57 protein-coding genes and 1 other annotated feature (1 of these 58 running past the window's edge) are annotated in these 57,671 nt (G+C 39.5%); of the genes, 52 read left to right on the plus strand and 5 right to left on the minus strand.

Going from position 1 to position 57,671, the window contains the following annotated elements; genetic code table 11:
• Window positions 1–94: 94 nt before the first annotated feature.
• Window positions 95–1,078: a biotin synthase BioB gene (gene bioB / locus DWX96_RS00005; RefSeq protein WP_022244125.1), complete on the minus strand. Its 984-nt coding sequence runs from the start codon at window positions 1,076–1,078 to the stop codon at window positions 95–97.
• A 233-nt stretch (window positions 1,079–1,311) separates the two neighbouring features.
• Here bioB and DWX96_RS00010 point away from each other — a divergent pair, with 233 nt between their 5' ends.
• The 25 genes from DWX96_RS00010 (at window position 1,312) to DWX96_RS00135 (ending at window position 27,495) form a co-directional block, all read left to right on the plus strand.
• Window positions 1,312–2,121, plus strand: a complete 810-nt coding sequence (locus DWX96_RS00010) for an MBL fold metallo-hydrolase (RefSeq protein ID WP_118056730.1) — start codon at window positions 1,312–1,314, stop codon at window positions 2,119–2,121.
• A 45-nt stretch (window positions 2,122–2,166) separates the two neighbouring features.
• Window positions 2,167–2,886: a hypothetical protein gene (locus DWX96_RS00020; RefSeq protein ID WP_330416133.1), complete on the plus strand. Its 720-nt coding sequence runs from the start codon at window positions 2,167–2,169 to the stop codon at window positions 2,884–2,886.
• Window positions 2,887–3,143: 257 nt separating this feature from the next.
• Window positions 3,144–4,007, plus strand: a complete 864-nt coding sequence (locus DWX96_RS00025) for a hypothetical protein (protein WP_118056696.1) — start codon at window positions 3,144–3,146, stop codon at window positions 4,005–4,007.
• A gap of 139 nt (window positions 4,008–4,146) precedes the next feature.
• A complete protein-coding gene (locus tag DWX96_RS14855; RefSeq protein WP_197420783.1) occupies window positions 4,147–4,239 on the plus strand; it encodes an ATP-binding cassette domain-containing protein in 93 nt (30 codons plus the stop codon).
• Entirely contained in the window at window positions 4,229–5,872 is a 1,644-nt protein-coding gene (locus tag DWX96_RS00035; RefSeq protein WP_118056695.1) for an ABC transporter permease, read from the plus strand. Before DWX96_RS14855 ends, DWX96_RS00035 begins: the two co-directional genes overlap by 11 nt.
• Window positions 5,873–5,998: 126 nt before the next feature.
• Window positions 5,999–7,486 carry an AAA family ATPase gene (locus DWX96_RS00040; RefSeq protein WP_118056729.1) on the plus strand — a complete coding sequence of 496 codons (1,488 nt, stop codon included), beginning with the start codon at window positions 5,999–6,001 and terminating at the stop codon, window positions 7,484–7,486.
• Window positions 7,487–7,501: 15 nt separating this feature from the next.
• Window positions 7,502–9,541 (plus strand): sulfatase-like hydrolase/transferase, encoded by a 2,040-nt coding sequence (locus DWX96_RS00045; RefSeq protein ID WP_118056694.1) that lies wholly within the window; start codon window positions 7,502–7,504, stop codon window positions 9,539–9,541.
• An 18-nt stretch (window positions 9,542–9,559) separates the two neighbouring features.
• On the plus strand, window positions 9,560–11,392 hold the full coding sequence (locus DWX96_RS00050; RefSeq protein WP_118056693.1) for an aminotransferase class I/II-fold pyridoxal phosphate-dependent enzyme: 1,833 nt from the start codon (window positions 9,560–9,562) through the stop codon (window positions 11,390–11,392).
• Window positions 11,389–11,619 (plus strand): purine biosynthesis protein PurH, encoded by a 231-nt coding sequence (locus tag DWX96_RS00055; RefSeq protein ID WP_118056692.1) that lies wholly within the window; start codon window positions 11,389–11,391, stop codon window positions 11,617–11,619. The genes DWX96_RS00050 and DWX96_RS00055 overlap by 4 nt, the downstream gene beginning before the upstream one ends.
• Window positions 11,620–11,652: 33 nt before the next feature.
• On the plus strand, window positions 11,653–12,372 hold the full coding sequence (locus DWX96_RS00060; RefSeq protein ID WP_117841951.1) for a DUF4190 domain-containing protein: 720 nt from the start codon (window positions 11,653–11,655) through the stop codon (window positions 12,370–12,372).
• 36 nt (window positions 12,373–12,408) lie between these two features.
• Window positions 12,409–13,473: a polysaccharide pyruvyl transferase family protein gene (locus tag DWX96_RS00065; protein ID WP_118056691.1), complete on the plus strand. Its 1,065-nt coding sequence runs from the start codon at window positions 12,409–12,411 to the stop codon at window positions 13,471–13,473.
• Window positions 13,474–13,677: 204 nt separating this feature from the next.
• On the plus strand, window positions 13,678–13,959 hold the full coding sequence (gene flgM / locus DWX96_RS00070) for a flagellar biosynthesis anti-sigma factor FlgM (protein ID WP_117841495.1): 282 nt from the start codon (window positions 13,678–13,680) through the stop codon (window positions 13,957–13,959).
• 16 nt (window positions 13,960–13,975) lie between these two features.
• Window positions 13,976–14,488, plus strand: a complete 513-nt coding sequence (locus tag DWX96_RS00075) for a flagellar protein FlgN (RefSeq protein WP_022242359.1) — start codon at window positions 13,976–13,978, stop codon at window positions 14,486–14,488.
• A gap of 17 nt (window positions 14,489–14,505) precedes the next feature.
• Window positions 14,506–16,248, plus strand: coding sequence for a flagellar hook-associated protein FlgK (flgK, locus tag DWX96_RS00080; RefSeq protein WP_118056690.1), 1,743 nt, complete (start codon window positions 14,506–14,508; stop codon window positions 16,246–16,248).
• 18 nt (window positions 16,249–16,266) lie between these two features.
• Window positions 16,267–18,117 (plus strand): flagellar hook-associated protein FlgK, encoded by a 1,851-nt coding sequence (gene flgK / locus DWX96_RS00085; RefSeq protein ID WP_118056689.1) that lies wholly within the window; start codon window positions 16,267–16,269, stop codon window positions 18,115–18,117.
• Window positions 18,118–18,131: 14 nt separating this feature from the next.
• Complete coding sequence (locus DWX96_RS00090) at window positions 18,132–19,643, plus strand: flagellin N-terminal helical domain-containing protein (RefSeq protein WP_118056688.1); 1,512 nt, start codon at window positions 18,132–18,134, stop codon at window positions 19,641–19,643.
• 16 nt (window positions 19,644–19,659) lie between these two features.
• Entirely contained in the window at window positions 19,660–20,121 is a 462-nt protein-coding gene (fliW, locus tag DWX96_RS00095; RefSeq protein ID WP_118056687.1) for a flagellar assembly protein FliW, read from the plus strand.
• A 1-nt stretch (window position 20,122) separates the two neighbouring features.
• The gene (csrA, locus tag DWX96_RS00100; protein ID WP_022242364.1) at window positions 20,123–20,338 is read left to right on the plus strand and encodes a carbon storage regulator CsrA; all 216 of its coding nucleotides are present in this window, start codon (window positions 20,123–20,125) and stop codon (window positions 20,336–20,338) included.
• A gap of 87 nt (window positions 20,339–20,425) precedes the next feature.
• Window positions 20,426–20,848, plus strand: coding sequence for a flagellar protein FlaG (locus DWX96_RS00105; protein ID WP_118056686.1), 423 nt, complete (start codon window positions 20,426–20,428; stop codon window positions 20,846–20,848).
• 12 nt (window positions 20,849–20,860) lie between these two features.
• On the plus strand, window positions 20,861–23,173 hold the full coding sequence (gene fliD / locus DWX96_RS00110) for a flagellar filament capping protein FliD (RefSeq protein WP_118056685.1): 2,313 nt from the start codon (window positions 20,861–20,863) through the stop codon (window positions 23,171–23,173).
• 65 nt (window positions 23,174–23,238) lie between these two features.
• Window positions 23,239–23,616, plus strand: a complete 378-nt coding sequence (gene fliS, locus DWX96_RS00115; RefSeq protein ID WP_117697324.1) for a flagellar export chaperone FliS — start codon at window positions 23,239–23,241, stop codon at window positions 23,614–23,616.
• Window positions 23,600–24,085 (plus strand): flagellar export chaperone FlgN, encoded by a 486-nt coding sequence (gene flgN, locus DWX96_RS00120; protein ID WP_118056684.1) that lies wholly within the window; start codon window positions 23,600–23,602, stop codon window positions 24,083–24,085. The genes fliS and flgN overlap by 17 nt, the downstream gene beginning before the upstream one ends.
• A gap of 188 nt (window positions 24,086–24,273) precedes the next feature.
• Window positions 24,274–25,101 carry a flagellin N-terminal helical domain-containing protein gene (locus DWX96_RS00125; RefSeq protein WP_117697322.1) on the plus strand — a complete coding sequence of 276 codons (828 nt, stop codon included), beginning with the start codon at window positions 24,274–24,276 and terminating at the stop codon, window positions 25,099–25,101.
• A 260-nt stretch (window positions 25,102–25,361) separates the two neighbouring features.
• Entirely contained in the window at window positions 25,362–25,661 is a 300-nt protein-coding gene (locus DWX96_RS00130) for a hypothetical protein (protein ID WP_118173128.1), read from the plus strand.
• 1 nt (window position 25,662) lies between these two features.
• On the plus strand, window positions 25,663–27,495 hold the full coding sequence (locus DWX96_RS00135; RefSeq protein ID WP_158561810.1) for a motility associated factor glycosyltransferase family protein: 1,833 nt from the start codon (window positions 25,663–25,665) through the stop codon (window positions 27,493–27,495).
• Here the strand turns inward: DWX96_RS00135 and DWX96_RS00140 are convergent.
• Entirely contained in the window at window positions 27,479–28,648 is a 1,170-nt protein-coding gene (locus DWX96_RS00140; RefSeq protein ID WP_117697317.1) for a CgeB family protein, read from the minus strand. The genes DWX96_RS00135 and DWX96_RS00140 overlap by 17 nt on opposite strands.
• Before the next feature lie 13 nt (window positions 28,649–28,661).
• A complete protein-coding gene (locus tag DWX96_RS00145) occupies window positions 28,662–29,828 on the minus strand; it encodes a CgeB family protein (protein ID WP_118056682.1) in 1,167 nt (388 codons plus the stop codon).
• A 133-nt stretch (window positions 29,829–29,961) separates the two neighbouring features.
• Between DWX96_RS00145 and DWX96_RS00150 the strand changes: the two genes are divergently transcribed.
• The 12 genes from DWX96_RS00150 to DWX96_RS00205 all read left to right on the plus strand — a co-directional run bounded on the left by DWX96_RS00150 (window position 29,962) and on the right by DWX96_RS00205 (window position 44,744).
• Window positions 29,962–31,524 (plus strand): glycosyltransferase, encoded by a 1,563-nt coding sequence (locus DWX96_RS00150; RefSeq protein ID WP_158551967.1) that lies wholly within the window; start codon window positions 29,962–29,964, stop codon window positions 31,522–31,524.
• Window position 31,525: 1 nt separating this feature from the next.
• A complete protein-coding gene (locus DWX96_RS00155; protein WP_117697313.1) occupies window positions 31,526–32,785 on the plus strand; it encodes a glycosyltransferase family protein in 1,260 nt (419 codons plus the stop codon).
• Between the two features lie 61 nt (window positions 32,786–32,846).
• Complete coding sequence (locus DWX96_RS00160; protein WP_242988670.1) at window positions 32,847–33,233, plus strand: molecular chaperone; 387 nt, start codon at window positions 32,847–32,849, stop codon at window positions 33,231–33,233.
• Between the two features lie 56 nt (window positions 33,234–33,289).
• On the plus strand, window positions 33,290–34,432 hold the full coding sequence (locus DWX96_RS00165) for a CgeB family protein (protein ID WP_117697311.1): 1,143 nt from the start codon (window positions 33,290–33,292) through the stop codon (window positions 34,430–34,432).
• A 1-nt stretch (window position 34,433) separates the two neighbouring features.
• On the plus strand, window positions 34,434–35,489 hold the full coding sequence (locus tag DWX96_RS00170; RefSeq protein WP_117946030.1) for a glycosyltransferase: 1,056 nt from the start codon (window positions 34,434–34,436) through the stop codon (window positions 35,487–35,489).
• Window positions 35,479–37,002: a hypothetical protein gene (locus tag DWX96_RS00175; RefSeq protein WP_117697307.1), complete on the plus strand. Its 1,524-nt coding sequence runs from the start codon at window positions 35,479–35,481 to the stop codon at window positions 37,000–37,002. Before DWX96_RS00170 ends, DWX96_RS00175 begins: the two co-directional genes overlap by 11 nt.
• A gap of 3 nt (window positions 37,003–37,005) precedes the next feature.
• Window positions 37,006–38,040 (plus strand): FkbM family methyltransferase, encoded by a 1,035-nt coding sequence (locus DWX96_RS00180; RefSeq protein ID WP_117697305.1) that lies wholly within the window; start codon window positions 37,006–37,008, stop codon window positions 38,038–38,040.
• A gap of 19 nt (window positions 38,041–38,059) precedes the next feature.
• The gene (locus tag DWX96_RS00185) at window positions 38,060–39,193 is read left to right on the plus strand and encodes an FkbM family methyltransferase (protein ID WP_117697303.1); all 1,134 of its coding nucleotides are present in this window, start codon (window positions 38,060–38,062) and stop codon (window positions 39,191–39,193) included.
• A 2-nt stretch (window positions 39,194–39,195) separates the two neighbouring features.
• Window positions 39,196–41,169: a CDP-glycerol glycerophosphotransferase family protein gene (locus tag DWX96_RS00190; protein ID WP_118056681.1), complete on the plus strand. Its 1,974-nt coding sequence runs from the start codon at window positions 39,196–39,198 to the stop codon at window positions 41,167–41,169.
• A gap of 47 nt (window positions 41,170–41,216) precedes the next feature.
• Window positions 41,217–41,933 carry an IspD/TarI family cytidylyltransferase gene (locus DWX96_RS00195; protein ID WP_117697299.1) on the plus strand — a complete coding sequence of 239 codons (717 nt, stop codon included), beginning with the start codon at window positions 41,217–41,219 and terminating at the stop codon, window positions 41,931–41,933.
• Window positions 41,934–42,980 (plus strand): NAD-dependent epimerase/dehydratase family protein, encoded by a 1,047-nt coding sequence (locus DWX96_RS00200; RefSeq protein ID WP_117697297.1) that lies wholly within the window; start codon window positions 41,934–41,936, stop codon window positions 42,978–42,980.
• 15 nt (window positions 42,981–42,995) lie between these two features.
• Window positions 42,996–44,744: a 1-deoxy-D-xylulose-5-phosphate synthase gene (locus tag DWX96_RS00205; protein ID WP_022242917.1), complete on the plus strand. Its 1,749-nt coding sequence runs from the start codon at window positions 42,996–42,998 to the stop codon at window positions 44,742–44,744.
• A gap of 59 nt (window positions 44,745–44,803) precedes the next feature.
• Here the strand turns inward: DWX96_RS00205 and DWX96_RS00210 are convergent, their stop codons facing one another.
• Window positions 44,804–45,010: a hypothetical protein gene (locus tag DWX96_RS00210; RefSeq protein WP_147326018.1), complete on the minus strand. Its 207-nt coding sequence runs from the start codon at window positions 45,008–45,010 to the stop codon at window positions 44,804–44,806.
• Between the two features lie 75 nt (window positions 45,011–45,085).
• Here DWX96_RS00210 and DWX96_RS14940 point away from each other — a divergent pair, with 75 nt between their 5' ends.
• From DWX96_RS14940 to DWX96_RS00225, 4 genes are all read left to right on the plus strand, one after another.
• A complete protein-coding gene (locus DWX96_RS14940) occupies window positions 45,086–45,157 on the plus strand; it encodes a hypothetical protein (RefSeq protein ID WP_442970040.1) in 72 nt (23 codons plus the stop codon).
• A gap of 116 nt (window positions 45,158–45,273) precedes the next feature.
• Window positions 45,274–46,488 (plus strand): CgeB family protein, encoded by a 1,215-nt coding sequence (locus DWX96_RS00215; RefSeq protein ID WP_118056680.1) that lies wholly within the window; start codon window positions 45,274–45,276, stop codon window positions 46,486–46,488.
• A 271-nt stretch (window positions 46,489–46,759) separates the two neighbouring features.
• Window positions 46,760–47,026 (plus strand): DUF4160 domain-containing protein, encoded by a 267-nt coding sequence (locus DWX96_RS00220; RefSeq protein WP_022242920.1) that lies wholly within the window; start codon window positions 46,760–46,762, stop codon window positions 47,024–47,026.
• 26 nt (window positions 47,027–47,052) lie between these two features.
• A complete protein-coding gene (locus DWX96_RS00225; RefSeq protein ID WP_022242921.1) occupies window positions 47,053–47,298 on the plus strand; it encodes a DUF2442 domain-containing protein in 246 nt (81 codons plus the stop codon).
• Between the two features lie 67 nt (window positions 47,299–47,365).
• Here DWX96_RS00225 and fliD (DWX96_RS00230) read toward each other — a convergent pair whose 3' ends face one another.
• A complete protein-coding gene (gene fliD, locus DWX96_RS00230) occupies window positions 47,366–48,667 on the minus strand; it encodes a flagellar filament capping protein FliD (RefSeq protein WP_117697289.1) in 1,302 nt (433 codons plus the stop codon).
• 309 nt (window positions 48,668–48,976) lie between these two features.
• Between fliD (DWX96_RS00230) and rpmG the strand changes: the two genes are divergently transcribed.
• The 11 genes from rpmG to rpoB all read left to right on the plus strand — a co-directional run.
• Window positions 48,977–49,126 (plus strand): 50S ribosomal protein L33, encoded by a 150-nt coding sequence (gene rpmG, locus DWX96_RS00235; RefSeq protein ID WP_117697288.1) that lies wholly within the window; start codon window positions 48,977–48,979, stop codon window positions 49,124–49,126.
• 45 nt (window positions 49,127–49,171) lie between these two features.
• Window positions 49,172–49,381, plus strand: coding sequence for a preprotein translocase subunit SecE (secE, locus tag DWX96_RS00240; protein ID WP_022242923.1), 210 nt, complete (start codon window positions 49,172–49,174; stop codon window positions 49,379–49,381).
• Window positions 49,382–49,398: 17 nt separating this feature from the next.
• Entirely contained in the window at window positions 49,399–49,917 is a 519-nt protein-coding gene (gene nusG, locus DWX96_RS00245) for a transcription termination/antitermination protein NusG (RefSeq protein ID WP_022242924.1), read from the plus strand.
• A gap of 15 nt (window positions 49,918–49,932) precedes the next feature.
• On the plus strand, window positions 49,933–50,358 hold the full coding sequence (gene rplK, locus DWX96_RS00250; protein ID WP_117841463.1) for a 50S ribosomal protein L11: 426 nt from the start codon (window positions 49,933–49,935) through the stop codon (window positions 50,356–50,358).
• 65 nt (window positions 50,359–50,423) lie between these two features.
• Window positions 50,424–51,116: a 50S ribosomal protein L1 gene (gene rplA, locus DWX96_RS00255; protein ID WP_022242926.1), complete on the plus strand. Its 693-nt coding sequence runs from the start codon at window positions 50,424–50,426 to the stop codon at window positions 51,114–51,116.
• A gap of 34 nt (window positions 51,117–51,150) precedes the next feature.
• Window positions 51,151–51,296: a sequence feature (ribosomal protein L10 leader region), on the plus strand.
• A gap of 47 nt (window positions 51,297–51,343) precedes the next feature.
• Complete coding sequence (gene rplJ, locus DWX96_RS00260; protein ID WP_118056679.1) at window positions 51,344–51,919, plus strand: 50S ribosomal protein L10; 576 nt, start codon at window positions 51,344–51,346, stop codon at window positions 51,917–51,919.
• Between the two features lie 54 nt (window positions 51,920–51,973).
• A complete protein-coding gene (rplL, locus tag DWX96_RS00265; RefSeq protein ID WP_117697286.1) occupies window positions 51,974–52,348 on the plus strand; it encodes a 50S ribosomal protein L7/L12 in 375 nt (124 codons plus the stop codon).
• A 162-nt stretch (window positions 52,349–52,510) separates the two neighbouring features.
• Window positions 52,511–52,831, plus strand: coding sequence for a hypothetical protein (locus DWX96_RS00270; protein WP_118056678.1), 321 nt, complete (start codon window positions 52,511–52,513; stop codon window positions 52,829–52,831).
• Window positions 52,832–52,997: 166 nt separating this feature from the next.
• Entirely contained in the window at window positions 52,998–53,549 is a 552-nt protein-coding gene (locus DWX96_RS00275) for a sigma-70 family RNA polymerase sigma factor (protein ID WP_117697282.1), read from the plus strand.
• A 4-nt stretch (window positions 53,550–53,553) separates the two neighbouring features.
• Window positions 53,554–54,708, plus strand: coding sequence for a DUF4179 domain-containing protein (locus DWX96_RS00280; protein WP_118056677.1), 1,155 nt, complete (start codon window positions 53,554–53,556; stop codon window positions 54,706–54,708).
• Between the two features lie 378 nt (window positions 54,709–55,086).
• Window positions 55,087–57,671, plus strand: partial view of a DNA-directed RNA polymerase subunit beta gene (rpoB, locus tag DWX96_RS00285; RefSeq protein ID WP_118056676.1) — the 5' portion only. 1,273 nt of this gene lie beyond the right edge of the window; the window shows 2,585 of its 3,858 coding nt (coding positions 1–2,585); the start codon lies at window positions 55,087–55,089; its stop codon lies off the right edge, out of view.

Raw genomic sequence — 57,671 nt, forward strand, 5'->3', positions numbered from 1 at the left:
ACCGACCTCCAATCGTTAGATTTTTTGGTCTAACTTTTAGGGGTCGGTACAGGTGACGGCTTCCTTTTTTCTATCAAAGGTCCATAAGAATCTATTATGCTTCTTTCCAGTAATCCGGAGTTACATCCCTGCCTAAATCTTCTAACAATTTCCGGTCACTTCTTATGGTAGCGCAGGCAACGGTAGTCAGCATATTTCCGGTAATGGTTGCAGATGCACCAGCCTGAAAAGCAGTTTCACCATCGTTGGTAAGCAGTGCACGGCCGGCAGCCAGACGGATATTTGCATCCGGATTGATATAACGGAAGAATGCGATGGTACGCAGAATATCATCTTCACTTAACTGCGGCAGATTTTCTAATGGAGTTCCCGGGATTGGCATTAAAGCATTGATTGGAATAGAATCAATTCCCAGTTCAGCTAAACTTACTGCCATATCCAGACGGTCTTCCCAGGTTTCGCCCATTCCGATAATACCACCGGAGCAGGCGCACATGCCTTCCGCTTTTACTTTCTTTAAAGTTTCAATTTTCATATCGTAGGTATGGGTGGTGCAGATATTTGGAAAATTCCGGCGTGATGTTTCTATATTATGATGATAGCTGGTAACGCCTGCCTCATGAAGGCGGTGCAGTTGTTCTTCGTCTAAAAATCCCATGGAAGCACATAAATCGATTTTGCATTCCCGATGCATGGATTCAAAGGCGTGAATGGCTTTTTCAAACTCCGGACCGGTCAGTGCTTTTCCCGCAGTTACGATAGAAAATCGGTCAACTCCTTCGCTTTCGTTCATTTTGCAGGCTTTGATAATATCTTCTTCCGGCAGGAAGTCATATACTTCACAGTTGGTATGGTTATGTGCAGACTGGGCACAATATTTACAGTCTTCCGGACAGCGTCCGCTTCGTCCGTTTATGATAGAACATAAATCTACTTTATCTCCAATTCTTGCAGCACGGATTTTGTCGGCTCCTTCGCATAATTCCTTTAAATCGCAGGTAAGAAAAAAGGATAAATCATCCTCTCGCGTAATGCGTCGTCCGTCAATAATTTCCTGTGCCAGTGTCAGTGCATCCATGGTTTGTCTCCTTTGTATCTGTGTGAATTTTACAGTTCTTTATGATAAACAAAAATTAACTGAATGTCAACCTGAAATAAGATATGAGTTAACAATACGAGAAACAGGAGAAACTACAATGGATGATAGATGCATGAAGAAAATTGCAGGAAGAAAGCTGCCAGGATATGATTGTAGAAATAGTGGAAATTGGTATAATGAAAAGTAATGAGATAAGAAAAGGGGGATTCAATTTGAAAGCAACTGTATTAGTAGATAATATAGGAACGGAAATTGCAACTGGAGAATGGGGGTTGAGCATTTATATCAAACAGGCAGGAAAAAATATACTGCTTGATACGGGTGCATCAAACCGTTTTCTGGTAAATGCAAAAGCATTGGAAAAGGATATCGGGGCAGTGGATTATGGGGTATTGTCCCATGCCCATTATGACCATGCAAATGGGATACAGGCATTTTTTGAAGAAAATGAGAATGCGAAATTTTATCTTCAAAAGGGAACCGGTGAAAACTGTTATTTTAAGAAGTGGTTTATTCATAAATATATTGGAATTCCAAAACATATCTTAACCAGACAGAAGGATAGAATTGAATATGTGACCGGAAAGTACAAACTTTATGAAAATGTATATCTGATTCCCCATACGACAAAAGGTCTTGAGACAATCGGAGCCGCCAATAAAATGTATATCAGAGACGGCAGACGTTGGCGACCGGACAATTTTGCCCATGAACAAAGTCTTGTAATAGAGGAAGAGGATGGTCTTATTATTTTTAACAGCTGTTCGCATGGTGGCGCAGACAATATTATAAATGAGGTCAGCAAACTGTTTGAAAAGCCGGCAAAAATGATGATTGGTGGCTTCCACATTTTTCAAAAGGGGGAAACTGAAATTCGGCAGTTGGCAGAAAAAATAAAGGAAACCAGTGTAAAAAAGATTTATACCGGTCACTGTACGGGGGGAAGAGCTTTTCGGATTCTACAGCAGGAGTTAGGCGATATGGTGGAGCAGTTAAAAGTTGGTCTCGTAATAGAAGCATAGATATTTCAAAAGAAATAAAGGAAGTAACGGGAAAGGAATCAACAGATGAAAAAATACAAAATCACAGATATTATTGAGGATGAATTCGGCTGTGAAGGACGGCCGGAGGGGGAAGAACCGATGGTTACGATTCTTCTGGTGGATGATACCGGAAAACAGCGCAGCATCCGTATGGAGGATAAGCTGGCTTATGAAAAGAAACTGGATATCGGAGCGGAAATGGAGCTGCCGGAAGAAGAGGTAATGACATTAAACGGAAAAGAATATAAAGTGAAAAAACTGCTTGGAAAGGGGAAAGGCGGCTATTCCTATCTTGTGACGGATGGGGAGAAGGAATATGTCCTGAAACAGATTCACCATGAACCATGCAGTTATTACCAGTTTGGTAATAAGTTAGAGGCTGAAAAAAGGGATTATAAACGGCTTATGGAAATTGGAATTACCATGCCAAAGCTGCTTGATATCGATGAAACACAGGAACGCATTTTAAAGGAATACATTCCGGGAGACACTGTCTATCAGCAGGTGGAAAAGGACGCACTGCCGGAAATCTGCCTGCAACAGGTAAAAGAAATGTGCACAAAGTTATATGCTGCACATACAAATATTGATTATTTCCCTACAAATTTTATCCTGTGGCAAAATGTCCTCTATTATGTGGATTATGAGTGTAATGCCTATATGGAAGAATGGAATTTTGAAAACTGGGGAATCAAGTACTGGTCTAAGACAAAAGAATTCTTAGAATATGAACAGACTCATTAATAAAACTTAAGAGATTCTTAGAAATCTAAAATATTCATAAAAGGATTGCCGGGGACAAAATCTTTGTGATACAATAATCCAAAGCATAAAATACAATCCAGATAGCATTTTCTTTTATTCCATTCTGGCAGTCTTAAGCGTTATGACATTTCTGTATCTATCTATGCTTTTTATACCATCTATTAAATAAAAAGCAGGAGAAGTTACAGGAAAAGGAGTATGTAGCAGCTTCCTGCAAATCAAAGGAGGAACTACATATGACAAAGAAAGTACCAGCAGCAAACCGCAATTATAAGGATACGATTTTTCGTATGCTTTTTTCAGACAGGGAGTCACTTCTGTCACTCTATAATGCGGTAAACAAACGGAATTATACCAATCCCGATGACTTGGAAATTGTAACATTGGAAAATGCTATTTATATGGGAATGAAAAATGATCTGGCATTTATTTTAGACATGAATCTCTATCTTTATGAACATCAGTCTACAGTAAATCCCAATATTCCTCTTCGGGACTTGTTTTATATTGCAGCGGAATACCAAAAACTCATCGACCGGAAATCGTTATATTCATCTGCAATTCAAAAGATTCCGACTCCCGGCTTTTTTGTTTTTTATAATGGAATAGAGCCGTTAGAGGACTGTTGCATCAGCCGGCTGTCAGATGCTTTTTTACATACCGGAGCAGAACCGGCATTGGAACTGATTGTGACAACATTAAATATCAATGAAGGACATAATTGCGAATTAATGCAGCATTGCCGAAAATTAAAGGAGTATGCGCAGTATGTAGCGAAAGTCAGAAAGTATGCAGAGCAGCTTCCGTTGGAGGATGCTGTGGAACGAGCGGTTACAGAATGCATCCGGGAGAATATACTTGCTGATTTCCTGAAAAAGAATCGTGCGGAGGTAGTTGCGATGAGTATTTTCGAATATGATAAAGTGGAAGAAGAAAAGAAACTTCGCAAAGCGGAGTTTGAGGCAGGGGTGGAACAAGGTGAAAAACAGGCATCTGTTAAAGCAGCAACCCGGATGCTCCGGATGGGTAGCTTTTCTTTGGAACAGATAGCAGAAATTTCAGGATTATCTGTGGATGAAATCAAAGGATTAACAGAATAAATTTTTTTGAAAATTAATAATAATATTTCTCAACAGGATAACCGGAACTTGGTTATCCTTATTTTTGCGCTATAATTCCGATTAGACACGACTAACTTGCACGAAAGAAGGAGAAGCGCTACAATATGCAGTCAATCATGTGAACTTTACCATTAACGAGGGAGAATTTGTGGTGATTTTAGGACAGTCAGGAGCAGGAAAATCGACGGTAGTTAGGTCAGATGATAGATAAAAGCATCGACCGTGATTATTCAGCCATTGTAGACAGAAAATCTATTCCGGGACTGGCGCGGTTAGACAGTGAGTTAGAGCAGCATCAGTCATTTTCCTATCTGTTTGTGATCATTTTTGTGGGAATCGCAATCTTAGTAATTGCAACATCCATGGGAAGAATGGTAGAACAGCAGCGTACCCAGATAGGAACCATGAATGCCCTTGGTTTGAAACGGCATAAAATCATGCTGCATTATATCAGTTTCAGTCTTGTTGTTTCGGTAGTTGGAGTCGTTCTTGGACTGTTGGCAGGAACTTTGTGGGGAAGCCCGGCAGTCATTAGTATGTTTGCAAACTGGTATATCGTGCCGGGTCTGCATTCGGTATTCCATCCGATGTATTTTATCATTGCAGCAGGCATTGTGGCAGTATGTGTGCTTGCATCCTATATGAGCTGCCGGAAACTGCTTCGTATTAAACCGGCAGAAGCATTACGGCCGGCAGCACCGAAGAAAGGAAAGAACTGTATTTTTGAAAAATTGCCATTCTGGGAAAAACTTTCTTTTACCAGCCAGTATAATCTCAGGGATATTTCCAGGGCAAAACTGCGCAGCTTTATGTGTGTGATCGGAACAGCAGTAGGCATGCTGCTTATGGTATATGCGGTTGGCTGTAATGAGCTGCTGGGAAGCATGGTGGAAATCAATTTTAACCGTGTGAGTGCAGGCGAATATCAGATTAAATTCTCTGAGGATGCTAAGACGGAAGATGTCGATGCCATGGCGGAGGAACTGGATGGCGAAGCAGTGATGGTAAGCCAGATAGAGGTGGCAAAGAAGAAAAATGCTCCATCAGAAGAAAAGAAGAAAGAGACCATCACAGTATTAGAAGGAAAGAATCTCTATAATATACTGGATTTAAATAATCAGGTGGAAAATCTGACACCGGGAACCGTTGGAATCAGCCGCAAGCTGGCGGAAGACCTTCATGTGGAAAAAGGAGATACCATTTACTGGCATCTTTATAGTAAGAATACCTGGTATGAAGCAGAAGTCGGAACAATTTACCGAAGCCTTGAATCCCAGGGAATCGCATATCAGAGAGAAGACTATGAGAAAACAGGGGCAGAATATACACCGGGATTTTTGATGACAAATGAAAGAGCGGCAGAAGATAAAGCTGACCTTAGTTATGTAACCGGGGTAAACAGTAAAAGTGAGATGCAGGCGGCGTATGAAAACAGTATGTCGGTAATCAATATGATGGTTGTTATGATGGCGGTATTTTCAATACTTATGATAGTTGTGGTATTGTATAATTCCGGAGTCCTTTCCTTTCATGAAAGAGTAAAAGAATTTGCAGCATTGAAGGTACTGGGTTTACGATCTTCTAAAATAAGAAAAATACTGAGCATACAGAATCTGTGGCTGAGCATCATCGGAATCCTTATTGGAGCACCGCTTGGAAATGTGTCATTAAATGCGATGATAAATACCAATGGAGAGAATTTCGATTATAATCTGTCACTGGCACCGGTGGATTATATCATAGCCGGTATTCTGGTTATGATAATTTCGATGCTGGTAAGCTTTATGTTCTCAAAACGAATCCGCAGTCTCAATATGGTAGAAACCTTAAAAGGTGTAGAGTAAGCGGAGAATAAGTGGGTGAATAAGTGGATGAATAGACCTTTTCTTTTCAGAACCCTTGTGGTATTCTGAGAGAAAAGGTCTTTGTATATGGAAAGAACCTATGAAAAAGATACAGGAGAGAGAAAAATGCCAGTTTTTGACTTTAGTAATGCACCGGGCGGGAAGAAGACAGAGTCCGTATGCACTTATACAACTTTTCAGTCCAATGAGAAAGAGAAGACAGCGGATGAGCCGATACTTGTTCTTGACAATCAGAGCCGTCAGTGGAAACATCATTCCGGAGGAGTGTTTGCAAACCAGAGCCAGCAGACTGCTTTTGAATTTAAAGAGGAAAGCGAGACTTACAGCGCAGATATTTTAAAAGTAGATGCACGTTTCGTCAGCCTGATTAAATGGCTGGGAGAAAATCATATCAGTGTGCGCCTTTCAGGAGAAAACCGGGAAGACGGGTATGCTGTATACAAGATTCGGGAGACAACCTTTGGTGCAGGAACCAAATTGTCGGCAGAGGATGGATTTTTACAGTTTATGATAGAGAGACTTCTTGCCAGCAGTGCACCGACAGAGGAAATGGACGAGGAAGAAGAGGATGAAAATGGAGATGATATGAAGCTGACCAGCTTACAGAGCATTTCCGATTTTATGACTTGCGCCGGCAGAACCATGCCGGATAATATCCGCCTCTGGGCGAGAAGAAACCTTGCAGTAGCACGCTCCCATGAGGTATCACCGGAGGAACGCCGTCATGCCCAGAGAGCATTGTCTATTATGATGAATATCCAGTGGAAGAGCAATTATTTTGAGGCAATTGATCCGGTAGAAGCAAGAAAGATTCTCGATGAAGAGTTATATGGCATGGAGAAAGTAAAACAGCGTATCATGGAAACCATCATTCAGATTAACAGAACCCATACCCTGCCGGCATATGGACTGCTTCTGGTGGGACCGGCAGGAACCGGAAAATCCCAGATAGCCTATGCGGTAGCAAGAATCTTAAAGCTGCCTTGGACAACACTGGATATGAGTTCCATCAATGACCCGGAGCAGTTGACCGGAAGCTCCCGTATCTATGCCAATGCAAAGCCTGGAATTATCATGGAAGCATTTTCCATGGCAGGAGAATCCAATCTGGTATTTATTATCAATGAGTTAGATAAAGCAGCATCCGGCAAAGGAAACGGAAACCCGGCAGATGTGTTGTTAACCTTGTTAGATAACCTTGGATTTACCGACAACTATATGGAATGTATGGTTCCGACCGTGGGAGTTTATCCGATTGCTACTGCTAACAATAAAGCCGATATCAGTGCACCGATTTTATCCCGTTTTGCAGTAATTGATATCCCGGATTATACATCAGAAGAAAAGAAGATTATCTTCTCCCGGTTTGCACTGCCGAAGGTATTAAAACGAATCGGCCTGCATCAGGGTGAATGTGTTGTAACAGAGGATGGACTGGATGCAATTGTAGAGCAGTTTAAGCATACTTCCGGTATCCGTGATTTAGAACAGGCAGCGGAACATTTAGCAGCCAATGCCCTTTATCAGATCGAAGTAGACCATGTGCTATCCGTAACCTTTGATGCTGAAAATGTGAAGAAGCTGTTCGCGTAAAAGAAAGGAAATCCAATGAAAAAATCTTTAAAAAGCAGAATTGAAAAAGAGTTTGAAGAGGGCAGATTAGAACAGATAGCAGATGATTTGCAGGAATACAGAAAAGAATGTCCGTATGACAGGGATTTATGGTTTTATGAGTGCATTGAGGCAATGAGTATAGGTGATTTGGAACTGGCACAGCAGATTATAGAAAAATGTCTGCGTAACTTCCCTACAAGTTATGAAGCATATTATTATCAGGCTTGTATTTATCAGGAAAAAGGAGAAATATTAGATGCCTTGAAGAATTATATGATAACGGATTTTCTTTGTAATTATTTTAAACTGGAAAAAACCGAAATATATAGGGATACAGAGGAACAGATTAAAATCTTGCAGCCGCAGTTTGAAACAAGCGTACAGAACACAATTGAAGATGGAAATAATTCGGAACAGATGGGGAAAATGCTTTCTTTTATTGACCGTTCTACATGCTATTTTGGAAAATATGTGACTGCCCCACGAAATATTAAAGATAATATTATTGGAAAAGAATATTGGGTTGAAGATGATGAACAGCGTTATATAGGAATATATAGGGCACCTATACAACTATATATTGGAGAAGAAAATTTAAGTTTAGTTCGGACACAGGCGGAATTCTTGAAATATAGTAAATGTGGAACATATACTAAAATTGCAGGAAGCACGGAAGAGTATTTACAACCGATTGCAAGTACTGAAAAAAATAATATTCATTTTGTTAAGGAAGATGGTAAAGAGTACAGCATTCCGCAATATGATGCAAGACATTTTAATTATTATAGAGTAAAAAAAGATACTTTAATAAAGTCTAAAAAAAATGCTTATTATGGTTATCCTATACCATTAGGACATAATCCAAAGAGAAGAAAACTAGTTTTAAGTTTTTTTGTGGATGGATTGGCACAGGAAGTGATTAATGGTCCTGATTTTGAAAAATTAATGCCCAATACTTATCGATTTTTTAAAAAAGGTACAATATGTACAAATGCATTTAGTTGTTCAGAATGGACTTTCCCAAGCCTGGCAACTTATGAAAGTGGATTGAATACATTGCACCATATGATGTTTCATGGGGAAATAGATGGTGAATTGCCAAAAACAGTTCCGACTTTATCACAATATATGAAAAAAGCAGGCTATTATACCTGCAAACTGGATGGTGACTGGAGATGCATCTATTCCTATGGCTTTGCAAGAGGTGTAGACCAGTATGTTTACCACATACAGGCAATGGGTGCAAGGGCAGAACAGGAAATCATGAATGTGATAGAGCATTTAGAAACATTTAAAGAAACAGACCAGTATCTGTGGATGACAGTAGGAGATTTGCATGATGTGGCAGATGGCTGGGATTTATCTTTGGCAGTCCAGAAAAATCTGACATTGGAGGAACGTTCATTAGATGATAAAGGTCTTACATCAGTAAAACAGAAGTATAGTCCGAAAAAGAGTATGATGTATAAGAAAACGATACAGTATTTTGATATGCTGTTTGGATTTTTATATTCATACATTCAAAACAATTATAAAGAAAATGAAATGGTAATCAGTCTTTTTGCCGATCATGGACAGGGTTATCTTGCATCACCGGATAAAAATTTTCTCTCAAAGGAAAGAACGAAAGTGGCATTTATGTTTCGGGGCGACGGGGTGAAAGAACAGATAACAGATGAAATGATTTCTACAGCGGATTATGTTCCAATCATGTGTAAACTTGCTGGAATTGAAATGAGTGATGCAAAAATTGATGGGCGATTACCCAAAGCGTTTGGAGGAAAAGAAAGAAAATATACAATTACAGAATCACTGCATCCGGGAGATGTATATACTGCAGTAGCAAATACAAAAGAATATGAGATATATTTTGTGAATTCTGAGGCTACAGATAATGAGGGCAGATTCCATTTGAGAGATTATAAAGTATATGGATTATACCGGGATGGGGAAAAAGTGGAAGATGAAGCTATATTAAGAGAATATGAAAATATTTTTATAGAAAGAATACGGGAACATATTATTTATGAATAGATAACAAGGAGAAATAGCATGCAGGCAATGATTTTGGCAGCAGGAATGGGAAAAAGGTTAAAACATTTAACTGAAAATAATACCAAGTGCATGGTAAAAGTAAATGGAGTTTCCATGATTGAACGTGCATTAAAAATATTGGATAAGAAACAATTTTCCCGGATAGTGATTGTTGTTGGTTATGAAGGTCAAAAGCTGATTGATTTTATTGCAGAATTAGAAATTGATACTTCTATAGAGTATGTTTGGAATACAGATTATGAAAAGACAAATAATATATATTCATTGTCTCTGGCAAAAAAATATTTGTGCCAGGAAGATACCATATTGCTGGAATCAGATCTTGTTTTTGAAGAAAAAGTCATAGATATGTTACTTGAGGATGAAAGACAATCATTAGCTTTAGTGGATAAATTTGAAAGCTGGATGGATGGAAGCTGTATGGTAATAGATGCAGATGACAGAATTTTGGACTTTATTCCCGGAAAATATTTCGATTTTGCCGAAAAGGAGAAGTATTACAAGACGGTAAATATTTATAAATTAAGCGCTGGATTTTCAGAGAACGTATATGTGCCTTTTTTGGAAGCGTACGAGAAAGCAATGGGAGAAAATGAATATTATGAATCGGTAATTAAATTAATTGCAATGCTGGATACAAATGAAATTCGCGTCAAGAGACTGACCGGGCAGAAGTGGTATGAAATAGATGATATGCAGGATTTAGATATCGCAGAATCCATGTTTGAGACAGATGCCAGAGCACGTTACAGAAAATTAATGTACCGATATGGAGGATTTTGGAGATATCCTCATTTGATAGATTACTGTTATCTTGTAAATCCGTATTTTCCACCCCAAAGAATGAAAATAGAATTGATATCTAGTTTTGAAAAATTACTTACACAGTATCCGTCTGGACAAGAAGTAGATTCAATTATAGCAGCAAATGTATTTGGCGTAAAAAATGAATATATTGTGTTGGGAAATGGAGCAGCAGAATTAATAAAAGCTTTGCTGGATATCCTGCATGGAAAAATGGGGATAATCATGCCAACGTTTCAGGAATATGCAAATAGATATAGTGGCGAAAAAGTGATTTATTACCCGGAAAATAAAGATTTCCATTATGGCGCAGAAGAACTGATGGAGTTTTTTGAAGATAAGGAAATAAGTATTTTGGTATTGATTAATCCGGATAATCCATCGGGCAATTATATTCCGGTAAAAGAAATGATAAAAATTATAAGGTGGTCAGAAAAGAAAAATATAAAGGTGATAGTAGACGAAAGCTTCGTTGATTTTGTGGAAACAGAAGAAATATCAGAATCAGAAAATGTTACTCTTATAGAAGACAGTATTCTGGAAAAATATCCTGATTTGTATGTGATAAAAAGTATATCAAAGTCTTATGGTGTTCCGGGTATACGCTTGGGTATTCTGGCTTCGGCAGATATGAATTTACTCAATAAAGTGAGAAAAGAATTGCCAATTTGGAATATCAATTCCTATGGAGAGTTCTTTATGCAGATCATTAATAAGTATAAAAAGACTTATGCGGAGGCCTTGACTGAATTTAGAAAGGCTAGAAGTCAGATGATAGAATACCTGGCACAAATATCATATCTTCGTATTATTCCAACACAGGCAAATTATGTAATGTGTGAGGTGGTAAAGGGAACAAGTGAGGAGCTGTGTGTCCAAATGTTTGAAAAAGGATTTTTAATCAAAGATCTGACTGCAAAAGTGGCAGATGGAAAACAGTATATTCGTCTTGCAATTCGTAAATTTGAGGAAAATGAGAAATTATTTAGAAACTTAAAAATATATACTGAGGGAGAATTAGAATGAGAGGATATTTAATCAAAGATACAACAAAAGAAGAACGTGAGGCAATTGTTGCAGAATCCTTGGGAAATATTTCTGCAACCTGCGATGGATGTAGTGCCGGAATCGTGGAAATGTATCAGGCATACATTGATGGAGAGAAGGAACTCCGGGAGATTAATATGGAATTTAATGCCCGGTATGTAAGCGGCATGGAAGGACCGGAACGCCGGGGATGCCCGATGGAATAAAGTCGGTTTACATAATATAAAGGAGAAGGAAAAATGAGCAAAGAAAAAACAGAATACAGATTTAGCGTGCATGCGGCACCGGCAGTGATTAACCAGGTGATTCAGAATTATCTGGCAGCCAACCAGTATGTACAGATGCCAAAGCCAAATGCCAATTATTATTTCTTTAATGACCCGTGGATGAAGGGAAAACGTTCTATAGAATATTACATTCATGGAACAGAAGTGATTGTGCTGGCATATATGGGAACTTTTGAGAAACCAAGAGGGCTGGAAGGCTTTGTAGGTGCCATTCCAAAGAAATCTTTCCGGGATGATTTAGAACCGCTGTTTGTAGAACTGCATCGCATTGATATGATGGGTATGGCACCACAGCAGGGAATGCCAATGCAGCAGGGAATGCCAATGCAGCAGGGAGCACCGATGCAGCAGGGCATGCCACCACAGCAGGGGTATATCCCGCCACAGAACAGTGCCAATCAGTTTGTGGAGAAATCCAGAAAGACAAGGGAGAACTGGACGATTGCAGGTTTTGTAATCAGCTTGGTGGGACTGCTGTTATCCTTCTTTGGTATTACATACGGAGCAATTATAATTGTGCTGGAATTCTGGTGTGGATTCCAGGGCTTACAGACGAAGAAAAAAGGACTTGCAATTGCAACCATTGTGCTGGCGGGAATCAGTGTACTGCTTTTAATTCTGTCAATCGTGTATACTGCAAGCCATCCGGTGAGAAGTTACAGATACTATTAAAAGGAAACGTAAAATAAAAGAAGAGAGGTGACGGAGATGAAAATAGCTGTATTACACGGAGCAATTATTAATGCCGGCGATTTTTTGATAAAGAACCGGGCAATTTCATTACTGAAATATTTTTATCCAGACAGTGAAATCGTGGAATATTATCGAAATCAGAGTCTGGAAGAAAAACTTCCAGAAATAAATGCCTGCGATATTTTAGTGTTTGCCGGTGGACCTGGATATTGTAATGGATTTTATCCAAGGATGGCACCAGTTACAGATGATTTAAATAAAATTAAAATCCCAGTTATGCTCCTTGGCATGGGATGGTGGGAACACAATTCAGATGTGGTCAGCCAGTATAGTTATCAATTTGAAGAACCTATGAGGGCACTGTTTCAGAAAGCAATGGAAAAAGGCCTGAAGATGGGATGCAGGGATATTGCAACCGTGAATGTATTGCGCAACAATGGTTACGATAATATAGCGATGACAGGTTGTCCGGCATGGTATGATTTGGAACATATTGGAATTACAAGATATACCGGAAAAGGGCTGACATCCAGTAGAAAAATCTGTATTTCGGATTGCGGAAACATGGCGAATTGGGGTCTGGCAGTAGAATTGACCCAGTTTGTAAGAAGATTCTTTGGAAACTGTGAAATATATTTTGTCTGCCATAGAGGCTTCCCGGATGCAAGGCTTGGAATAGAACCAATTATGAAGGAACTGAATGTGCATTTTATGGATATATCAGGCAGTGATGAAGGATTTAAAGTATATGATGACTGCGATTTGCATATCGGATTTCGTGTACATGCTCATATCTATAACCTTTCCAGAAGAAACCTCTCCATATTACTGGAAGAAGATGCAAGAGGAAGCAGCCTCAATGAAACATTGGGATTGCCTGAGATTAAGACAAAGTATCTTCAGGTAGAAAAAGGAGCATTACAGTACCATATCAATGATAAGATAATTTACCAAGTGGAGGATGCACTTCTTAATCTTGCAGAGAATCATTATTGCAGCATGGAAAATGCATATCGCATGATGAATCAGTATTTTGAAAATATGAAACGTCACATTTTATCCATTAAGGATATTATATAGGAATGAAAATAAAAGAGATAACCCCGGTGTCAGTGATGCCGGGGCTATTTTACGCAAGAAGCTGTTGCAGGCAGGCACTACAGACCGGTAACAGGAGGAAAAAATATTTTCTTAAAATTGCACTAAGTTTTCCAAAGAAACGTCCGATAAATAGATTAGACAGCAGAAATGCGAATCATTTCAAGGAAGAAAGGAGATGCCGTTATGCGTATAGAAGCTTATAACCAGATCGCATCCATATATAAAACAAGTAAGACTGGTAAAGTACAGCAGCCATATGGTGTAAGCACAGGCAGAGATGAAGTGCAGATTTCCCAGTTGGGAAGAGATTACCAGATCGCAAAACAGGCAGTCGCAGAAGCTTCGGATATCAGGGAAGATAAAGTAGCAGAACTGAAAACAAGTGTCCAGTCAGGAAAATATGATGTGGATTCCGGAGATTTTGCAAGTATGTTACTGGCAAAATATAACGAAATGAAGAAGTAAGAAGTGAGGATAAGCCGTGGCTAGTTTGATGGAGGATTTGGCAGATGTACTTCTGCAGGAAGATAAACAATATCAGGAGTTGATTGTTCTTTCAAAAGAGAAGACAGATGTACTGGTTGCCGGAAATGTAAAGAGATTGGAAGAAATTACTGCAATGGAGCAGGAAATGACAGATGTGCTTCATGGATATGAAGTGCGCCGCAGAACCATCTTACAGGATATGGCAGATGTACTGGGTAAATCAAAGGATGATTTTACCATTGAGACCATGATACAGATACTGGAATCACAGCCAAAAGAACAAAGCCGCCTTATTTCACTTCGGGATAAACTTCACAGGACGTTAAAGGAAATGGCACAGCTAAACACACAGAATCAGGCACTGATTAAACAGTCCTTAGAGATGGTGGAGTTTGACCTGACCTTGTTTAAGAGCCTGCGGCAGGCACCGGAGACGGCAAATTATAACAAATCTGCATACAATACCGGAGATTTGTTAGGAAGCAGTGCTTTTGACACGAAACAGTAGGCAGGAGGAAAAGTACCATGGCAAATGGAATGGGAAGTTTATATATTGGTTCTTCTGGACTTCGGACAAGCCAGAATGCCTTGAATACGACAGCAAATAACCTTGCGAATGTTGACACAACCGGATATGTGCGCCAGCAGGTCATTCAGGCGGACCGCCATTACAATACATTTGATAAAAATGCAGCAATCAGTAATCAGCAGTCCGGACTTGGTGTAAGTATTGCAGATGTCATTCATTCAAGAGATATATTTTTAGATAAATCATATCGGACAGAGACTGGAAGACAGTCTTTTTATTCCGCATGCTACTCTGCAACAAATGAAATCTATACTTATTTTCAGGAGCTGGAGGGAGAAGCATTCCAGGATAGTATCTCATCTTTATATACTGCATTTGAAGAGTTCTCCAAAGATCCTTCTGATTCTGTAAACCAGAACCTTGTAATGCAGAAATCGAGTCTGTTTATCAGCCGGGCGAAAGCCGTTTACACAAGTTTACAGAACTATCAGAATAATTTAAATACAAAAATTTCCAAGGACATTGACCGGATCAATGAACTGGGAAAGAAAATCTATGATTTAAATGAGAACATTGTAAAAATCGAGGCTGGTGGAGTCGAGACTGCAATGGAATTAAGGGACCAGCGGGATAACGCACTGGACGAACTGGCAGGTCTGGTTCATATCGACTATGATGAGAAATACGATGGAACTGTATTTGTTTCAATAGAAGGTGTTGATTTCGTAAATCGTGCCCAGGTATATGAGATGGGAAAAAGCGTAGATGATGAGACCGGTTATATTACACCATACTGGCCGCAGATGTCAGATACGAATCGTGGACAGACAGCCGATGTATTTAACTTTAATGTAGATATTTCGTCTGCTTATAACACTGACATCGGAGAATTGAAGGCACTGGTAATGCAGCGTGGAAATTATGTGGCAGATTACCGTGATATAGAAGGAAAATCCCGTCAGGAATATAATGATGGTGCAGGAATGTCTGTAATGCTTTCTACAGAAGCAGAATTAGACCAGCTGGTACATAAACTGGTTACAGCAATCAATGATATCTTCTGTCCGAATGTAGAATATGCTGGCACAGATTTAACCGGAACAACAGCAGATGGAAATGCGTTTAACATTACACAGGGGATGAAAGTTTTAGATACAGATAACTGCGCAGTAGGAAGTGATGGAAAGCTTCCACCACAGGAGCTATTTTCCAGGGTAGGAACGGATCGCTATACAGAGGTGAATGTAACGGATGCGGCTGGAAATACCAGGACATACTATGTATACAATGAGGAAAGTGCAACAGATATTTCTAAAATGTATACCTTGTCCAGCCTTAAGGTAAATGATGAAATTATCAGCCAGCCATCTTACATCCCACATCTGACACAGGATAGTAATAATAAACAGGTAGCGCAGCAGCTTGGTACCGCATTTACAGAGATGTGGAAGAAGAGTGAGATTTCTTTGAATCCGAATGCTACCAGTAAATGTACCTTTATGGAATATTATGCACAGATGATTGGTGAAACAGGAACAGCAGGTTCTGTTTACAATACCATGTCAGAGACACTGAATAACACGGTAAATACCGTTGATAATAAGCGTCAGCAGGTAATCGGAGTTTCTTCTGACGAGGAACTGACCAGTATGATTCAGTTCCAGAATGCTTACAATGCAGCCAGCCGTTTTATGAATGTGGTAAGTGACATGATAGAGACATTAATTAACGGATTGTAATATAGAAGAGGTGGGAATATGCCGTCACAATTTTTTGGATTAAATATAGCAGCATCTGCATTAAATGCATTTCAGGCATCTGTAAATACTGCTGCCAATAACGTATCTAATGTACAGACCAAGGGTTACAGTAAACAGGTGACGAATAAAGAAGCCGGTGAAGGAATGCGTGTCAATGCAAAATACGGAACTACCGGAACCGGAGTAAATGCGGTTTCTGTCACACAGCTCCGGGACAGCTATTATGACACGAAATACTGGAATAATAATGGAAACCTTGGATTGTATCAGAAACGTCTTTACTATATGGAACAGATTCAGACATATTTTACAGATGATGATACGGAAAAGGGTTTTTCCACATTATTAAAAACCATGTTTAATAATCTGGATACCACACAGCATACGAACTTTGATGAGAATGTAAGAAAGCAGTTTATCGGAAGTGCCCAGAGTCTTGCCACCTATTTTAACGGAGTTGCTACGAACCTTCAGGAATTACAGGGAACCTTAAACAATGAGATTAAGTCTACTGTAGATAATGTAAACTCCATTGCGGAGAAAATTGCATTGATTAATAAGCAGATTAATCAGGTGGAAATTAATGGTGGACATGCCAATGAGCTGAGAGATAAGAGAGCACTTTTGGTGGATGAACTTTCCGCAATTGTTCCGGTTGAAATATCAGAAGTGCCGATTACCAACAGTAACTATCCGGATATGGATCTTGGAATTAATAAATACACCGTGAAAATTAATGGACAGACCATGGTGGACGGATACGATTACCGTACCCTCTCTTATGAAGCGAGAGAGCAGAAGATTAACCAGACTGATATTGATGGATTGTACGACCTGACCTGGTCAGATACCGGAGTAAAATTCAATGCAGCCAGTGCATCCATGGGTGGAAGCTTAAGAGCTTTGTTTGAAATGCGGGATGGAAATAATGCAGAAAACTTTACCGGTAAAATAGGAACAGAAGCCGGAAGTATCCAGAATACTGTGGTAGATGGAAGAACTGTAACACAGATTACCGTAAAGAATCCATCTATGACGGATGTAGAGAAATTATCCATTGCAGAACAGGGAATCATAACCGTATTAAACAATGATTATCTTTATTCCGATTTTACCATGAATGCAGATGGAAGTTATACTTTTACATTAAAACAGGAGTTAAATGCATCCCAGAGAAGCAAGTTCTTAGGAGAAAGTGTCAGCATTGGAAAGAGTGTGGATGCCATGGGAATTCCATACTATATGTCCCAGATGAACCAGTTTTTAAGAAGCTTTACCAAGGCATTTAATGATATTGAGCGGGGAGATGCAAATGATCCTGCAGTGGATTTAAATGGAAAAGAAATGGGAAGTTTTTTTGTGGGAAAGAAAGCTTTAGGCGGAGAATATGATTTTACAGATACACAGATATCCTCCGGCTCCAATACCTATTATCAGCTGACAGCATTAAACTTTGCTGTAAATTCAGAGTCCATAACAGACCCGGGAAGATTTGCAGCAGTAACCAGGTCAGAGTACACCGATGGTGTGGATAAATATACATTGCTGGATAGCCTGAAGAAATTAGAGAGTGATACCAAGCTATATCGTGGAACGGGGGCGGATGATTTCTTACAGTGTTTGCTTTCGGATATTTCTGTAGATACAGAAGAAGCGGAGCTTTTCAGCAAAAATTATTCCAATATAGAGTCGACTATCGATATGCAGAGACAGTCTGTATCCGGTGTAGATGAAGATGAAGAAGCACTGGACCTGGTAAAATTCCAGAATGCATATAATCTGGCATCCAAAATGGTTTCTGTTATGGCAGAGATGTATGACAGATTAATCTTAGAGACCGGAGTATAAGGAGGTTTGTTAGAATGAGAGTAACCAATAACATGATCATGAGCAATACCAAAATAAATATCAATGGAAACAAGACCAATGTGAATACATTGAATAATCAGATGACTTCACAGAAGAAAATCAGCAAGCCATCCGATGACCCGGTTATTGCTATCCGTGCACTTCGGCTGCGCAGCAGTTTAAGCCAGATTAATCAGTATTATGAAAAAAATATTCCGGATGCAGAGGCGTGGTTAGATGTTACCGAAACCTCTCTTACTAACATGAAAAAGCTGCTGACTACCATTCACACCCAGTGTGATGCAGGAGCCAATGGAACACTGACGGAAGAAAACCGCAAGACTATTTTAAAGCAGTTACAGTCCTTGAGTGACCAGATTTATTCTGAAGGTGATGCAGATTATGCGGGAAGAACAGTATTTACCGGTTATAAGACGAATTCAACCTTAACATTCCAGTCAGACAGCAAAGAGACTTATAATATCAGCGAGTATTTATCGGCAGATAAAATAGAAGAATATAATTATTCTTATGGAAATGTTAAGACGCCGACAGCTGCAGACGTAGCTGCAAAGACAGCACCGGGTACACCGGAGAATACTACACTGCACAGATTGCGCCTTTCCTATGACAATATTACCGATATTACTGGTGGAAAAATCAGTTACAGTTATACAGACAAAGCAACCGGACAGATGACCATGAAGGAGCTGAATGTTACCACTGTTACCACTAGTGATCTGGAAGCGTCTTCTTATGCAATAGCAGATAATGACATCGTATTTAATAAAGACACCGGTGAATTTCTGATGGGAAAAACACTTGCATCCAATCTGAAATCATTAGGAGCAACGGTTTCTGTGAATTATGATAAGACCGGATTTTCCAAAGGAGAATTAAGACCGGAGAATTATTTTGACTGTACCAATAATACAGATGCGGCTAATCCAATCCAATATACTAATTTTGAAAACGGAAAGAGAGTCCGGCAGGATATTGAATATACCATTGCATCGAATCAGACTCTGGTGGTAAATACACAGGCAAGCACAGTGTTTAACTCTGATATTGCAAGAGATTTAGATAATCTTACTTCCATTGTGCAGTCGGCTATTGACGCACATAGTGTAGTGGACAACATTAAGGAAATGAAAGGCTTAAGCCAGTATTCTTCAAAGGACGACCAGGAATATTTGGAAAGCTGTCTGGCTGCTGCCCAGAAACAGGCAGATTATGCAGACCATCAGCTGCAGACAGTATTTAACAGGGGACTGACGAAATTCGAAGGCTATATGTCAGATGTAAACCTTGCAATCACGGATGTGGGAAGCAAGGGACAGCAGCTTGATATTACAAAGAACCGCATGTCTAATCAACAGCAGACAGTAGAAGCGTTAAAATCAGACAATGAGGATAAGGATTTATCAGAGATTATCATTGACTATACTTCTTCCTATACTGCATATCAGGCATCTTTACAGGCGGCCGCTAAATTAGAAAGACAGACTTTACTGGATTATCTGTAAGAAAGGAGAAACTGGCATGAAAGCAGCAACAAGATTGTTTGGGGAAATAGAAATAGACGAAAGCAAAATCATAACATTTGAGGACGGAATCATTGGATTTCCGGATATGAAGAAGTTTACCTTAATCTTCGATGAAGAAAAAGAAGACAGACCGTCCATATCCTGGTTACAGTCCATGGACGAGCCGGAGATAGCATTTCCGGTAATGGATCCACTGTTCGTTTGTGAAACATATAATCCAAGTGTGGAAGATGAATTGTTAAAGAACCTTGGAACCATAAAAGAGGATAACCTTTATGTACTGGTAACAGTTACCGTGCCGCAAAATATCAAAGAACTTGCAGTGAACTTAAAAGCACCGATTGTAATTAATACAGACACAAGAAAAGCGAGTCAGATTATCGTAGAGGATGACCTGCCGGTAAGATACAGAATTTATGAAATCTTAGAAGAAGCAAAGAAGAAGGCAGGTGAATAAGATGCTGGCATTAACAAGAAAAAAAGGAGAATCCCTTGTTGTCAATAACAATATTGAGATAACAGTACTGGAAATCAGAGGAGACCAGATTAAAATCGGCATCTCTGCACCGAAAAATGTGCCGGTATACCGGAAAGAAGTATATTTACAGATTCAGAAGGAAAATGAAGCTTCTCTTAAAGCCGATGGGTTAGAAGCTTTGAAAAATTTACTGTAACCGCTAAATAAATTTACGGGTTCTACCGATATAAGAGTTAGAACAATGGTAAACGGAAATGACAAGAAGCACATGGAGGTGTAAGCAATGTCAATTGAATCAATTAGAAACAGTGGATCGGTGTATCAGGGAAGTTCTCCGGTTCAGGGAACAATAAGAGAAAGTTCCACAGTAACAACAGAAGGATTACAGACAAGTGCAGATGAAATACAGCAGGAAAATGCCAGTGTATTAGAAAATGCAGCAGCACAGGGTCAGAATCCAGCAGAAGAAGAAAAAGCAACTGCCTCTTCCTCGGAACAGGTTAAGAAGGCGGTGGAGAGCATCAATCGCAGCCAGGCTCATACAGAAGCAATCTTTGGTATCCACGAAGGAACCAATCGTGTCACTATTAAGATTGTGGACAAAGAGAGCAAGAAAGTGATTAAAGAATATCCGCCGGAGAAGACACTTGACATGATACAGAAGCTCTGGGAGATGGCAGGGCTGATGGTAGACGAGAAGAGATAGGAGGTACTTAAGATGGCAATTCGAGTATCAGGATTAGCGTCAGGAATGGATACCGAGTCGATTGTTACACAGCTCGTATCTGCATATAATGTAAAGAAAAATACATATGTAAAAGCACAGACCAAGCTTTCCTGGAAGCAGGATGCATGGAAGACATTAAATAAAAAGGTAAAGAGTCTTTACAGTAACATGACAAGCTTAAAGTATAGTTCTGCGTATAAGACCAAGATGGCGTCGGTGTCGGATACTACTAAGGCAAGTGTCAGTGCAGAGGGTACTGCTGTAAACGGAAGCTACAGCTTAAAGATTAATCAGGTGGCAAAGTCCGGTTATCTTACCGGCGGCCAGTTAGCAGCTTCTACAACCAGAGCAACCAAGCTTAGCGAGTTATTGGGTGATGACAGCTTTGCCGGTGGAAAGATTGAAGTGACATCTGCCGGAAAGACCAGCACTATTGAAGTGACAGCAGATACAACCGTAAGCAATTTTGTATCTAAATTAAATAAGGCAGGAGTAAAGGCTTCTTATGATGCTACTAACCAGAGAATTTATGTGGCAGCATCCGGCACGGGAGCAGCCAATGATTTCAGTCTGTCAGGAGTAGATGCCAATGGAAGTACAGCATTAAAGGCACTGGGCTTGAGGGTAGCTTCCAAGAGCAATACAGAGAATTATAAGTCATGGGCAGCGTATGATGGACAGGATATAGCACAGATTCTTGCGGATCTGCAGAATTCCAAGGATGCAATCTCAGCAGCCAATAACAGCATTACACAGTCACGCTCTAAGATTTCCGGTTATACAACAAAGGTAAATTATGCATCTTCCTATGAGACGATGATGAATGCATATAAGGGACTTGATAATGCAGGAGAAATCCGTGATTTGGATGAACTGGCAGCTATGTCCAAAGCTGATTCATCGAAAACATATGAATTGGATGATGATGGAAACTTTAAAAGAGATTCAGAAGGAAAGCTGATTGTAGCAGACGATACAGTCGCAGATGATAAAAAAGCAACCGGTACAGACCGCCTGAATGCCCTTGCAGCCAAAGCAGGTCTTGTTGAGAAGAAGGATGAAAAGGCCGGAGAAGATGTAAAACAGGTTACCATTGCAGAATTTGCGGCGGCAAAGGCAGCAGTAGACAAGTATGATGCCCAGGCAGCTGATGACACCCTGACAGCTGATGAAAAAGCGGATATGAATGATTTCATTACCAGTGTACAGCATGCTTATAAGGGGGCAGCAGATTCAGAATATGCATCCATAGAAGAACTTACCAATGCATACAATGATAAGATTACGAAAGAGCAGGACAGTATTACTGCCCAGAATCAGATTATCAGTGACAATAAGGCTGTTCTTGAAAAATATGCCCTGTTAGATAACGGGGAAGATCAGGCGGCATTGGAGGCACGTATTTCCTATGCGGTAGAACAGCTTGCCAATGCAGCTGACAAGACACAGTACAATACGGATGCAACCCGCGTAGATGGCCAGGATGCAGAGATTTATGTAAATAATGCAAAATATACGTCATCCTCTAACTCCTTCAGTATTAACGGACTGAAGATTGAGGCGCTGGCTTCAACAGAGGGCAGTGAGATTAATGTGACGGTAAAGAATGACGTAGACGGTGTATACAAGAAAATAAAAGATTTCTTAAAAGAATATAATTCCCTGATTAATGAGATGACTTCTCTTTATAACGCAGATTCTGCCAAAGGATATGAGCCGTTGACAACGGAAGAAAAAGATGCCATGACAGATTCTGAAGTAGAGGAATGGGAGAAGAAGGTAAAGAGTGCATTGCTTCGTCGTGATGATACATTAGGAACTCTTTTGAATTCCATGACCAATGCGATGTATAAGGGATATACTGTAAATGGTAAGAGTTACAGCCTTTCCAGCTTTGGTATTTCAACCCTGGGATATCTCAATGCAGATGAGAATGAGGAAAATGCTTATCATATTGACGGTGATGCAGATGATTCTGCAGTTTCCTCTAAGACCAATAAGCTCAAACAGATGATAGAGGAAGACCCGGATACAGTTACGGCATTCATGCAGCAGCTTGTTACTGGTGTATACAATGAAATTGATACCAAGATGCGTTCTAATTCTCTGAGCAGTGCAATGACTGTTTATAATGATAAGCAGATGGCAAAAGAGTATAGCAATTATACTACCACCATTAAGAAGTGGGAAGATAAGATTACTTCGATGGAAGATTCTTATTATAAGAAATTTGCAGCAATGGAAACTGCACTGGCAAAATTACAGCAGTCTACATCCTCACTGTCAGGTCTCTTAGGTTCATAAGAGCCGATAAATGTCAGTCACAGGCATAGACCTGTGATAATGTGAAAATACATGGAGGTAACACGATGACAATGAACAATGGATATGCAGCATATCAGAACAGTAAGATTATGACTGCTTCTCCGGCAGAATTGACACTGATGCTTTATGAAGGCGCCATCAAATTCTGTAATATTGCAATCATGGGAATTGAGGAGAATAATATCCAGAAAGCCCATACAAATATTGTAAAAGTAGAAAATATCATAGAAGAGTTTCAGGCAACCTTAAATCATAAGTATCCGGTTGCAAAGGACTTTGAAAATGTGTATAGGTACTTACAGGAACGCCTGGTTGAAGCAAACATGAAAAAAGATAAAGAAATCTTAGAGGAAGTACTGGCACACCTTCGCACCATGCGTGATACTTGGAAAGAGGTAATGAAGCTTGCACACAGCAAATAACAGCTATATTGAAATCTTAAAACAGAGCCTTACGAAAAAAATAGAACTGCTGGATACAATTATGGCATTAAATGTATTGCAGAAAGATATGCTGGAAAATCCGGATTTAGATCCGGATGAACTGGAAGAAAATCTGAACCGTAAGGCAGAACTGGTGGAGCAGTTATCAAAGTTAGATGACGGATTCAGCCAGATTTATGACCGGGTCCGAGCTGATTTGACAGAGAACCGTGGGGCATATTCGGAAGACATTGCTCAGATGAAGCGGGATATTACCGCAATCATGGACAAGAGCACTGCAATCCAGAGCCAGGAAAAACGCAATCAGGTATTGATGCAGCAGAAATTTACTTCCGTGAAGAAACAGATTAAGGAAGTAAAGAAATCCAGACAGGCGGTGAATTCCTATTACAGAAATATGATGAAAATGGGAACTCCGGGTTCCACATTTCTGGATGATAAGAAGTAGACTGGAAAAATTTAAAAAAAATTTCCATTTACTATAAAGTATCGAGACGACCGTCCGATATATATAACAAGTAAACAAGATATTGTTACTTAGCAGATGGATTTGAGGAGCGTACGGCCGATAAGATATCTGCAACAAAAAACAAGTAGTCGCAAGGAAGCGACGTTAAATTCAAGGAGGAATTAATTATGGTAGTACAGCACAATTTACAGGCAGCAAACACAAACAGACAGTTAGGTATCACAACAAGCGCACAGGCAAAATCAACTGAGAAATTATCTTCTGGTTACAAAATCAACCGTGCAGCAGATGACGCAGCAGGACTTTCCATTTCTGAGAAAATGAGAAGCCAGATCCGTGGTCTTAACAAAGCTTCTTCAAACGCACAGGATGGTGTATCTTTAGTACAGACCGCTGAGGGTGCATTAAATGAAACACATTCTATCTTACAGCGTATGAACGAACTTGCTACACAGGCAGCTAACGGAACTAACACAACTGTTGATAGAAGTGCTATCAAAGCTGAGTTGGATCAGTTAACATCTGAAATCGACCGTATCCAGTCTACCACACAGTTCAACACAATGAACCTGTTAGATGGTACTTTCTCTGGAACAACAAACAAGATGAAATTACAGGTAGGTGCCCTTTCCGGACAGTCTATCGACTTCTCAATTGCTAATATGTGCGCATCAAAGATTGGTCTTAAGGCTGCTTTAAGTGTAAGTACATTTACAAAAGCTGGTTCTTACATGAAATCAGTTCAGGATGCAATCGAAGTTGTTTCTAAACAGCGTTCAGCAATGGGTGCTATCCAGAACCGTCTGGAGCATACAATTGCCAACCTGGATACCACATCTGAGAATACTCAGTCAGCAGAATCCCGTATCCGTGATACAGATATGGCTTCTGAAATGGTTACATACAGCAAGAATAACATCCTTGCTCAGGCAGGTCAGTCTATGTTAGCACAGGCTAATCAGTCTACTCAGGGTGTATTATCCTTACTTCAGTAATCATAAGTACTCAACCATAAAAGTAAAGCTGACCCGAAAGGGTCGGCTTTATTTTTTACTTTACAGGAAATTGCTTTCCTGTAAAGTAAAAAAACGCTCTGCGAGGATGCGCACTGCGGCGTATAAGCTAGATGGCGCAGGCGCGAGAATGTGCTAAGGCACATTCTTTGTTACACGGGTAGTGATAATTATTTTCTTAGTGACGAAAAGATTAGTATCATGTAGAATAGAAGAAAAGAGATAAGACGAGGTACTCTAAAGTGGAAGCAGGAAAGTATAGTCAATTACAAGAGAAAATGAAAGCAGTAATCCGGAAGCTGTATCAGAACCAGCAGGAGGAAACTTATCCATGGATTGGTGCACATATTCAGGAGATAAAGGATAGCCTGTTAGAACAAATTACATATTATACAGAAAAAGGTGAAACCGACGTAGCAATACAGGAACAGGCAGTTACTATATTGGAACATTTGATTCATGCATATCAGAATCATCAGATCATGGAACTGGCAGATTGCCTGAACTATGAATATGGCAGATATATGGGATGGGAGATATAATATGACGATATACGAAAAGAATATGCAGGCAATCCGGGAACACCATGTAAGACTTCATGAATATCTGGAAACGGCACAGCCGGAGCAATCAGTAGAGATACGCTATGAAGCAGCGGAAGATGAAATGCTTTATCCGATTGTGACAAAGGGCGGATTGGAATACCGGTTAAATAGTAAATATAATCCAAAGGAAGCATCCATGCAGTATGTCAGCCAGTTTGAAAAAGAAGGCTCCTACAGTGTGTTCTTTCTTTTGGGATTTGGAGACGGAAGAAGTATAGAAGCATTGGCGCAGACGCTGGATGAGACCATGACACTTATTGTATATGAACCATCCGTTGCTATTTTCCAAAAAACATTAGAGACCTTTGATTATACTGAACTTTTAAAGAAGAAAAATGTGTATTTGATTGTAGAGTCAGAGAACATGCTGCAGGATTATTTAGAATCCGGTATCAGCTTCAACAATATCCGGATGCTGCGTCTTGGTATTCTTCCGAATTATGATTCCATTTATCCGAAGGAATGTAAACATATGTTAGAGACTATGATATATTTCATGAATAAGACGAAAACATATCGGAATACCATCTATAATTTCCGGGATGAGTTTGCGGCACATGCTCTCAGTAATATGTATGATTATCTCTGGCAGACAGATACCCATTATCTGAAAGAATGTCTTGCGGAGGAGGACTTGAGCGATGTACCGGCAATTATTGTAGCGGCAGGACCATCCTTAAATAAAAATGTGCAGGAACTGAAGCGGGCGAAAGGAAAAGCATTGATTCTTGTGGTGGATGCAGCACTCCGGGCAGTAGTAAATGCCGGAATTACACCAGATTTGGGAATGACGGTAGACGCAAGAGTTGCAGACCGCTTTTTTGAAGGAATTGATATCAGCACATTTCCGTTTGTATTTGAGGCAATATCCAGAGAAGAAATCGTAAAGAGACATACCGGCAAACATTTCTATGATGAATTTCCGTGTAATATGTTTGCAAAGGCTGTAATAGAAAGAAAAGGCTATGTCTTGGATGATATTTTAACCGGAGGTTCTATTTCTACCAGCGCATTTTCGCTGGTAAAGGCACTGGGTTTTAAGAAAATTGTATTTATCGGTCAGGACCTTGCTTTTACCGGAGGACAGAGCTATAACAGCGGTCTGAAAATGGATGAAAAAGAGAATGAGCAGCATCAGAAGAAACGTGTCATTGTGCAGGTAAAGGGCAATGATGGAACCATGCTGGATACAGACTATCAGATGGATATGTACCGGAAATGGATTGAAAATGAAATTTTAAAATTGCCGGAGGATATTACGGTAATCAATGCAACAGAGGGCGGTGCAAAAATAGAAGGCGCAAAAGTGATGACATTAAAAGAAGTCATTGATTCCTGCACGAAAGAAATTGATTTCGAAAAATTATTGCAGGAAGTACCACTGGCATTTACAGAAGAAGAACGGCAGGATATTATCGATGAGATAAAGGAAGAGCCGAAGCGTCTGGAAGAAGTAAAGGAAAATATTAAGAAAGCAAGGGAAGTTGCAGAGCAGTTAGAACAGGCATCCAAAGATGGAAATATAGAGGAGCAGAAGAAGCTGCTGACAGAATTTGGAAATCTTAATGAAGAAATCCAGAAGGAACCGGTGCAGGATTTGTTACTATATTATAACAGTGAAATAGAATTTTCCATTGGGGATGATGTATTATCTGCAGATTTAACAATACCAGACTTATGCAATCGTGCAAAAGCCTGGTACAAAGGCTATGAATCTGCGGTAGATCGACTCATAGCAGATTTACATGAAAAATTTATTGACCGTCTATAACAGATAACATGGTTTGAATCCGGTGCTCAAAGGTGTGGGCATCTAAAATTTTACCAAGGGCGTTGGCAGCAATCTGCTGACGTTCTTTTTCGTGGGAAAGATAATAGTCGGCATAAGTTTCTGCTTCCTCATAGGAAGAATAATAAATGAAATCTTCTCCCGGAACAAAGTAATTCAGAAAATCTTCCTGATAATTGGTCAGCAGGAAACCACCGCTTCCCATAATATCGAATGCCCGCAGAGGAATGCCCTTTTGGATACTGCGCAATGTAATGTTAAGATTAATCTTTGAATGTTGGAAAACCAGAGGCATAATTTCATAATAGTCAATGGCTCCCATATTTTCTACTTTGGGAAGCTGCGGAGTAGGATTGTTGGTATAAAGCTTCACCTGATGCACTGCGGAAAGCTTTTTTAGGATTGCAGTGCGGTCTAATTCTGCCAGTTTCCTGGCAAGGAAATAGTTGGCATAAATATAGCGCGGTGTTTCGATGCCGTCTTCATTTGGCGCATATGGAACGGATTTTTGCATATCACTTAAGATGGTATCATTTAATAAACCGGGAATTAGGAATTCACCATATACCTGCTGCTGGGCGGCAATAATTGCATCGAGGTATCCCTTCGTAAAGGCAGGAAGCTTCTGATATAAGCGGTCATAAAGCAGGTGGTCTTCGTTATAAAGAGAACCGACAAAAGAAATCTCGGAAGAGATTTTATCAAGGATAGAATCTGCTGCCTGCATGGTGGAAAGTCTTTTTGCATTTGCAGCAAGCGGCAGATAGAATACCCGGTCAATGCCCCCCTGCTTTAACTCTTCGTAAATCGGATAATCGAAAAGAAAAATATAATTGGTGGGATAAGTAATCGTAAAGGAATACAAAGCCACCAGCGGACTGTCATAAACATAGGAAACATAACGGAGATTATGCCGATGAGTGCAGGTGGCAAGAATCGGATAATAGTTAAAGGAAAATACAAAGTCGTAGGAAGTATTTTCTACAGCGGCATCAAAAGCCGCATCATAGGCAGCACTTTTGCGGACATTATAATCCTCGTGCATAAATAAATCCGTTTCAATGTTACAGTTATGAAATGCTTCTAACATATCTTTTTTGGCAAAAGCCGGTGAATCAAGAAATAATATTTTCATAGAGTTCCTTTCATTAAAGAGAAATCGCAGATGATAACATTTTCTGAAGCTGCTTCTCATAAGTATAATGATTTAATACTTTTTGATAGCCGTTTGCAGCAATTTCTTTCCGTTCTTTTTCATGGGAAAGATAGTATTCGCATTTAGACAGAAGGTCATCAGGACTGGTAAAGATGTCTAAATCTTCTCCAATGGTAAAACATTCACTTAAATCATTCTGATAATTTGTCAGTAAGAAGCCACCGCATCCAAGAACATCAAAGACACGAAGGGGAATACCATTCCGGATGGATTTGCAGGTCATGTTCAGATTAATTTTGCTGTGGGCAAAGACCTGAGGCATTTCTGTTAAAGTCTTAACCCGTCCACGATTGTGGACAGGAAGAGCGTCTGCATCACTTCCGGTGTATAAGTCTACTGAAAAATGGGAGCCAAGAAGGGACAATAGGTGCTTCCGCTCATTGGCAGTTACCTTCATGCCAAGGTACTGCTGTGCAATGATATCCCGGTCAACCCGTCTGGCTTTTTCCGGCGGAATATAATAATCCGGCATACAGTCAATAAATTCTTTGACAATAGAATCCGGCAGCAATTCATTTAAAAGAAACGCACCGTAAATCTGTTCCTGTGCATCCATAATTCCATTCAGATAACCTTCGAGATAAGGGGAAGGATTCTGGATGGAATCATAAGGACATTTCTCTGTATAAAGCGAGCCTACAAAGGAAATATCACTTTTGTAGGAATCGGGATTGACATCAGTAAGAACGGAATTCCAACGGTTTACATTGGTTGCCAGCGGCAGGAAAAAGGTATGAGCCGGGTTATATGGCGCAAAGTCCTGATATTGCATGGAATCAAAGAGAAAAATACGGTTCCACTCATTCGAATAGGAATCCGAATATAATTCCATGACAGGACTGTCTACCGTCCAGCAGATATAAGGAAGCTTCATGATATTACAGATTTCCGATAAAACAGGATAAAAGTTTATCGAGAAAATGCAGTCGAAGGAAGATGATAACAGTGTATCAGAAACATGCTTGATGACTGTCTGTGTGGGAATATTTTTATCGGTAATTTCAAGATTAATACAGAATACTTCATGCCCTAAATGCTTCATGGCTTCGATAATATCCGGTTCGCAAATGCTTCCATAACGGTAGAATAGTATTTTCATGATAAACTTTCCTCTTCCTTGGATATAGAGTATAATAACTATAACTATTGTAACGAAATCGAAAGAAAGAAACAAGGTTAGAATAAGGAGAAATCGTCGCAGGACGAAAAGAAAATATATGGAACAGTTTTTTATGATTTTACAAAGAGGACTGGGGCAGCTGGATGCAACAGGGGAATATGAAGAAGGAACGCTGCGGGAGTTAAAGGAAAGCTACCAGAAATTTGATGCAGCGATGCAGCAGAATATGCTGCGCGTAATAGAACAGTCATTGGCAAAGTTTCCAATAACATTGCAGATTTACATCTGGTCATCCCTGCTGGCGGTTCTTCGGGATGAAAAAATCATTCCTTATATGGGAGAATTAACGGCAGATGACTCTTTGAATTTATGGCAGAAAGTGGAATTAATGAATCAGTTGCAGCGGACAATTTTTGCCAGTGAAATGATAAAGGATGACGAGGCAGAATATAAGAGAAACAGTGACGCTTATACTGCATTGATGGATGAAATCAGACAGCGGAATAAAAAGGAATTTTCCTATCTGCCGTGGGAAAAACGGAATAAAAAAATTGTTCTGATAACAAAACAGTTTATCGGAAGACAGCATGCACCGACGGAAATAACATTGCAGATGAACCGTTATTTAAAGGAACTGGGTTACGAAGTGGTATTATATGTCGCCTATATGCCAAATCGGAATACAGCACCGTTGTGGTATAAGCAGTGTCTGTGGAATAATTTTATGAATACAGCCGGAGCATTTCAGGGCGAGATAGAAGGAGAGGAACTGAAGGGTTATAATCTGCTTTTTACACAGGAAAATTATCCGGAACAGCTTTATGATGCGGCGGAAATGATATGGCAGGAAGCACCTGAGTGGGTGCTTGAAATCGGTGATAAAACAATATTGGCAGATTTATGCCGGCAGTTTACCACCGTATTGACCAGAAGGTGTGTTAAGACAATTCCGGTAACCAATGCACCGATTATCGTACTGGCTTCGGATTATACCATGGCGGAAGAAAGACGATATCAGAGCTGGCTGAAACCGTACCAGCAGTTTGTGGAAGTAAAACATTCCATTGTGGGAAATACAGTGGTTGTGGAAAAAGAGAAGAAAGAAAATTATGGCATCCCAGAAGACAAGTTCGTAATTTTACTGGTGGGAAACCGGCTGGTGCAGGAAGTAACAGAGGATTTCCTTAAGACGATTTATACGATGCTAGAGGAAAATCCAAAAGCAGTACTGGCGGTTATTGGAAATTGCGAGGCACTGGAAAAAAGGATAGCAGAAGCATATCGGGAGCGTTTTTATTTCCTTGGATATACCGAAGAATTACAGAAAACCATGACCATAGGAGATTTGTTTTTGAACCCGCCAAGACAGGGCGGCGGTACCGGAGCCATGTATGCAATTTTACAGGAAATTCCGGTAGTGACACTGGACAACTGCGATGTGCAGGTAAATGTGGGCAAGGTATTCACCTGTGATTCTATTGAGTCGATGGTAAATCTGGTACATCAATATTGTGAAGATAAAGGATTCATGGAGAAGAAGAAGGAAGCATGCCGCAGAAAAGCAGAGGAAATTCTTGCAGTAGATGAAAAAGAAAACTATCGAAGGTTATGTGAATTTGTGGAAACTTATACGATAAGGCAGGAAAAGCAGGTACAGCATCCGGACGGGAGATAACATGGAGCATAGAACAAGAGAAGCAAAAGGGACAATTTTAATCTATAAGGGAGAACCAATCTGCTATAACATTTTAAATACATTTGCAGAGCAGCTGGGAGAAGCGTTACAGAGGCTTGGAGAAGAGGTAGAATATTTTGATGTGAAGCAGAGCGGCGAAGCTGCTCTGGCAGCTTATGCAGGAAAAACATATCAGGCGGTAATTGGCTTTCAGAGTTATCTTTTTGATATTTATCTTCCGAAGGCAGGCATTTATTTACATGACTTGATAAAGGGACCAAAAATAAATTTCCAGTTTGACCATCCAATCTGGATGAAGAATCATTATATCAGAATGCCGGAGCATTGCTATAGTGCAACCCATGACAGAAATTATGCGGCATTTATAGAAAAGTATTATCCGAGAATTGCAGGAAGTTCCATTATCTTTCCGGGAGGTTGTGAGAAGTCAGCAGGAGAGAATGGAAAACAGGAAGCAGAGCGGAATTTGAGGGGGGTGCAGGATAAAAAGGAATATCAGATATCCTTTATTGGCACCTATACGGACTATCGGAGTTATCTGCCACTGATCAGAAATAGCCAGGGAATCATTAAAAAGATAGCAGCCCATTTTCTGTTTCAGATGAAACAGCACCCGGAAGAGACTGCGGAGAAAGCATTGGAAGAATCCTTACGAAAAGATGGAATTGTACTATCGGATGAAGAATTTTTAGAAGTATTAGATGGTGTCAAGCCAATGATTTATTGCATCATGTCCTATTACCGGGAAAAAGCAGTAAAGGTAATTTTAGAAGCAGGCATTACACTGGAAGTATTTGGGGACAGTTGGAAGAAGAGCCCGTTTGGGGATTCACCATATCTTCGTATTCATGAAGCGGTGGATATGAGAGAAAGCCTTGAAGTCATGGAAAAAAGCCTTATATCTTTTAATGTGATGGCCTGGCATAAGGATGGATTTACGGAGCGGATTGCAAACAGCATGTTACAGCATAGCGTGGTGCTTACCGATGAAAGCACTTATCTGAAAGAGCAGTTTACAGATGGGAAAGATATTCTCATGTACCGGTTGAATGAACTTTATAAGATTCCGGAACTGCTTGCGGATTATCTGAAAGGGGCAGGAAGAGATAACCTGCAGATGATTGCAGAGAATGCTTATAGGAAAGCAAAGGAAAATTATACCTGGGAGCAGAGCGCAAAAAAGCTTCTTGCATTTATTGATGAAATAGATGCCCAGGAAAGAAAATGCAGTGAAAAGTGAAAATACTCTTGTGAAAATGAAGGAATGAACCGATATACATTCTATAGAAAGGCGGCACAGGATGTGCCAGGGTGAAAATATCATGGAAGATAATAGAAGAGAAGAAAAAGAAGCGTTAAAAGTATTGACGGAGTACAGCCCGAAATTATTAAAATCTATGAGAAATGTAATGGAAGAATTACATGGAAATCGTCAGCCGGATACCGATGAATATCTTTTGAGCATTATCAAAGGTATGAACTGGGAAATTCAGGTCTTAAATGGAACAATGGACTATCTCAATGAAACAGAGCAGCTTATTGATAAGCAGGCGGCAAATAATCTGTTTGTAAATTTCAGCAAAATATATCAGGAAAAAGATGATGCGAAGCTTGCAGAAGCCTTTGAGAAGGAAATGATACCATTTTTTGAAAAACTGGAAGAAGCAGCCAAAGTTAAAATGAATTAAAAAACTACTGATATCGAAAGGTATCAGTGTTTTTCGTTGCAAAGCAGGAGAGAACGATGGAAATATTATTCTGGCAATGGCATTCTTTTATGGGAAAAGGAATCGAACGTGCATTACACAGACTGGGTGTTGCATATGATACATTCTTTTATCAGATGAATGACTGGGAAAAAGATGACAGATTTGCAGAACAGCTGGAAAAAAAGATTCAGCAACAGGATTATGACGTAGTATTTTCTATTAATTTTAATCCAATTATATCAGACGTATGCCAGAATCATAAACTGCCTTATCGTGCGTGGGTCTATGATTCTCCGATTCATATCCGTAATACAAAGGCGTTGAAGAATTCTTATACGAAGGTATATTTTTTTGACAGGGGACAGGCAGAAGAATATCGAAGACAGGGAATTGATGCCGGATATTTACCGCTGGCAGCAGACGTGGAAACATTTTATCCGATTACAGTTACAGAAGCAGATAAAAAGGAATATGGAGCAGAGATTTCACTGGTAGGAAAATTATATCAGACTGTCTATCCACAGTATATGGCACCTTTGAAAGAGTATGACAGAGGATATTTGGAAGGTGTGATTGCGGCTCAGAAAAAAGTATATGGCGGCTATTTCCTGCCGGATTTTATAACGGATGATTTGATAGAGAGAATGAATGCAGTTTATCAGAAGCAGTGGAATGGAGAGATTACGGTAAATCATCGTGAAATTGAATTTCTGCTGGCCAGTGAGATTACACGAAGAGAGCGGCAGGAAATATTAACGCTTCTTTCCAATCATTTTGATGTAGCGCTCTATTCCGGAGAACAGAATGTAGCCATACCAAAGATAAGAAAGAAGAATTATATCGATTATTATACCCAGATGCCAAAAGTATTTAAATGCTCTAAAGTGAATCTTAATATTTCGCTGAAAACAATCCGGACAGGAATTCCGCTGCGTGTACTTGACATTCTTGCCAGTGGCGGATTTGTGATTTCAAACTTCCAGGAAGAGTTGGCAGAGTACTTCCGGCTGGGTGAAGAAATCATCACTTATGGAGATATAGAAGAGCTTTATTATCTGGTAAATTACTATTTGCAGCATGAAGAAGAACGGAAAGAAATTGCGGATAGAGGATTACAGAGGGTAAAAGAAGATTTTCGATTTGAAGAACGGATGAAAGTAATACTTGAGGACTTATAGCATGAGAAAAATTTCTGTATGTATCATCACGAAAAATGAATCAGAAAAATTGAAAAAGTGCCTGAAACAACTGATGGGGTATGGCTTTGAAATTATTGTAGTAGATACCGGTTCTACGGATGATACGGTTGTCATGGCGAAAAAATATGCAGATAAAGTATGTTATTTCAGCTGGTGCAATGATTTCTCCGCAGCACGGAATTATGCATTGACTCAGGCGTCCAATGACATTGTTATGATGATAGACAGTGATGAATATTTACAGGAAATAGATACAGGCGAGCTGGAAAAACTGTTAAAGCAGCATCCTTCTATGGTAGGGCGAATCAAAAGAATTAACCGCGTTTCCGTAGGAGAGCAGGAAACAGAATACATAGAACGGATTAACCGGATATTCTCCAGACAGCAATATGAATATTCGGGCAGTATCCACGAACAGGTTACAGCGAAAAATAAAGAAGAGTATGAAACTTACCTTGCTCCGGTTGTTATCTTGCATGATGGTTATGAAGGCACCGAAGAGGAGCGGAGGAAAAAAGCAGAACGTAATCTGAAGTTATTGTTAAAAGAGTTGGAGAACCATCCGGATGATACTTATTTCATGTATCAGATTGGAAAAAGCTATTATATGGCAGAGGATTATGAAGAAGCAATCCGGTATTTTGAAAAAGCATTGGGCTATGACTTGAATCCAAAGCTGGAATATGTAATTGACATGGTAGAAAGCTATGGATACGCACTTTTGAATACCGGGCGGGTTGAAACGGCATTGCAGTTTCAGGGGATTTATGAAGAGTTTGGAGACTGTGCGGATTTCAAGTTTCTGATGGGACTCATCTATATGAATAGTGAACGTTACGAAGAAGCAGTAGCTGAGTTCTTAAAGGCAACGGAGTATAAGAGCGCACGGATGACAGGAACAAATTCTTATCTGGCATATTACAATGCAGGCGTAATCCGGGAGTGCCTCGGAGACATCGGACAGGCACTGGAATATTATCGGAAATGCGGAGATTATGCAAAAGCACAGGAGAGAATCAGGGCATATGAGAAATAATATAAAAGAAAATATACTTGAATTAATACAGACTCTCTATGAAGCACACAGCAATGCGGAAGCACTGATAAAAGAAAAAGATAATCAGAGTGTTTGTGCACTTTTAGAGGATTGTCAGAATGCAGCAATACATATCGGAGAAAGCATTGAGCAGTCAGAAGGTGAGAATTTTATCACGGTGAAATATTTAGAAGCGTATTGTGAATTGCTTTATACGACCTCTGTAAATATTTCAAATGGAATATATGAGAAGATAAAAGAAAACTTAAATGCACAGCTTCATGTCATAGAAGATAGTGTAAGGGATGATATAAAAGGCAAATGGGAAATTGTATTTCTGCCATATAAAGTGTCCATGTGGGATTCGTTGGAAAGTATATGGAAACGGGCTTTTGAAGATGATGATTTTGATACATATGTGGTGCCGATTCCTTATTATGACAGAAATCCGGACCGAACCTTTGGCGAATACCATTATGAGGGAAAACTGTTCCCTGCTGATGTACCGATAACACATTATGAGGATTATAATTTTGCGGAACGGATGCCGGATGCAATTTTTATACATAATCCATATGACCTGGGAAATCTGGTTACAAGCGTGGAACCGAAATTTTATTCTAATATATTAAAAAATTACACGAACTTATTGATATACATACCATATTTTTTATTTCCAAAAGAACCGCAGACGCACTTGATCGATACTTTTGCACTGGAAAATGTGGACAGCATCTTTGTACAAAATGAAGAAGTAAAAGAAGCATATGTGAATCAGGCGAAAATAGTCGGTAATGAAAAGGTGTTAGAAAAGGTATTTGCAGTAGGTTCACCAAAGATTGATAAAATCTGTGAAATATGCAAAGACGGAATTCCTGTTCCGGATATCTGGAAAGAAGTGTCTGTAAATAAAAAGAAAGTATTTATGAATACCAATATCAGCCTGATATTGAATAATAAAGATAAATTTATTGATAATTTAAGAAGAATATTTGACATATTTAAGCGTCGGGGAGATGTGTTTGTAATATGGAGAGAGCATCCTTTGACGGAGGCAACCTTAAAATCCATGAAGCCGGAAATCAGAGATGCCTATTATGAAATCAGGTCAGATTTTGTGAAGGATGGCTTGGGAGTAATCGATACGAATTCGGAAGCATATGAGGCAATTTATTTTTCGGACTGCTATTTTGGTTCAGGTGGTTCGCTGGCACCAATCTATGCAGTAACCGGAAAACCGATTTTAATAACGGCATATAAATATCCGGACAATATCAGCAGCCAGCAGGCTACGATAGAGATGCTGCTTAAGCAGACAGAGAGAAGTATGTTTTTCTCGGAACGATATGAAAATTTTCTGGATTTGTTTTTAGATAATATTGATTTGCTGACCAGCTATAAGGAGAAACGGTTTGAATTTCTTTCGAAGATAGTAGACAGCATTGACGGAACAACCGGAAATAAAATTATGTTACAAGTAAAAGATATGCTAAATAAAGAAAGGCGAGGATAGAATATGAGTGATACAAAAAACAAAGTAAAAGAGATTTTCAGAGAATATTTAAAGGAAAACTTCAAACAGAATGCGGAAAATTTAAAAATATATATCTATGGTCATGAACTGCAGATATGTGGTGGTATTTTAAATTTTGAGGATGAACTTGATATAACACTGATTCATCAGGATCTTAGATTTATCGGTTATGAGTACTCAGGACATAAATATGAACTGGCTGAAAGCGTAGTACCATTTCCAGATAATGCAGTAGTATTGGTTTCTTGCATATATCCATACCGGTTCGATAATATTACAAATAATTTAATGGAATTGGGTTTAAAGAGAGAGCAGATTATTCATATAAGACCATTGGCAGAGAAGCTGTTAAATGTTTCAGCAGATTATTTTTCGCAGAATGGAATGGATAAGAAAGTAAAAACTTTGTTTGACAGCATTGGAAGAGATATTTCAAAAATAAGATATTTGGATATTGGTTCTAATACATGGCTTCTTTACAACAATTCATATATGTTTTATCGTGCTGGCTCAAATGGTGTGCTGGTAGAAGCAAATCCTGATTTTGTGGATGAGATTAAGAGGAACCGTCCGAGAGATAATGCGATTATGTGTGGCTGCTCTGATGTAAGAAGTGAGGAAGAATGGACTTATTATAAGACCAAGCATGCCGGATATAATACCTTTGTAAAGGAAGTGGCTGATACATATGAAGGCAGAGGGCTGGAAGTTCAGGAGATAAAGATTCCAATGAAGTACATTGGTGACATTCTGGAAGAGAATTTTAAGGACGGACATATTGATTTTATGTCGGTTGATGTGGAAGGCATGGGTGCGCGTATTGTGAATGCAATTGACTTTAACTGGTATGATATCGATGTAATCCTTTTGGAAATGGACTTCGAGAAGGAAGAGTCAAGAAAACTTTATATGAAATTATATGAACTGGGATATACCTCAAGATATAGAGGAATTGGAGCAGGAAAGGATTTTCTTTTCTTTAAAACAGATGTTTTTGATGCAGGTTTGTTAGAATAATATAAAGAGGAAGCGGAAAATGATAGAGGGAATCAGTAAACAGACAATTGAAAATTTTAACAGAATGTCTGAAAATAGAAAGATTGTGCTGGTAGGACTGGTCAATGAGAATGTGAAAAAAGCAATGTCTCTTTTTGACAACATTGAGTGTATTATTGATGGTGATACAGAACGTTGTGGCTTGCGGTATGAAGGCTTGCCGATTTATTCATATGAACATCTTTATGCACTTAGTCCGGACACACATATAATTCTTGTAACTGCCCGCACCGGTGGTGTGTATTCCGTTACAAATGCAGTCAAAGAAGTTGATACTTTTAATATTTTTTATCTCAATGTTATTGCGGATAAGTTTTTTGGATTTTTTTCCAATGAACTTTATAATAACTATGATAAAATCAGAAAAATGGAAGCAGCACTGTATGATGACCGGTCGAAGAAAATATATCGGGAAGTGGTAAGACGCAGGATAATCGGTGCAACCGGAGAATATAATAAATTAAAAACAAGAATAGACCCGCAATACCTTTATCAGGATATGTATAAGAATGTAAGCGGGAATGAAATCATTGTTGATTGCGGCGGTTATATTGGAGATAGTGTGGAGAAATTTGTCTTGGCTTTTGGCAATAAAGTTAAAAAAATATATTCTTTTGAATGCTTTGAAGATAATATTTTAAAGATAAAGGAAATGGGACAGACTCTGAAAAAAGAAGGCTGGTCGGGAGAACTGGTTGTTGCGCCTTATGCAGTGTCCGATAAAACGGATAAAATTATTTTTAATGATATTGGAAATCCGGACAGCGGTTATTTACCGGACAGCCGTTTGACGGTGCAGTATAATGAAAAATTAGCACCGATTAAAACAATTGAAGTTGAAACAAGAACAATCGATGGTTTTATACCGGAGGATGAAAAAGTTACCCTGATAAAGATGGATATTGAAGGTGCAGAGTATGATGCATTAAAGGGTGCGGAGAAAACCATAAAGAAAGATAAACCAAGATTAGCAATATCCATATATCACAATCCGAGTGATTATTGGAGAATTTATGAATTAATCCATGAGTTTTCGAGTGAGTATAAATTTGCAGTAAGACACCATCAGAATAACCATTTAGATACTGTTTTATATGCATGGGTGGAGGATTAAAAATGTTAATGGTATTTATGTCACAGCCGGATTTCGCATGTAATTGTCATGCGTTATGGAAATATGTTAAACAGCACACAGACTTTGAAACAGCCTGGATTATAAAGAAACCGGCATATTATGAAATATTGAAAGAACGTGGAATAAGATGTGCTGTTTATGATACGGTAGAGGCTAATAAAATAATAGAGAAAGCAAATGTCCTCATTGCCAATTCGTATACATTTCTTAACGTAAATAAAAGAGAAGACCAGTTGCTTGTGAATGTGTGGCATGGAAGTGGCGTAAAAGCCCATGATTATTATGACCATAATTTAAATCCACGTCATCTGATAAAACTGAAAAATTATTTTGGAAAAGTTGACCTTATGTGTGTACACAGCCTGGATGACCGGTTTAAGCTTGCGGCAATGCTAAACTTTGACTTACAAAAAATTTATGTTACAGGGCAGCCCCGCCTGGACTGCGTGAAAAAGTCAGATGGAAAAGGGATATTAAAAAAAGTGTTGGGAGAAAAGATATCGCGATATGAACATCTCATCTTTTTTGCACCATCCTATCGTTCCAACATGAGCTGCCATGCCGGAAAGATTTTTTCTGACAACATTTTTCGACTGGATGATTTTGACAATCAGGCGTTGGATGAATTTTTAACCCGCAATCATGCGGCGCTTGTATATAAGCTTCATCCGATTGAACAGACAGCATTCTTAGGCAGGAGTTTTGAAATGTCAGAGCATTGTTACGAGCTGACGGATGAAATGTTGTTTAAAAAGGATGTCAGATATGATGAAATATTAAATAGCTTTGATGTTATGGTAAGTGATTATTCCTCCATAGTATATGATTATCTTTTGCTGAACCGACCTGTTGTATATCTTCTTCCTGATTTTGAAGAATATAAAAATGCAAAAGGATTTGTATTTCATAACATATCTCTTTATATGCCGGGTGAGAAGGTATATGATTTTAAAAATCTTCTGAGTGCATTGGATGAAGCGTTTGTAAATCCGGATAAATATATTGATTTAAGAAATAATGTTCTTCTGAACAGATTTGATTATACTGATGATGGTTCGGCAGAACGCTGTTTTCAGCAGATTATGAACTTTAAAAAGCTAAATGATGAGTATATCCCATACCAGAGCGATGCAAAGACTGTGCCGCCAACCGTTGCGGAACAGATTGCAAAATATGTTGACAGCAGTAAGTATTATCTTATCGATAGCAGAAAAAAATATGACGATAAAGAAAAGCTTCTGGATGAAATTAACAGCGCAGAAAAAGTATATTATATTACTTCAGAAATACCCCCGGAATTCAGAAGCGTGAGTGCGAAAAATTCATACCGGATTGTTGACATTGAATTATTCGAGGAAATGAAAAATAATCCGAAGGTGAATATTGCACATATTATGGGTGGTGTGGATTACGAAAAGTTCTGTGTGGAAAGTACAACTGCTGAGAATAAAAAGAAGAGAATCGGTTTTGCAGGAACTATTGATAACCGGATATATTTTTCAATGGTTCAGTGTATCTGCGAGGAGTTTTCTGATTGTGAGGTTGTATTTGCAGGAACGATTATAGGAGATTACCCGGCGTGGCTTGGTGGTTTTGACAATCTTACTTATATCGAAGCGGAATATGATAAATTACCTGAGATTATCAGTTCGTTTGATGTGACAATTCTTCCCATCTTTGGAGGCCATAAAAAAACTGTGCCAATAGAATTGTATCAGTATCTTGCCTGTGGAAAAAATGTAGTAGCATCAGAGATAGAAAATCTGCCAGAATGTGAGGCTGTTTTTACAGGAAAATCAACATCTGAAGTGATAGATAATATAAGACTTATACTGTCGGGTGATTTACAGGAGAAGAACGTGGAAGCAGCAAGGACGGTTGCATTGGAGTATGACTGGAAGAAAGTTGCCAAAGATATGACAGAGGATAAATACAATTACAGCTTTACGAAATAAGGATAAATGCAGATAAGTATTGTTTGAATATGTGTATGGAGGGAAAAATGACAGATGTGATTATACTTGCCGGAGGAATCGGCAGCAGATTAAAGTCGGCGATACCAAAACAGTTTATAGAGATAGATGGCTGTCCGATTATTGTACATACGATAAAAAATTTTCAGGACAATGCAAATATTGATCATATTATAATTGTCTGCCTGGAAAAATGGATAGAGTATACGAAAGAAATTGTAAAGAAATATCATCTTGATAAAGTGACGGATGTTGTTCCGGGAGGAGAAACAGGACATATCTCCACCAGAAACGGAGTCTATTTTTTGAAAAACAGATTGTCGGAGGATGACTATGTAATTATCCATGATGCGGCCAGACCAATTGTATATCAGGATATTATCGATGATTTGATTGAAAAAGCAAAAGCCAATGGAAATGCCTGCAGTGCTGTCTCCTGTTACGAAACGGTTGTCCTGACAGAAAACCGGACATCAGGCAAAGAACAGATAGACCGTAACCGGATCGTAAGAGTTCAGACACCGCAATGCTACAACTACGGACTGATAAAATCACTCTACGAAAAAGCAGACAAGGACAATCGGGAAGACTTTGTTTATGCCAATATTCTTGCGATGAACTATGGCGTAGAGATTTATTTTTCCAAAGGAACAAATAACAATATTAAAATTACAACCAAGGATGATATCGCATTGTTCCGTGCACTGCTTTATTATATCAACAATGCCGAAGGTGAGGAGAATTAAATGGTATTAAGTTTACTGGAAGAACAGGAGTATAAAAGATACATAGAGGCATTTGATTTTTCAAAATATATGAAAGATAAAACCTTTCTGATAACCGGAAGCAACGGAATGACTGGACAGGCTATGGTAAAGTGGATTTTATACCTGAATAGCAGATATCAGATGAATGCAAAAATATTTGCATCCACCCGTAATCCAAAACACATTCCGGATTACATGGATGGCTCTGAAAATGTAGTGATGTGTGAGTTTGGAAAAGAGGAAGAAGCCATTGGAGAAGAGAAGGTAGATTATATCATTCATGCGGCTTCCCCGACAGAAAGAGATTTTTTTCTAAAATACCCGGTTGAGACCTATAAGGTTATTGTGGATGGAACAGCACATATGCTGGAACTGTGTGAGAAGAAGAAAGCGTCCTTTATACTGCTTTCGTCAGTAGAAGTGTATGGTGCATACAACAGTAAGGAAGCAATTGATGAAAAAAAGGTCGGAGCGGTTGACAGCCTGAATATTCGAAGTGGTTATCCTCTGGGGAAAAAAGGAGCAGAATTTTTAACCTATTCTTATTGCAAAGAATATGGCTGCAATGCGAAAATTGTCAGAATTTCTGCAATTCAGGGACTTTACCAGCCATACAATGAACTGCGCATCTATAATGAAATAACAAGATGCATCATGGAAAATAAAAATCTGATTATGAAGTCTGATGGAAAAAGCAAGAAGAGTATTATTTATACCTTGGATGCGGTTTCCGGAATTTTTAAAACCTTGTTTGAAGGTGAAAAGGGAGAGGTCTATAATCTAACCAACCCGGATACCTTTTTAACAGTAAATGAATTTGCGGAAAAGATATTTGAAAAATTTAATGACAAAGTGCATATAGAATTTGACATAGGCTCAGAGAGTGAAACAGGATATCTGCCGCATTTGGAAATTCTTCAGGATACAGAGAAAATATTAAAACTGGGATGGAAACCGATTACAGACTTGTACAGGATTTATGAAATCGACCTGAAGAGATGGAATTTTTCCTGGGGAGAAAAGTAAAGAAAGGATTTGCCTGTGTATATTGAAAAGATAAATACTCCGGAAGATATAAAAAAATATAACATAAATGAATTAGAAGTATTGGCACAAGAATTAAGAGAAGCAATCATAAATAAGGTGAGTGATTGCGGTGGACATCTTGCTTCCAACCTTGGCATTGTAGAGCTGACCATAGCCCTTCATTATGTTTTTGATGCACCAAAGGATAAGTTTGTGTTTGATGTTTCCCATCAGACCTACTGCCATAAAATGCTTACCGGAAGAAAAGCCGCTTTTATTAAAAAAGAAAATTATAAAGATGTCACAGGATTCAGTAATCCAAAAGAAAGCGAGTATGATTTATTTGCCCTTGGACATACTTCTACTTCCGTTAGTCTTGCGTGTGGACTGGCAAAAGCAAGAGATTTAAAACACGATTCGGAAAATGTGATTGCCGTTATAGGAGATGCTTCATTGGATGGCGGAGAAGCATTTGAAGCACTTAATTGTGCAGCGGAAATCAACAGTAACCTGATTGTGGTAATTAATGATAATGAAATGTCTATTCCGGAAAACCACGGAGCGTTGGGACGGCACTTAAAACAGTTGAAAGAATCCGCTGGAAAGCAGAAAGATAATTTCTTTAAAGCCTTGGGATTTGAATATCATCTGATTGAAAACGGAAATGACCTGGAATCCGTTATAAAAGAATTGGAAAGCGTAAAAGACACCAAAGTTCCTGTGGTTGTCCACGTTTGCACCCAAAAGGGAAAAGGCTATAAGCCGGCGGAAGAAAATAGTGAAAACTGGCATTGGGCAAGACCTTTTGACAAAGAGACCGGAAAAAATAAGAATGCCGGAATAGGCGAAAACTATGGAAATATTGTCGGAGAACATTTACTGAACAGAATCCAAAACGATCCGGAAGTTGCAGTAATAGCAGCATCCACTCCCATATGTATTGGCTTTGATAAAACAAGAAGAGAACTTGCGGGAAAACAATATATCGATGTAGGAATTGCAGAGCAGAATGCGGTTACAATGGCGGTGGGAATGGCAAAAAGAGGCTGTAAACCGGTATTTGCAACGAATGGTACTTTTATCCAAAGAGCATATGACCAGATTGAACAGGAAATGTGTATCAATCAGATACCGGCAACGATGATTGTAACCCATGCGTCTGTTTTCGGACACCACAATGACACACATATTGGAATTTTGGATATTCCATTACTTGCCAATATTCCGAATTTAACTTATTTGGCACCTGTGAATAAGGAAGAATATCTTGCTATGCTGGATTGGAGCATCGACCAGAAGGAGAAGCCGGTAGCCATAAGAGTGCCATGGACCGGAGTTAAGCACAGCGATTATGATGTGGCAGAAGAGTATGATAAAGTGTCCTATATGGTTATGCAAAAAGGGCAGGATGTATGTATCCTTGCACTTGGCGGATTTTATGAGCTGGGTGTTAAGACGGCGGCATTGATAAAAGAAACAAAGAATATACAGCCGACAATTATAAATCCAAGATTTATTACAGGCCTGGATGAGAACAGACTTGACTGGGTACTTGAGAATCACAAGATTGTTGTAACCATAGAAGATGGAATACTAAGCGGTGGTTTCGGTTCAAAAATTGCGCAGTATTATTCGGACAAAGATATTAAGGTTTATAATTTTGGATTTTCCATGGATATACCAAGGACATATGAGCCGGCTGAACTCATGGCTGAAAATTCGTTGACGGAAGAAAAAATCGTTGAAAAAATATTTCACCGGTAGATTCATTGGAAGGCATATCATAAAATGCAGCTCCTGTGTAACGCAGGAGCTGTTTTTTATCACTTCTGATTATTTAATTGATTTACTTCTTCTATCGAAAGATTGCAAAGTTTTGCGATTTCCTTTGCATCAAACTTTCCTGTTTTTAAAAGACGAAGGGCAGTATCGGTAGAAGCTTGCTTTAATCCCTGCTCAACACCGGCGTCAAATTCGGCTTTTCTCAGTTTTTTCTCTTCTTCAACTTTATCATATTCAAAAATACTCATAGCAATTACCTCCGCCTGATTCTTCCTAAGAAAATCTGCCAGAATATTTTCCTGAATGCATTCGGTGACAGCCTTTTGCACGGCATCATCCAAAGGCATCTGTTCTGCAAAGGAACGAACCTTTGCAACATAGAAAGTGCCATATAGATTGTATAATATATGCTTTTTCACATTTTAACATAGCAAAAAGATTTGGACAAGAAGAAAAAATGTTATATACTAATTGTAAATAAAAAGGCAATGAAAATAAAAGGAGCCACCCCATGAATATTTTGGTTTACCGCTGGAATTCCTACAACTACATAGACATCATTGCAACATTCCAATCCATGGGACATCAGGTGGATGTAATTGAGCAGGAACTGGAAAGCTATGATGAGGATGAAGTGTTTGCGGCACGTTTGCATGGTATCTTGCAGCAGAAAAACTATGACTTTGTCTTTACGGTGAATTATTTTGCAGTGATTTCCGGAGTATGCCAGCAGATGGGGATAAAGTATGTATCCTGGAGTTGTGACAGCCCGCTGCTTAGCATGTATCACAAGAATGTATTCTTGGACTGCAATTATTTCTTTCTCTTTGATAAGACCAATTATCTGGAATTCAAGGGAATGGGCGTAAAACATATCTGGCATCTGCCGCTGGCAGTGGATACGAACCGGCTGGATGAGCTATTTGCACAGGATACTATGGATAAAATGCAGTTGGCAGAAGCAGATAGTGGGAATGCCTCAAAACATTCGGTGCGGGATTTTGCAGGCGGAATTTCCTTCGTAGGAAATCTGTATGAGAAGAACAGCTATGATGAACTGGAAAAAAGGTTCCCGGAATATTTGCGGGGTTATTTTGATGCTGTCATGGAGGCACAGCTTAATATCAGCGGCGGCAATATAATCGAACCGATGTTGACTGCGGATATCTTAGAGCGTGTATCGGAATATTTTGAACTGAAGAAATCGAAGGATTCTTTTTCTGATCTGGGGCTGGTATTTGCAACAACGGTGCTTGGATTTAAAACTGCTTCTTTGCAGAGGCAGCGCGCATTGCTGGCACTGGCGGCTAAATTCCCGGTAAACCTTTATACGAATACAGGTGGAGATATTTTGTTTCGGGTAAAGAATTGCGGCTCGGTAGATTATTGGTCGGAGATGCCGAAGGTATTCCGCTATTCGAAAATCAATCTTAATTTTACAATACCAAATATCAAGAGCGGTCTGCCACTGCGGATATTTGATGTGCTTGGTGCAGGTGGTTTTCTGATGACAAATTACCAGGCGGAACTGCCGGACTATTTTGAAATCGGAAAAGATTTGGCTTGCTTTGAATCCGAAGCAGAACTGGTAGAGAAGTGCAGCTACTATCTTACCCATGAGGAAGAACGGCAGCAGATAGCAAAGAACGGTTATGAGAAAGTGAAGAATTGCTGCAGCTATCGGAAACGTTTGAAGTTTATGTTGGAAAAGATTGGGGAGGAGTAGAAGATAGTGGATTTATAAAAAAATTAGAGACGCTTTACAGTGTTTTTAGAAACTTGTATTGTATATGCTTCGACGGTTATGTTACAATAGCTACGAAGCATATTTTTTCATAATTTTGGCAATATGCAAAAAGAAATCCGTATAATGCCTCATTTCATAGAATCAATGAACACATCTTATATTTCTTGAAAAATTCATGCTTTAAACTCACAGAAAAAGCAGGATTTTTTTAGAAAACTCCTGTGAAAAATTGCATAGGAGGAAGAATGAAATGCCCGCATTATCAATGTTTTATGGAATTATTGTACGCATGCAGAGTGAAAAAGGTGGAAAACATAGTAAACCACATATTCATGCGTTGTATGGAGAAGAGGAAATTGTAGTTTCGCTGAATGGAGAAGTATTGGAAGGCAAGTTCCCTAATCGGCAGTTAAAAATGCTATTGGCATGGATGACAATCCATGAAGATGAATTATATGCCAATTGGAAAATGCTAAGTGAGGGAGAAGGCTATTTCCGGATAGCTCCATTAAAATAATGGAACAGAACAAGGAGGATATGAAGATGCTTAGACCAACGGCTACAAGCGTTCGGGCGGAAGAAGGTTATATTCTTGATGTTGAATTTGATAATGGAGAAAGAAAGCGGTTTGATGTTAAACCATATATAAAAGGCTCGTGGTATGGAAAATTGGAGAACCCGGATTACTTTAGAAGGGTAAGAACAGATGGATATACTGTTGTATGGCCGGAAGGTCAGGATATCTGTCCGGATGAATTGTATACACAAAGCACCAGCTTCGCAAAATAAAGAACATAACCTGTCACTGGCAGCAAAAAAATAAGACCTGATTTTTCCCGCATGTAAAAGTCAGGTCTTATAAATATTTATCCAACATCAAACCAGAGTACATAGACGTAATATAAGGTGTGGCAAAATTCTTGCCCGGGTTCTTGTAAGCAACAATTACTTTGTCCACGTACTGCATCGGATTTAAGGAAGCCTGGTTGGCTTTTACGCTTAAAGCATTCTTAAAGCGGTTTAATACATGGAAACTCTCGGTGGCATCATCCGATTCGACAGCGTCCGCCAGTAAATCCCGGTCAACGGAAATAGTAGAATCAGAATTTATAATAAGTCCGATGGCTTCAAAATCATTTTTAAAATGCTGTGCAACACCGCTCATATCAGAAAGCAGCTTCTGGCTGGTCGGCTGCGACTCGCGGTATTCATTAGCGGTATCCACCATGGAATTATAGGAATCCACCAGTTCCTGAATATTATCGGCAACGGCATCCACATTTGCTTTAAAACCAAGGGTAGCAGGTCTGCCTTCCGGGCTGACCGCTTTCAGGTGTACTTCAAAAGTATTGTTGATGGTAAACGTATTGGAATAGGAACTGTGTTCCGTACCGTTTAACAGAAAAACGGAATTGGAAGCTGCATCCGTAACCTTGTTAATACCAAGCTTATCCATTGCCTGTATGGATTCGTTGGAAGTTCCCGGCAGAATCTGGAACAGAAAATCTTCGTCATCCTTAAGACCGGTCTGTCTGGAAGTTAAGACCAGGGCACTGTGGCCGGAGTCATCTTCTTTAACATCTGCATGAATGCCAATGCTGGCAGTATTGAAAAGCTTTGCCAGCTTATCCTGGACACTCCGGTTTGTATCGTCCGGATTTACATTAAACTGGAACTCATAGGAAGCACTGCTGGTATTCAGATCAAAGGAATAACTGCCTGGTTTAAAAGCAAGCTGGTCATCCTTTAAGTAATTACCGTAGTTTAACTGCGGAGAAGCAAGCTTCTTGATTTCCATCTGAAAGCTGTTGGTATTCTCGCCGGAATCTCCGTTTCCAATATAATCTGCATCAACAATATCATCCTGATCAGAAACGGCAATTTTTTTCTGAAAAGCCTCTGCAAGACTGTCACCGGTAGATAAAGAAGCAATGACATTTTTTAAATCACGGGCATGCTCTTTGATATCGATAGCAAACTTCTGTGCATCAGCAGAATCTTTTATTTTGTAAAGAGGGGATTCTTTATTGATTTTTACAATATTATTGTAAACAGAGCGCAACTCACTCTTCTTGTGGGAATCATACCGGGAAACGGTAGACTTGCCATAAGTTGTAAGATAATAGTTATACATATTATCAAGAATAGCAGATGCCATAAATAACCCCCTCCTTTCTTCCATGAAATGTGCATCTTCCTGATGCCGGGGTATAGTAAAATCCATTTATACATATCTAATATAGCATAAAAATAAGAAAAAGTCATCTACAAGATATACAAAAAATGTTGCAAAAACGCTAGATTTTGTGGTAATATATGTACTGGATTACAAGTTTACAGAGAATATGAAAAAAGAGTTGACGCTCCATGTGGTTTGTGCTATCATAGACTAGCTTGGAAGTAAGTCTTTTTTTTATGCCTAAAAATAGGCATAGAAAACACAAAGAAAGTAATGGAGGTGGAAGTTGTGCGCACAAAGATTACATTAGCATGCACAGAATGCAAGCAGCGTAATTACAACATGACAAAAGACAAGAAAGCTCATCCAGACAGAATGGAGACAAAGAAGTATTGTAGATTCTGCAAGACTCATACATTACACAAAGAAACAAAATAATTTGTGAATGCGTGACAATGAGCAAAAAGAAAAGGAAGTGACAAAATGGGAGAAACCGAAAACAAGAACACAGCAGTAAAAGAGAGCTGGTTCGCCGGTCTTAAGGCTGAATTCAAAAAAATCATTTGGCCTACAAAAGAATCACTTGCCCGTCAGACAACAGCAGTTGTTATTGTGTCAGTTGTACTTGGTCTGATAATTACACTTCTGGATACAATCATCCAGTATGGTGTGAATTTTCTAGTGAATTTATAATGGAGGCATAGGTGATTATGGCAGAGGCACACTGGTATGTAGTTCATACCTATTCAGGTTATGAGAATAAGGTCAAAGCGAACATCGATAAGGCAATCGAGAACCGGCATTTAGAAGAGCAGATACTCGAAGTCAGAGTACCGATGCAGGATGTTGTCGAGCTTAAGAACGGTGCGAAAAAGCAGGTTCAGAAGAAAATGTTCCCGGGATATGTGCTTATCAATATGGTCATGAATGATGATACCTGGTATGTGGTAAGAAATACCAGAGGCGTAACCGGATTTGTTGGACCGGGATCTAAGCCGGTACCACTCACTGACGCTGAAATGAGACCACTGGGAATCAAGTCAGACAACATTGTCGTAGATTTCGATGAAGGCGATACTGTCGTTGTAATCGGTGGTGTGTGGAAGGACACCATCGGTGTTATCCAGCGTATGGATCACGGAAAACAGATTTGTACGATTAATGTGGATTTATTTGGCCGGGAGACTCCGGTCGAGATTAGTTTTTCAGATGTAAAGAAGATGAATTAAAGGAGGCAACCTCAAATGGCAAAGAAAGTAGAAGGATATATCAAATTGCAGATTCCTGCCGGCAAAGCAACTCCGGCACCACCTGTTGGACCTGCTTTAGGTCAGCACGGTGTGAATATTGTGGAATTCACAAAACAGTTTAATGCAAAAACAGCAGATATGGGAGACACAATCGTTCCTGTAGTTATCACTGTTTACGCAGACAGAAGCTTCAGCTTCATTACAAAAACTCCTCCAGCAGCAGTACTGCTGAAGAAGGCCTGCAACTTAAAGAGTGCATCAGCAACTCCTAACAAGACAAAAGTTGCAAAAATTTCTAAAGCTAAGCTTCAGGAAATCGCTGAGCTGAAAATGCCAGACTTAAATGCTGCATCTGTTGAAGCTGCAATGAGCATGATCGCTGGTACAGCAAGAAGTATGGGTATTGAAGTAGAAGAGTAACCCAGAAGAAACGAAAATACGTGGGAGGGTTCCACTCCCGATAATACCACAGGAGGTTATTTAGAATGAAAAGAGGAAAGAAATATTTAGAAGCTGCAAAATCAATTGATAGAGCAACTTTATATGATCCGGCAGAAGCAATCGGACTTGCAAAGAAAGCAGCCGTTGCAAAATTTGATGAGACTATCGAAGTTCACATTCGTACCGGATGTGACGGACGTCACGCAGATCAGCAGATTCGTGGTGCAGTTGTATTACCACACGGAACTGGTAAAGCTGTAAAAGTATTAGTATTCGCAAAGGGAACCAAATTAGACGAGGCTCAGGCAGCAGGTGCTGATTTCGTTGGTGGAGAGGAATTAATTCCGAAGATCCAGAACGAAGGATGGCTTGACTTCGACGTTGTTGTTGCAACTCCTGATATGATGGGCGTTGTTGGACGTCTTGGTCGTGTACTTGGACCGAAGGGCTTAATGCCAAACCCAAAAGCTGGAACTGTTACTATGGACGTTACCAAGGCAGTAAACGATATCAAAGCCGGAAAAATCGAGTATAGATTAGACAAAGCAAATATTATCCATGTGCCAATTGGAAAAGCATCCTTTAGTGAAGAACAATTAGCGGACAACTTCCAGACTCTTATTGATGCCGTAAACAAAGCAAAACCGGCTACATTAAAAGGTCAGTACATGAAGAGCGTTTCTGTAGCTCCTACCATGGGACCGGGTGTAAAAATCAACCCACTGAAGCTTGTTTAGTTTTTGTTATTGACATCCAAGATATTAATTGCTATAATAGCAAAGCATATTGCCGAAGACAGTAGGTGCCGTAAGGCGTAACCGTAGAGAACCTACCGAGGAAATGCAGATACTTATGTATTTGTAAATGAGATTTCAAATCCTCTCTGTCTTCCACAGAGAGGATTTTTTAAGGTAATGTACCTGTCTTTCGCAAGATGAAAAATAAAGAAGGAGGTGCACGATTCGTGGCAAAAGTAGAACTTAAACAGCCTATCGTACAGGAAATTTCTGAGCAGATTAAAGATGCACAGTCAGTAGTAGTCGTTGACTACCGTGGACTTACCGTTGCAGAAGATACTCAGCTGCGTAAGCAGTTAAGAGAAGCTGGTGTTGCTTATAAAGTTTATAAGAATACATTAGTTAATTTTGCAATCAAAGGAACTGATTTCGAAAGCCTTTCCGACGTATTGGAAGGACCAAACGCATTCGCAATTTCAACAACAGATGCAACAGCACCTGCAAGAGTAATTGCTAAATTTGCAAAGACAGCTCCTGCACTTGAGATTAAAGCCGGCGTAGTAGAAGGAACCTTCTATGATGCAGATGGAATGAAAGCAATCGCTACAATCCCATCCAGAGAAGAATTACTTTCCAAATTCCTTGGAAGTATTCAGTCTCCTATTGCAAACTTCGCTCGTGTTATTAATCAGATCGCTGAAAAAGGCGGCGCAGCAGACGTAGAAGTTAAGGCAGAAGAGGCAGCACCTGCAGAAGAAGCTCCAGTAGAAGCTCCTGCAGAGGAAGCTCCAGCAGCAGAATAATCTGCAAACCAATCAATTTATTGAAAACAAAACCAAAAACGGAGGTAAATTAAAATGGCTAAATTAACAACAGCTGAGATGATTGACGCTATCAAAGAGTTAAGCGTATTAGAGTTAAATGAATTAGTAAAAGCTTGTGAAGAAGAGTTCGGTGTATCCGCAGCAGCAGGCGTTGTAGTTGCAGCAGCAGGTGGAGACGCAGCAGCAGCAGAAGAGAAGACTGAGTTTGACGTAGAGTTAACAGAAGTTGGACCAAACAAAGTTAAGGTTATCAAAGTAGTTCGTGAAGCTACTGGCTTAGGCTTAAAAGAAGCAAAAGACTTAGTAGATGGCGCTCCTAAGATCGTTAAAGAGCAGGCTGACAAAGCTACAGCTGATGACATCAAAGCTAAATTAGAAGCTGAAGGTGCTAAAGTAACATTAAAATAATTTTTGATTCACAACTGAATTAGAAATGATAGGAATCGGATTCATAGAAATATGGATCCGATTTTCTTGTAGTTTATAGGACTTTAGACCTATTGACGTAAAAAGAAAATATGTAATAATAGTAGCGTAACTTGAAAACAATATAAGAATAGGAGATTAGTTATGAACACAGGACTTAAGGTATGGCTCTGGATTGTATTTGTAATCAATATCATTTCCGGAGTAATGATGATTCCGTTAATGCTCATTCAGCCACTGCTGATTGTCAGCCTCATTGCAGAAGTGCTTATTATCGTAGGTGCCGGCCTGATTTTGTTTGCACAGAAGAAGGTTGGATTCTATCTGATGATTGCATGTGCAGCAATCGGTCTGGTAATCAACATCTTTGGCGGGGTTGGAGTGGTAAAAAGTATCATCAGCGCAGTATTGTGCCCACTAATTACATATTTATTTATGCAGAAAGACTGGGACAGCTTCCGGTAGAATGAGACATCAACAAAAAGAACCTTCTGGCAGAAATGCTGGAAGGTTCTTTGCTTTATAGAAAATATTTTTATAAAAGTGATAGATTTAAGACATCAGATTCGTAATAATAAGTGTAGCTGCAAAAATGCAAACCATGGTGCATGAAGCAAAAGGCAGGATAACAATGAAGATAACAGAGAAGAATTATATTCAGCAATTACAATTGCATAATGAAGAAGCATTGATTTATGTCATAGATATGTATGGTGGATTGCTTAAGGCGGTCATCCGAAAACACTTATTTACCATGCCGCAGAAACAGGAAGAATGCATGAACGATGTGCTGCTTTCCATCTGGGAACACGCAGCATCCTTTGATGATAAGAAGAACAGCTTCAAGAACTGGGCGGCAGCCATTGCCCGGTACGAAGCCATCGACTATCTTAGAAAATATAAGCGGGACTTGGAACAGCTTTGTATGGATGATGTGACAGCGGCGGAAAATGACAGGATGTTAGAACAACTGATAGAAGGGGAATTAAGCCATGAAGTAGAACAATTGCTTTTGTGCCTGAAACCTCTTGACCGGAAAATATTTATGAAATTATTTGTAGAGGAAGAATCTGTAGAGCAGATAAGCGAAGATACCGGACTTCCGAGAGATGTCATTTACAACCGGGTATCCAGAGGAAAGCGGAAAATGAGAAACATGTATTTGAAACAGAAGGAGGCATGAAGAGATGAAAGACGATAAAATCTATGAAATGTTAAATGATGCGGAAATTGATTTGAATGAATATGAAGTAGAAGAGTTATCCTCCGAAGAAAAGGAACGGTATAAAACGAGAATCCGGATGGAGGTAAAACGTATGAATAGGGAAACAAGGAATAAGAAAAATAAAAATATAAGAAAAATTGCGGCAGGAATGGCAGCAGCCTGCGCGGTCGCAGTGGGAGTGGCGGGATTTTCTAATTCTGCACTGGCAGACAGCATCTACAGCAACACAATCGGAAAACTGATTGGCGCAACACAGGGAGATAAAGATGAAAAGGAACTTTCGGATATCTATTCTACCATTGGAAAAGAGTCCACGGAATTGGTTTCGGATGATCAGTGTGTGCTGGAAACAGACCGGAGTGGAGTAAAGATAAGCGTTTCGGATGTGTATTGCGATGGCTACCTGCTTTACTACACAACCACCCTTAGCACAGACAATGCAGAACTGAATGAATCAGACTGGATTATGGGACCGCAGAGTGATAAGGTGATGGAAAATGTTTCTATCAATGAAACCCTGATTCAGTCGGCAATCGGGCAGCCTTTTGAAAAGGCAGAGGACGGAAGCTATGTGAAGATGGAACAAATTGATTTATCAACATTGACTGATGAAAATGATAATCCGATTGATATTTCGGACTTGAAAGATTTTACCGTAACCTGGAGCATAGACACATTAGAAGGCTATCTTTCCGATGCATGGGATGAAAATGGAGAATATCAGACCACCACAAAAGTAAGCGGAGACTGGCAGCTCTCCTTCCCGGTGCATGTGGATACTTCCAAGAATGAGACCATCGCAGTAAATAAAGAAGATAATGGTGTTGCAGTAAATCAGGTGATCAAAACCGGTGCCGTCTTGATCGTTGACATGCAGCTCCCGGATATTACCGGCGCACCGTACAATGACCCATATAATGACCCGGATATATTTATTACCGACGAAGCAGGCAATGCAATGTGGTGGTTAGGCGGCCGGTTTACCCCAAATGAGGATGGAAGCCAGAGTGAACGGATTATGCTGCTTTATAATGGAGAGAGTACAATCCATATATCCGTAACCAACAAAAATGGTGCAGGTGAAAGTATTGCAGAACTGGATGTGGACTTAAAATAAAACCGGAATCAATAAAATAGATAATGAAATATGTAATAGAATAGAAAAATAAAGAAAAAAGGGTAAAGAAAAAAGCAGCTATGGGATGCAAAGAAAAAGCATTTCATGGCTGCTTTTTCTGATATTAGACAGCTATAAAAAAACGCAGATGGCAGGCTGCATCACTGCGAGAATGAAAATTATTCCCCAATATTGAAAAATATATGCATATTGTGCGAAAATAATGCTTGACTTTAGAAAACTACTTGTGGTATCATATACGTTGCACTATTGTGGTGAGGTGGCTTTACTATATCCTTTTTTAGGAAATGAAGCCCAAAGAATATAATTTGCTGAAATTTAGTGGATTGAGAATAAAAAACGAGAGGTGAAACGTCAATGGAGAAAAACAGAATACGTCCGGTGAAGGCTGGAAAAGGCATACGTATGAGTTACTCAAGACAAAAAGAGGTATTGGAAATGCCAAACCTGATTGAGGTCCAGAAGGATTCTTATCAGTGGTTCTTAGACGAGGGCCTGAAAGAAGTGTTTGCAGATATCTCTCCGATTGAGGATTATAGCGGACATCTTAGCTTGGAATTTGTGGATTTCACATTATGTGAGGATGATGTGAAGTATACAATTCCGGAGTGTAAACAGAGAGACGCAACTTATGCAGCTCCTTTGAAGGTAAAAGTCAGACTGTATAACAAAGAAACAGATGAAATTAATGAACATGAGATTTTTATGGGCGATTTACCTCTCATGACAGAGACCGGAACCTTCGTTATCAATGGAGCAGAGCGTGTTATCGTAAGCCAGTTGGTTCGTTCCCCTGGTATTTACTATGGCATTGCGCATGATAAAGTAGGTAAGGAACTCTATTCCTGTACCGTAATCCCGAACCGTGGAGCATGGTTAGAGTATGAAACAGACTCTAATGATATTTTCTATGTACGTGTTGACCGTACCAGAAAAGTGCCAATCACAGTATTACTGCGTGCATTAGGACTGGGAACCAACCAGGAAATTATAGATTTATTTGGCGAAGAGCCAAAGATTTTAGCATCTTTTGGAAAAGACGTTGCTACAAGCTACGAGGAAGGTCTTCTGGAATTATATAAGAAGATCCGTCCGGGCGAGCCTCTTTCTGTTGACAGTGCAGAGAGTCTGATTACTGCAATGTTCTTCGACCCAAGACGTTATGACCTGGCAAAAGTAGGTCGTTATAAATTTAACAAGAAGCTGGCATTTAAGAACCGTTTACGTGGGAAAGTACTGGCTGAAGATGTTGTTCTTGAGACTACCGGAGAGGTAATCGAAAAAGGAACAGAGCTGACCAGAGAGCTTGCAGAAGAGATTCAGAACGCAGCTGTTCCGGCAGTATATATTGCTACAGAAGAAAGAAATGAAAAAGTTCTTTCCAATATGATGGTAGACCTCACTACCTATGTAGACGTAGTACCGAAGGAAGTTGGTATTACTGAGCTGGTATATTATCCGGCATTAAAGAAAATCCTGGATGAAAATGAATCCTTGGAAGATATCAAGGAAGCAATTCGTAAAAACGTATCTGAACTGGTTCCGAAGCATATTACCAAGGAAGATATTTTTGCATCCGTTAACTACAATATGCACTTGGAGTGGGGCATTGGAAATGACGATGATATCGACCACTTAGGTAACCGTCGTATCCGTGCCGTAGGTGAGTTATTACAGAACCAGTACAGAATCGGACTTTCCAGAATGGAACGTGTGGTTCGTGAGCGTATGACCACCCAGGATCAGGAAGGAATTTCTCCACAGAGCCTGATTAATATCAAACCGGTAACCGCAGCAGTGAAAGAGTTCTTCGGATCTTCCCAGCTGTCACAGTTCATGGATCAGAACAACCCGCTGGGTGAGCTGACACATAAGAGACGTTTATCCGCATTAGGACCAGGTGGTTTATCCAGAGACCGTGCTGGATTCGAGGTTCGAGACGTACACTACTCCCATTACGGAAGAATGTGCCCTATTGAGACTCCTGAAGGACCGAACATCGGACTTATCAACTCACTGGCATGTTATGCAAGAATTAACGAATATGGTTTCATTGAGGCACCATATCGTAAGATTGATAAAACAGATCCTAAGAATCCGCGTGTTACAGAAGATGTTGTATACATGACCGCAGATGAAGAGGATAATTACCATGTAGCACAGGCGAATGAAAAACTGGATGAAGAAGGACATTTCGTAAGAAATTCCGTTTCCGGCCGTTACTTAGATGAGACACAGGAATATGACAAGCAGATGTTTGATTATATGGATGTATCTCCTAAGATGGTATTCTCTGTTGCTACCGCATTGATTCCGTTCTTGCAGAACGATGATGCGAACCGTGCGCTGATGGGATCTAACATGCAGCGTCAGGCAGTACCTCTTCTTACCACAGAAGCTCCTGTAGTAGGAACCGGTATGGAAACCAAGACTGCAGTAGACTCCGGTGTATGTGTAGTTGCAAAGAAATCCGGTACTATTGAGAAATCTGAGTCAAACCAGATTACCATGAAGAATGATGATGGAACAAGAGACGTATACAAACTGACCAAGTTCTCACGAAGTAACCAGTCCAACTGCTACAACCAGAGACCAATTGTGTTCAAAGGTGATCATGTAGAAGCTGGCGAAGTAATTGCTGACGGACCATCTACTGCTAATGGTGAGCTTGCTCTTGGAAAGAACCCGTTAATCGGATTCATGACATGGGAAGGTTACAACTACGAGGACGCTGTTCTTCTGAGTGAAAGATTAGTACAGGATGATGTTTATACATCTGTTCATATTGAAGAGTACGAAGCAGAAGCCCGTGATACCAAATTAGGACCGGAAGAAATTACAAGAGACGTTCCAGGTGTCGGCGATGATGCATTGAAAGACCTTGACGAAAGAGGAATCATACGTATCGGTGCAGAAGTTCGTGCCGGTGATATTCTGGTAGG

This window comes from Roseburia sp. AF22-2LB (assembly GCF_003461125.1).
Classification (GTDB): domain Bacteria; phylum Bacillota; class Clostridia; order Lachnospirales; family Lachnospiraceae; genus Roseburia_C; species Roseburia_C amylophila.

What these genes read in the sequence shown, in the direction of transcription:
- DWX96_RS00215 (WP_118056680.1), top strand. Translation starts at nt 45,274, where the DNA reads ATGAATATTTTGGTTTACCGCTGGAATTCCTACAACTACATAGACATC.
- flgM (WP_117841495.1), top strand. Translation starts at nt 13,678, where the DNA reads ATGCGTATAGAAGCTTATAACCAGATCGCATCCATATATAAAACAAGT.
- fliS (WP_117697324.1), top strand. Translation starts at nt 23,239, where the DNA reads ATGACAATGAACAATGGATATGCAGCATATCAGAACAGTAAGATTATG.
- rplL (WP_117697286.1), top strand. Translation starts at nt 51,974, where the DNA reads ATGGCTAAATTAACAACAGCTGAGATGATTGACGCTATCAAAGAGTTA.
- DWX96_RS00275 (WP_117697282.1), top strand. Translation starts at nt 52,998, where the DNA reads ATGAAGATAACAGAGAAGAATTATATTCAGCAATTACAATTGCATAAT.
- DWX96_RS00105 (WP_118056686.1), top strand. Translation starts at nt 20,426, where the DNA reads ATGTCAATTGAATCAATTAGAAACAGTGGATCGGTGTATCAGGGAAGT.
- DWX96_RS00185 (WP_117697303.1), top strand. Translation starts at nt 38,060, where the DNA reads ATGATAGAGGGAATCAGTAAACAGACAATTGAAAATTTTAACAGAATG.
- DWX96_RS00040 (WP_118056729.1), top strand. Translation starts at nt 5,999, where the DNA reads ATGCCAGTTTTTGACTTTAGTAATGCACCGGGCGGGAAGAAGACAGAG.
- DWX96_RS00200 (WP_117697297.1), top strand. Translation starts at nt 41,934, where the DNA reads ATGGTATTAAGTTTACTGGAAGAACAGGAGTATAAAAGATACATAGAG.
- DWX96_RS00155 (WP_117697313.1), top strand. Translation starts at nt 31,526, where the DNA reads ATGGAGCATAGAACAAGAGAAGCAAAAGGGACAATTTTAATCTATAAG.
- DWX96_RS00165 (WP_117697311.1), top strand. Translation starts at nt 33,290, where the DNA reads ATGGAAATATTATTCTGGCAATGGCATTCTTTTATGGGAAAAGGAATC.
- fliD (WP_118056685.1), top strand. Translation starts at nt 20,861, where the DNA reads ATGGCAATTCGAGTATCAGGATTAGCGTCAGGAATGGATACCGAGTCG.
- DWX96_RS00150 (WP_158551967.1), top strand. Translation starts at nt 29,962, where the DNA reads ATGATTTTACAAAGAGGACTGGGGCAGCTGGATGCAACAGGGGAATAT.
- flgK (WP_118056689.1), top strand. Translation starts at nt 16,267, where the DNA reads ATGCCGTCACAATTTTTTGGATTAAATATAGCAGCATCTGCATTAAAT.
- nusG (WP_022242924.1), top strand. Translation starts at nt 49,399, where the DNA reads ATGGCAGAGGCACACTGGTATGTAGTTCATACCTATTCAGGTTATGAG.
- DWX96_RS00035 (WP_118056695.1), top strand. Translation starts at nt 4,229, where the DNA reads ATGATAGATAAAAGCATCGACCGTGATTATTCAGCCATTGTAGACAGA.
- DWX96_RS00055 (WP_118056692.1), top strand. Translation starts at nt 11,389, where the DNA reads ATGAGAGGATATTTAATCAAAGATACAACAAAAGAAGAACGTGAGGCA.
- DWX96_RS00125 (WP_117697322.1), top strand. Translation starts at nt 24,274, where the DNA reads ATGGTAGTACAGCACAATTTACAGGCAGCAAACACAAACAGACAGTTA.
- rplK (WP_117841463.1), top strand. Translation starts at nt 49,933, where the DNA reads ATGGCAAAGAAAGTAGAAGGATATATCAAATTGCAGATTCCTGCCGGC.
- DWX96_RS00170 (WP_117946030.1), top strand. Translation starts at nt 34,434, where the DNA reads ATGAGAAAAATTTCTGTATGTATCATCACGAAAAATGAATCAGAAAAA.
- DWX96_RS00020 (WP_330416133.1), top strand. Translation starts at nt 2,167, where the DNA reads ATGAAAAAATACAAAATCACAGATATTATTGAGGATGAATTCGGCTGT.
- DWX96_RS00140 (WP_117697317.1), bottom strand. Translation starts at nt 28,648, where the DNA reads ATGAAAATATTATTTCTTGATTCACCGGCTTTTGCCAAAAAAGATATG.
- DWX96_RS00045 (WP_118056694.1), top strand. Translation starts at nt 7,502, where the DNA reads ATGAAAAAATCTTTAAAAAGCAGAATTGAAAAAGAGTTTGAAGAGGGC.
- DWX96_RS00190 (WP_118056681.1), top strand. Translation starts at nt 39,196, where the DNA reads ATGTTAATGGTATTTATGTCACAGCCGGATTTCGCATGTAATTGTCAT.
- rplA (WP_022242926.1), top strand. Translation starts at nt 50,424, where the DNA reads ATGAAAAGAGGAAAGAAATATTTAGAAGCTGCAAAATCAATTGATAGA.
- DWX96_RS00280 (WP_118056677.1), top strand. Translation starts at nt 53,554, where the DNA reads ATGAAAGACGATAAAATCTATGAAATGTTAAATGATGCGGAAATTGAT.
- DWX96_RS00050 (WP_118056693.1), top strand. Translation starts at nt 9,560, where the DNA reads ATGCAGGCAATGATTTTGGCAGCAGGAATGGGAAAAAGGTTAAAACAT.
- csrA (WP_022242364.1), top strand. Translation starts at nt 20,123, where the DNA reads ATGCTGGCATTAACAAGAAAAAAAGGAGAATCCCTTGTTGTCAATAAC.
- bioB (WP_022244125.1), bottom strand. Translation starts at nt 1,078, where the DNA reads ATGGATGCACTGACACTGGCACAGGAAATTATTGACGGACGACGCATT.
- fliD (WP_117697289.1), bottom strand. Translation starts at nt 48,667, where the DNA reads ATGGCATCTGCTATTCTTGATAATATGTATAACTATTATCTTACAACT.
- DWX96_RS00180 (WP_117697305.1), top strand. Translation starts at nt 37,006, where the DNA reads ATGAGTGATACAAAAAACAAAGTAAAAGAGATTTTCAGAGAATATTTA.
- DWX96_RS00060 (WP_117841951.1), top strand. Translation starts at nt 11,653, where the DNA reads ATGAGCAAAGAAAAAACAGAATACAGATTTAGCGTGCATGCGGCACCG.
- DWX96_RS00210 (WP_147326018.1), bottom strand. Translation starts at nt 45,010, where the DNA reads ATGAGTATTTTTGAATATGATAAAGTTGAAGAAGAGAAAAAACTGAGA.
- DWX96_RS00090 (WP_118056688.1), top strand. Translation starts at nt 18,132, where the DNA reads ATGAGAGTAACCAATAACATGATCATGAGCAATACCAAAATAAATATC.
- DWX96_RS00175 (WP_117697307.1), top strand. Translation starts at nt 35,479, where the DNA reads ATGAGAAATAATATAAAAGAAAATATACTTGAATTAATACAGACTCTC.
- flgK (WP_118056690.1), top strand. Translation starts at nt 14,506, where the DNA reads ATGGCAAATGGAATGGGAAGTTTATATATTGGTTCTTCTGGACTTCGG.
- DWX96_RS00145 (WP_118056682.1), bottom strand. Translation starts at nt 29,828, where the DNA reads ATGAAAATACTATTCTACCGTTATGGAAGCATTTGCGAACCGGATATT.
- DWX96_RS00160 (WP_242988670.1), top strand. Translation starts at nt 32,847, where the DNA reads ATGTGCCAGGGTGAAAATATCATGGAAGATAATAGAAGAGAAGAAAAA.
- DWX96_RS00025 (WP_118056696.1), top strand. Translation starts at nt 3,144, where the DNA reads ATGACAAAGAAAGTACCAGCAGCAAACCGCAATTATAAGGATACGATT.
- DWX96_RS00270 (WP_118056678.1), top strand. Translation starts at nt 52,511, where the DNA reads ATGAACACAGGACTTAAGGTATGGCTCTGGATTGTATTTGTAATCAAT.
- DWX96_RS00195 (WP_117697299.1), top strand. Translation starts at nt 41,217, where the DNA reads ATGACAGATGTGATTATACTTGCCGGAGGAATCGGCAGCAGATTAAAG.
- fliW (WP_118056687.1), top strand. Translation starts at nt 19,660, where the DNA reads ATGAAAGCAGCAACAAGATTGTTTGGGGAAATAGAAATAGACGAAAGC.
- DWX96_RS00220 (WP_022242920.1), top strand. Translation starts at nt 46,760, where the DNA reads ATGCCCGCATTATCAATGTTTTATGGAATTATTGTACGCATGCAGAGT.
- DWX96_RS00135 (WP_158561810.1), top strand. Translation starts at nt 25,663, where the DNA reads ATGACGATATACGAAAAGAATATGCAGGCAATCCGGGAACACCATGTA.
- secE (WP_022242923.1), top strand. Translation starts at nt 49,172, where the DNA reads ATGGGAGAAACCGAAAACAAGAACACAGCAGTAAAAGAGAGCTGGTTC.
- DWX96_RS00225 (WP_022242921.1), top strand. Translation starts at nt 47,053, where the DNA reads ATGCTTAGACCAACGGCTACAAGCGTTCGGGCGGAAGAAGGTTATATT.
- DWX96_RS00065 (WP_118056691.1), top strand. Translation starts at nt 12,409, where the DNA reads ATGAAAATAGCTGTATTACACGGAGCAATTATTAATGCCGGCGATTTT.